The organism is Cupriavidus sp. Agwp_2 (assembly GCF_040784895.1).
In the GTDB taxonomy this organism is placed as follows: domain Bacteria; phylum Pseudomonadota; class Gammaproteobacteria; order Burkholderiales; family Burkholderiaceae; genus Cupriavidus.
Genome location: NZ_CP088085.1, coordinates 515,382 through 573,052, shown reverse-complemented (window position 1 = coordinate 573,052; position 57,671 = coordinate 515,382). Strand labels below are relative to the sequence as shown.

General features: G+C 62.8%; 46 protein-coding genes and 4 pseudogenes (2 of these 50 cut by a window edge). 35 read left to right on the top strand and 15 right to left on the bottom strand.

The window, feature by feature from the left end:
- Window positions 1-659, bottom strand: the beginning of a protein-coding gene (locus LPA45_RS32915; RefSeq protein ID WP_317923306.1) for a LuxR C-terminal-related transcriptional regulator. Its footprint begins 2,062 nt before the window's first position; only the first 659 of its 2,721 coding nucleotides appear in the window; it begins with the start codon at window positions 657-659; the stop codon falls past the left edge of the window.
- Between the two features lie 284 nt (window positions 660-943).
- Here LPA45_RS32915 and LPA45_RS32910 point away from each other — a divergent pair, with 284 nt between their 5' ends.
- The 7 genes and pseudogenes from LPA45_RS32910 to LPA45_RS32885 all read left to right on the top strand — a co-directional run bounded on the left by LPA45_RS32910 (window position 944) and on the right by LPA45_RS32885 (window position 7,460).
- Window positions 944-1,717, top strand: coding sequence for an enoyl-CoA hydratase/isomerase family protein (locus LPA45_RS32910; RefSeq protein ID WP_317923304.1), 774 nt, complete (start codon window positions 944-946; stop codon window positions 1,715-1,717).
- Between the two features lie 27 nt (window positions 1,718-1,744).
- Window positions 1,745-2,989, top strand: coding sequence for a thiolase family protein (locus LPA45_RS32905; protein ID WP_317923303.1), 1,245 nt, complete (start codon window positions 1,745-1,747; stop codon window positions 2,987-2,989).
- A gap of 104 nt (window positions 2,990-3,093) precedes the next feature.
- Window positions 3,094-3,546, top strand: coding sequence for a hypothetical protein (locus LPA45_RS32900; protein ID WP_317923301.1), 453 nt, complete (start codon window positions 3,094-3,096; stop codon window positions 3,544-3,546).
- A pseudogene (locus LPA45_RS34290) lies at window positions 3,429-3,909 on the top strand (AMP-binding protein); the annotation flags it as partial. The gene LPA45_RS32900 and the pseudogene LPA45_RS34290, both read left to right, overlap by 118 nt.
- A gap of 171 nt (window positions 3,910-4,080) precedes the next feature.
- Window positions 4,081-4,404, top strand: coding sequence for a hypothetical protein (locus tag LPA45_RS34285; protein WP_376790715.1), 324 nt, complete (start codon window positions 4,081-4,083; stop codon window positions 4,402-4,404).
- Window positions 4,405-4,932: 528 nt separating this feature from the next.
- A complete protein-coding gene (locus LPA45_RS32890; RefSeq protein ID WP_317923297.1) occupies window positions 4,933-6,291 on the top strand; it encodes a DUF1214 domain-containing protein in 1,359 nt (452 codons plus the stop codon).
- A gap of 131 nt (window positions 6,292-6,422) precedes the next feature.
- Window positions 6,423-7,460, top strand: a complete 1,038-nt coding sequence (locus LPA45_RS32885) for a DUF1254 domain-containing protein (protein WP_317923295.1) — start codon at window positions 6,423-6,425, stop codon at window positions 7,458-7,460.
- A gap of 99 nt (window positions 7,461-7,559) precedes the next feature.
- Here LPA45_RS32885 and LPA45_RS32880 read toward each other — a convergent pair whose 3' ends face one another.
- The gene (locus LPA45_RS32880; protein WP_317923294.1) at window positions 7,560-8,921 is read right to left on the bottom strand and encodes a serine hydrolase; all 1,362 of its coding nucleotides are present in this window, start codon (window positions 8,919-8,921) and stop codon (window positions 7,560-7,562) included.
- Between the two features lie 365 nt (window positions 8,922-9,286).
- Between LPA45_RS32880 and LPA45_RS32875 the strand changes: the two genes are divergently transcribed.
- Both LPA45_RS32875 and LPA45_RS32870 read left to right on the top strand, forming a co-directional pair.
- Complete coding sequence (locus LPA45_RS32875; protein WP_317923293.1) at window positions 9,287-10,645, top strand: MFS transporter; 1,359 nt, start codon at window positions 9,287-9,289, stop codon at window positions 10,643-10,645.
- A gap of 74 nt (window positions 10,646-10,719) precedes the next feature.
- The gene (locus tag LPA45_RS32870) at window positions 10,720-11,475 is read left to right on the top strand and encodes an SDR family NAD(P)-dependent oxidoreductase (RefSeq protein ID WP_317923292.1); all 756 of its coding nucleotides are present in this window, start codon (window positions 10,720-10,722) and stop codon (window positions 11,473-11,475) included.
- 54 nt (window positions 11,476-11,529) lie between these two features.
- On the opposite strand, the gene LPA45_RS32865 is transcribed toward LPA45_RS32870, so the two are convergent.
- Window positions 11,530-12,324, bottom strand: coding sequence for an SDR family NAD(P)-dependent oxidoreductase (locus tag LPA45_RS32865; RefSeq protein ID WP_317923291.1), 795 nt, complete (start codon window positions 12,322-12,324; stop codon window positions 11,530-11,532).
- A gap of 13 nt (window positions 12,325-12,337) precedes the next feature.
- On the bottom strand, window positions 12,338-13,132 hold the full coding sequence (locus LPA45_RS32860) for an enoyl-CoA hydratase/isomerase family protein (RefSeq protein WP_317923290.1): 795 nt from the start codon (window positions 13,130-13,132) through the stop codon (window positions 12,338-12,340).
- A 258-nt stretch (window positions 13,133-13,390) separates the two neighbouring features.
- Here LPA45_RS32860 and LPA45_RS32855 point away from each other — a divergent pair, with 258 nt between their 5' ends.
- From LPA45_RS32855 to LPA45_RS32800, 12 genes are all read left to right on the top strand, one after another.
- Window positions 13,391-14,188 (top strand): enoyl-CoA hydratase/isomerase family protein, encoded by a 798-nt coding sequence (locus tag LPA45_RS32855; RefSeq protein WP_317923289.1) that lies wholly within the window; start codon window positions 13,391-13,393, stop codon window positions 14,186-14,188.
- Between the two features lie 66 nt (window positions 14,189-14,254).
- Window positions 14,255-15,436, top strand: a complete 1,182-nt coding sequence (locus LPA45_RS32850) for a lipid-transfer protein (RefSeq protein ID WP_317923288.1) — start codon at window positions 14,255-14,257, stop codon at window positions 15,434-15,436.
- An 11-nt stretch (window positions 15,437-15,447) separates the two neighbouring features.
- A complete protein-coding gene (locus tag LPA45_RS32845) occupies window positions 15,448-16,644 on the top strand; it encodes an acyl-CoA dehydrogenase family protein (RefSeq protein ID WP_317923286.1) in 1,197 nt (398 codons plus the stop codon).
- A 122-nt stretch (window positions 16,645-16,766) separates the two neighbouring features.
- Entirely contained in the window at window positions 16,767-17,882 is a 1,116-nt protein-coding gene (locus tag LPA45_RS32840; protein ID WP_317923284.1) for a CaiB/BaiF CoA-transferase family protein, read from the top strand.
- A 50-nt stretch (window positions 17,883-17,932) separates the two neighbouring features.
- Window positions 17,933-18,730, top strand: coding sequence for an enoyl-CoA hydratase/isomerase family protein (locus LPA45_RS32835; RefSeq protein WP_317923282.1), 798 nt, complete (start codon window positions 17,933-17,935; stop codon window positions 18,728-18,730).
- A 173-nt stretch (window positions 18,731-18,903) separates the two neighbouring features.
- The gene (locus tag LPA45_RS32830) at window positions 18,904-19,818 is read left to right on the top strand and encodes an SDR family NAD(P)-dependent oxidoreductase (RefSeq protein ID WP_317923281.1); all 915 of its coding nucleotides are present in this window, start codon (window positions 18,904-18,906) and stop codon (window positions 19,816-19,818) included.
- A gap of 144 nt (window positions 19,819-19,962) precedes the next feature.
- Window positions 19,963-21,531, top strand: a complete 1,569-nt coding sequence (locus LPA45_RS32825) for a class I adenylate-forming enzyme family protein (RefSeq protein WP_317923279.1) — start codon at window positions 19,963-19,965, stop codon at window positions 21,529-21,531.
- 1,370 nt (window positions 21,532-22,901) lie between these two features.
- Window positions 22,902-23,510 (top strand): LuxR C-terminal-related transcriptional regulator, encoded by a 609-nt coding sequence (locus tag LPA45_RS32820; protein WP_317923277.1) that lies wholly within the window; start codon window positions 22,902-22,904, stop codon window positions 23,508-23,510.
- A gap of 454 nt (window positions 23,511-23,964) precedes the next feature.
- Window positions 23,965-24,972 carry a LacI family DNA-binding transcriptional regulator gene (locus tag LPA45_RS32815; protein ID WP_317923276.1) on the top strand — a complete coding sequence of 336 codons (1,008 nt, stop codon included), beginning with the start codon at window positions 23,965-23,967 and terminating at the stop codon, window positions 24,970-24,972.
- 105 nt (window positions 24,973-25,077) lie between these two features.
- Complete coding sequence (locus tag LPA45_RS32810) at window positions 25,078-26,412, top strand: FAD-dependent oxidoreductase (protein ID WP_317923275.1); 1,335 nt, start codon at window positions 25,078-25,080, stop codon at window positions 26,410-26,412.
- Window positions 26,409-28,094 carry a dihydroxy-acid dehydratase gene (locus tag LPA45_RS32805; RefSeq protein ID WP_116322983.1) on the top strand — a complete coding sequence of 562 codons (1,686 nt, stop codon included), beginning with the start codon at window positions 26,409-26,411 and terminating at the stop codon, window positions 28,092-28,094. Before LPA45_RS32810 ends, LPA45_RS32805 begins: the two co-directional genes overlap by 4 nt.
- A 22-nt stretch (window positions 28,095-28,116) precedes the next feature.
- On the top strand, window positions 28,117-29,091 hold the full coding sequence (locus tag LPA45_RS32800; RefSeq protein WP_116322982.1) for a tripartite tricarboxylate transporter substrate binding protein: 975 nt from the start codon (window positions 28,117-28,119) through the stop codon (window positions 29,089-29,091).
- Window positions 29,092-29,476: 385 nt separating this feature from the next.
- Here LPA45_RS32800 and LPA45_RS32795 read toward each other — a convergent pair whose 3' ends face one another.
- Genes LPA45_RS32795 through LPA45_RS32765 form a run of 7 tightly spaced genes read right to left on the bottom strand, consistent with a single transcriptional unit; the run spans window position 29,477 to window position 37,182 of the window.
- Window positions 29,477-30,475: a tripartite tricarboxylate transporter substrate binding protein gene (locus tag LPA45_RS32795; RefSeq protein ID WP_233528384.1), complete on the bottom strand. Its 999-nt coding sequence runs from the start codon at window positions 30,473-30,475 to the stop codon at window positions 29,477-29,479.
- A 59-nt stretch (window positions 30,476-30,534) separates the two neighbouring features.
- Window positions 30,535-31,683 (bottom strand): mandelate racemase/muconate lactonizing enzyme family protein, encoded by a 1,149-nt coding sequence (locus tag LPA45_RS32790; RefSeq protein WP_116322981.1) that lies wholly within the window; start codon window positions 31,681-31,683, stop codon window positions 30,535-30,537.
- Window positions 31,680-32,693: a hydroxyacid dehydrogenase gene (locus LPA45_RS32785; protein ID WP_116322980.1), complete on the bottom strand. Its 1,014-nt coding sequence runs from the start codon at window positions 32,691-32,693 to the stop codon at window positions 31,680-31,682. The genes LPA45_RS32790 and LPA45_RS32785 overlap by 4 nt, the downstream gene beginning before the upstream one ends.
- Complete coding sequence (locus LPA45_RS32780) at window positions 32,690-33,766, bottom strand: tartrate dehydrogenase (RefSeq protein WP_116322979.1); 1,077 nt, start codon at window positions 33,764-33,766, stop codon at window positions 32,690-32,692. The genes LPA45_RS32785 and LPA45_RS32780 overlap by 4 nt, the downstream gene beginning before the upstream one ends.
- 21 nt (window positions 33,767-33,787) lie before the next feature.
- Complete coding sequence (locus LPA45_RS32775) at window positions 33,788-34,672, bottom strand: NAD(P)-dependent oxidoreductase (RefSeq protein WP_233528383.1); 885 nt, start codon at window positions 34,670-34,672, stop codon at window positions 33,788-33,790.
- A 29-nt stretch (window positions 34,673-34,701) separates the two neighbouring features.
- Window positions 34,702-36,162, bottom strand: coding sequence for an NAD-dependent succinate-semialdehyde dehydrogenase (locus LPA45_RS32770; protein WP_116322978.1), 1,461 nt, complete (start codon window positions 36,160-36,162; stop codon window positions 34,702-34,704).
- 36 nt (window positions 36,163-36,198) lie between these two features.
- Complete coding sequence (locus LPA45_RS32765; RefSeq protein WP_116322977.1) at window positions 36,199-37,182, bottom strand: D-glycerate dehydrogenase; 984 nt, start codon at window positions 37,180-37,182, stop codon at window positions 36,199-36,201.
- A gap of 175 nt (window positions 37,183-37,357) precedes the next feature.
- Between LPA45_RS32765 and LPA45_RS32760 the strand changes: the two genes are divergently transcribed.
- Window positions 37,358-38,209, top strand: a complete 852-nt coding sequence (locus LPA45_RS32760; RefSeq protein WP_317923269.1) for a FadR/GntR family transcriptional regulator — start codon at window positions 37,358-37,360, stop codon at window positions 38,207-38,209.
- A gap of 370 nt (window positions 38,210-38,579) precedes the next feature.
- On the opposite strand, the gene LPA45_RS32755 is transcribed toward LPA45_RS32760, so the two are convergent.
- Entirely contained in the window at window positions 38,580-40,283 is a 1,704-nt protein-coding gene (locus LPA45_RS32755; RefSeq protein WP_116322975.1) for a phage integrase family protein, read from the bottom strand.
- A 153-nt stretch (window positions 40,284-40,436) separates the two neighbouring features.
- Here LPA45_RS32755 and LPA45_RS32750 point away from each other — a divergent pair.
- From LPA45_RS32750 to LPA45_RS32725, 6 genes and pseudogenes are all read left to right on the top strand, one after another.
- Window positions 40,437-43,118: pseudogene (locus LPA45_RS32750) on the top strand (Tn3 family transposase); the annotation flags it as partial.
- 151 nt (window positions 43,119-43,269) lie between these two features.
- A complete protein-coding gene (locus LPA45_RS32745; protein ID WP_140950828.1) occupies window positions 43,270-46,269 on the top strand; it encodes a Tn3 family transposase in 3,000 nt (999 codons plus the stop codon).
- Window positions 46,262-46,621: a Tn3 family transposase post-transcriptional regulator TnpC gene (gene tnpC, locus LPA45_RS32740; protein WP_140950829.1), complete on the top strand. Its 360-nt coding sequence runs from the start codon at window positions 46,262-46,264 to the stop codon at window positions 46,619-46,621. Before LPA45_RS32745 ends, tnpC begins: the two co-directional genes overlap by 8 nt.
- A pseudogene (locus LPA45_RS32735) lies at window positions 46,618-47,829 on the top strand (hypothetical protein). Before tnpC ends, LPA45_RS32735 begins: the two are co-directional and overlap by 4 nt.
- Window positions 47,830-47,936: 107 nt before the next feature.
- Window positions 47,937-49,637, top strand: a complete 1,701-nt coding sequence (locus LPA45_RS32730; RefSeq protein WP_367395348.1) for a phage integrase family protein — start codon at window positions 47,937-47,939, stop codon at window positions 49,635-49,637.
- Window positions 49,638-49,677: 40 nt separating this feature from the next.
- Window positions 49,678-49,902 (top strand): annotated as a pseudogene (locus tag LPA45_RS32725) (porin); the annotation flags it as partial.
- Window positions 49,903-50,039: 137 nt separating this feature from the next.
- On the opposite strand, the gene LPA45_RS32720 reads toward LPA45_RS32725, so the two are convergent.
- From LPA45_RS32720 to LPA45_RS32710, 3 genes are read right to left on the bottom strand one after another with little or no spacing between them, the layout of a single operon-like run.
- Entirely contained in the window at window positions 50,040-50,672 is a 633-nt protein-coding gene (locus tag LPA45_RS32720; RefSeq protein ID WP_140948986.1) for an isochorismatase family protein, read from the bottom strand.
- Window positions 50,669-51,328, bottom strand: coding sequence for a GntR family transcriptional regulator (locus LPA45_RS32715; RefSeq protein WP_140948985.1), 660 nt, complete (start codon window positions 51,326-51,328; stop codon window positions 50,669-50,671). Before LPA45_RS32715 ends, LPA45_RS32720 begins: the two co-directional genes overlap by 4 nt.
- 3 nt (window positions 51,329-51,331) lie before the next feature.
- Window positions 51,332-52,075 (bottom strand): arylmalonate decarboxylase, encoded by a 744-nt coding sequence (locus LPA45_RS32710; protein ID WP_140948984.1) that lies wholly within the window; start codon window positions 52,073-52,075, stop codon window positions 51,332-51,334.
- Between the two features lie 88 nt (window positions 52,076-52,163).
- On the opposite strand from LPA45_RS32710, the gene LPA45_RS32705 reads away from it, so the two are divergent.
- The 7 genes from LPA45_RS32705 to LPA45_RS32675 all read left to right on the top strand — a co-directional run.
- Entirely contained in the window at window positions 52,164-53,066 is a 903-nt protein-coding gene (locus LPA45_RS32705) for an oxaloacetate decarboxylase (protein ID WP_140948983.1), read from the top strand.
- Complete coding sequence (leuC, locus tag LPA45_RS32700; RefSeq protein ID WP_140948982.1) at window positions 53,063-54,454, top strand: 3-isopropylmalate dehydratase large subunit; 1,392 nt, start codon at window positions 53,063-53,065, stop codon at window positions 54,452-54,454. Before LPA45_RS32705 ends, leuC begins: the two co-directional genes overlap by 4 nt.
- Entirely contained in the window at window positions 54,447-55,067 is a 621-nt protein-coding gene (gene leuD, locus LPA45_RS32695) for a 3-isopropylmalate dehydratase small subunit (protein ID WP_140948981.1), read from the top strand. The genes leuC and leuD overlap by 8 nt, the downstream gene beginning before the upstream one ends.
- A 181-nt stretch (window positions 55,068-55,248) precedes the next feature.
- Entirely contained in the window at window positions 55,249-55,668 is a 420-nt protein-coding gene (locus LPA45_RS32690; RefSeq protein ID WP_140948980.1) for a cupin domain-containing protein, read from the top strand.
- Between the two features lie 86 nt (window positions 55,669-55,754).
- Window positions 55,755-56,537 carry a hypothetical protein gene (locus LPA45_RS32685; protein WP_140948979.1) on the top strand — a complete coding sequence of 261 codons (783 nt, stop codon included), beginning with the start codon at window positions 55,755-55,757 and terminating at the stop codon, window positions 56,535-56,537.
- Window positions 56,534-56,866: an NIPSNAP family protein gene (locus LPA45_RS32680; RefSeq protein ID WP_258234450.1), complete on the top strand. Its 333-nt coding sequence runs from the start codon at window positions 56,534-56,536 to the stop codon at window positions 56,864-56,866. The genes LPA45_RS32685 and LPA45_RS32680 overlap by 4 nt, the downstream gene beginning before the upstream one ends.
- Window positions 56,867-56,942: 76 nt before the next feature.
- A protein-coding gene (locus tag LPA45_RS32675; RefSeq protein ID WP_140948978.1) for an MFS transporter crosses the window boundary here: on the top strand, window positions 56,943-57,671 show its 5' portion. 591 nt of this gene lie beyond the right edge of the window; only the first 729 of its 1,320 coding nucleotides appear in the window; the start codon lies at window positions 56,943-56,945; its stop codon lies beyond the right edge, outside the window.

Genomic DNA, 57,671 nt, shown 5'->3' with positions numbered 1-57,671 from the left:
TGGATCAGGCGCACTTCATCGGCGCTCAGCTTCAGGGTGCTGAGATTCTGGTCGAAGAAGGCGCGCGTTTCATCCAGCCCGAACGGCAATTCGGCGAAGTCGAGTTCCGACACCTGGCCCTGCATGCGTAACCGGCCAAGGCTCAGCGGCGGCATGGTGCGTGACGCGATGACGATGTGCAGGTTGGCCGGGCAGTGGTCCAGCAACTTCTGCATCAGCCGGTGCGCGGCGGGCGCTTCCACGTGCTGGTAATCGTCGATGAGCAGGTAGAGCTCGCGGTCGATCTCTTCCACGGCGCTGGTCAGCACGGCCACCAGGGCTTCCATGGACTGCTCGCTGCCGGCGGCATCGGGCACGACATCGTCGGCGCGCATGCCGATCCGCTGGAACGCCGCCAGCAGGTAAGTGCAGAAGCTGGAGAACTGCCTGTCGTCATGGCTTAGCGACAGCCATGCCACGTCGATGCCCGCCTTCATCAGTTCCTGCCGCCACTGCGCCAGCAGCACGGTTTTGCCGAAGCCGGCGCCGCCGGTGATGAGCGTGGCCGCGCAGTCCTTCGTGTCGCGCAGGCGGGCCAGCAACTGTTCGCGAGGGATGTGGCGGGGGCTGATGCGGGGCGGGGAGAACTTCGTCGCCACCAGGAGAGTATCGGGATTCATCGCGGATGCTTGCGTGGATGGATTTGCCTTCGACGCCGGCATCGATGTACCGGACCTGGGCGGCGTGCCGGCACATTATGGCGTTTTACGTCGCGGTTTGGAAAGTGGTGTCGTTGCCGGAAACGCGGGCCGGGCACGTGCGATATCCGGCACAAAGCGGGTGCCCGGATTGCGCGCGTCCGGGCACGTCCGCAAGGGGAGGGGCAGGCGGGCGCGCCGCTCGCGTACCTTGCATCTAGCCAGAAACGCTATCGGCGTTCAGATTTTTGGATCAAGGAGAAGACATGAGCGAACCCGTTTCATTTTCGGTCAAGGGGCAGGTCGGCTGGATAACGCTGATGCGCCCGGAGGCCCGCAACGCCATCGGCAAAGACATGGCGCTGGCCATGGCCGCGCAGCTGCGCGCCTGGCAGCAGGACGACCAGGTGCGCGTGGTGGCGGTGACCGCAACCGGCCCCGCCTTCTGCGCCGGCGCCGACCTGAAGGCATCCGGCACCCCGGGTCCCGGCGAGCCGGACCTGCTCGACACGCTCGTGGCCTTCTTCGACACGCTGCGCGCCTTCCCCAAGCCCACCATCGCCGCCGTGAACGGCCTGGCAGTGGCCGGGGGCCTGGAGACGGTGCTGGCCTGTGACTTCGTGATCGCCGCGCAGAGCGCCCGCTTTGGCGATGCGCATTCCAACTTTGGCGTGTTCCCGGGCGGCGGTGGCGCAGCCGTGCTGTCGCGCAAGATTCCGCAGAACATTGCCAAGTACCTGCTGTACACCGGTGACTCCCTGCCGGCCGCAGAGATGAAGCAATACGGCCTGGTCGCCGAAGTGGTGGCCGACGAGGAACTGGTCGCCCGCGTGCAGGCCATCGGCGACAAGCTGGCGAAGAAGAGCCCGCTGGTGCTGCGCAAGATGAAGAAGGTGGCCGACGAAGCCGCCGACAAGCCGGTTGCCGACGCGCTGCGCCACGAGTTGCTGGAGCTGCGCAACCATCAGCGTTCTTACGACATCGCCGAGGGCCTGCGCGCCTTCGCCGAGAAGCGCACGCCGGAATTCAAGGGCTACTGATCAAAGATCGCACCGGAGCAAGAACACATGGAAAACATCTACATCGTTGGCGTCGGCATGACGCCGTTCGGCCGCCACGCCGACAAGACCGTCAAGCAGCTGACCGCCTGGGCCGTGGAAGACGCGCTGAAGGACGCCGCTTGCGACCGCAAGTGGGTGCAGGCCGCGTTCTATGGCAACTGCACGCAGGGCCATTTCGACGGCCAGCACATGATCCGCGGCCAGGTCGCGCTCCTGCCGCTGGGCTTCGACAGCATTCCCATCTTCAACCTGGAAGGCGCCTGCGCTTCGTCGAGCCACGCCTTCAACCTGGCCGTGACGCAGCTGCGCGCCGGCGCCGCTGACGTGGCCATTGCCGTCGGCGCGGAGAAGATGTTCTACAGCGACAAGGCTAAGATGTTCTCGGCCTTCGAATCGGCCTGGGATATCGAGACCTTCGAGGACAACAAGAACTACCTGGCGGCGATGGGCAAGAGCATCGTGCCGCCGGAGGGTTCGCAGTCGCCGAAGCCTTACAGCCCGTTCATGGATGTGTACGCGGCGCTGGGCCGCGGCGGCCTGATGGAGCGCTTCGGCATCACCCAGCGCCAGCTGGCCGCGGTGTCGTCGAAGAACCACGGGCATTCGGTGCACAACAAGCGCTCGCAGTACCGCAACGCGATCAGCATCGAGGAAGTGCTGGCCGCGCCGCCGATCACGTATCCGATCACGCTGCCGATGTGCTCGCCGATCTCCGACGGCGCCGCTGCCGCGATCGTCTGCACGGAGTCGGCGCTGAAGAAGTACGGCTTCGACCGCAAGCGCGCCATCAAGGTGCTGGCGAGCGTGGTGCGTTCGGCCTCGGCGCGCGCCGCCGACGATTTCGACAACGGCTGCACGCACCTGGCTGGCAAGGCGGCTTTCGAGCAGGCCGGCATTTCGCAGAAGGACGTCGACGTAGCCGAAATCCATGACGCGACCGCCATTGGCGAGCTGCTGGCGATGGAGTCCCTGGGCCTGTGCGAACCGGGTGCGAGCGGCGAGATGGCCGAGAGCGGCGAGACCACGCTGGGCGGCAAGCTGCCGATCAATCCGTCGGGCGGCCTGGAGTCGAAGGGCCATCCGATCGGCGCGACCGGCATCGGCCAGATCTTCGAACTGGTGGAGCAACTGCGCGGCAACTGCGGCAAGCGCCAGGTGGAAGGCGCGCGCATCGCCATCCAAGGTAATGGCGGCGGCCTGTGGCGCGTCGAGGAATCGACCGAGCACGTCGGCATTTTTGGCTTGGCCTGAGCTGGAGGCCACCAGCGCAACGTAGGATGTGGAGCCCAGACGCTACGCAGGGGCGCGGCTTCTGAGCGTTGCGCGCCACGGCAGACAAAGCGGGGGATGCGGCATTGCAGCATCCCCCGTTTCGCGCGCAGGAAGAGCACCGCTGGCAGGTGGAATTCATCCGCCCCAAGGTCGTTTTCATCGAGAATGCGCTGCTCGACCGCTACTTCGACATGCTGCGCGGGCAGGGTGTGACCGTCGTCTGCATGGACCCGCCCGCTGCGCCGCGCGAGGGCCTGCTGTACTTCTGGGACCTGCTGGACGGCGTCTCGGAGGAGAACCCCGGCGTCGAGAGCGAGATCCGTAACGTCGTGCTGTCGGATCGCTTCACGGGCGGCACAACCGGCAAAGGAAAATGCGCCGCGTACACATGGACAACTGGCTTGCCATGCGCGACTCCATGTACATGGAAAGCGAGCAGGTCTATGACGCCGATACACACTTCCTGCACATGGCACCGGTCAGCCACGGCTCCGGCCGGGGCCTGCTGCCCACGCTCCGCGGCGGTTGTACGGTGACACAGAACATTCCAGACTTGGCGCAGCTTTGCTGCAACGTCGAGGCCGAGAAGATCACCAACACGCTGCTCGTGCCGACGATAATCTGCCGCATGCTGGAAATGCCCGAGGCAATGCAGTATGACCTGTCGTCGCACACTGGCCTACGGCGCGTCGCCGATGAGCCCCGCCAAGCTGCGCCAGGCGCAGGAGCGCTTCGGCAATATCTTCATGCAGATCTACGGCGCGACCGAAATCCTGCACGCCGTTGGTGTCCTGAGCAAGGCGGATCACCTGACCGCCACGGAAAAGCAGCTCGGCTCGGCAGGCCGCATCCTGCCGGGTGTCGAGATCATGATCGTCGATGATCAGGGCAAGGAAGTGCGGCAAGGCGAGACCGGCGAAATCTGGTTGCGCTGCCGCGGCACCATCTCGGGCTACTACAACGATCCAGAAGGCACGGCCGGGGAGTTCACGAGCGGCTTATGGAAGTCTGGCGACCTTGGCCGTATCGACGATGAAGGCTTCCTGTACCTGGTCGACCGCAAGAAGGACATGATCATCACGGGCGGCTTCAACGTCTACGCGATTGAAGTGGAAGCCGCGCTGAATTCGCGTCCGGCGGTGTCCAACTCAGCGGTGATCGGAATCCCGCACGAGGAATGGGGAGAGTCGCTGCACGCGGAGGTGGTCGTCAAGGCCGGCGCGCAGTTGACGGCCGAGGAACTGCTCGATCACGTCAAGGGCAGGCTGGGTCGCTTCAAGGTGCCAAAATCTGTCGTATTCGTGGAGGCCCTTCCGGTCAGCGTGGTCGGCAAGGTGCTGCGCCGCCATTTACGGGAGAAGTACTGGAAGGACAAGGACCGCCGCGTGTCATAACGCCTCGGCTTAATCGGGCCCGACTGGCAACAATGTGTTGCCAGTCGGGCTCCGTGCGCAGACCAGGGCGGCCCACGGGAACTCCGTCCGTACGCAGTTACCGGACCAGCTCTGCCTGCGCGAGGACTGTGTATGCCAGCCCGCACGCGAATGACATTGAACAAAGCTTGGTCTTCATCATCATGGAAAGTCCTGTTGCAGACGGCCCGGAGTGGATCGGGCTGGCGGCTTCCGTGGGGCGACGGACAGCGTGAAAGCAGCAAGGTGGAGATTACGCGCGCCCGGGTGCAGTGTGAAGTCCCGTTGCGCAGGCTATCCGGTTCCCCTCCCAATGAGAGAGGGGCAGGCATGCACCGGTCGGGGCCTAAATAGAAGACTCTCGGGAAGTGGCAAGGGGCGGCGACCGTAGTAAGCAGCACTGCTGGCCCAGCGGACTTGCCGAGGAACGGCCGCTTTGCATCCGGATCGGCACCATGATGCCGATGCCGGTTGCGACGATATAAGTGCGAGAACTCAAAGGAGTAAAGCATGCCCTTGCCCCGCTTGCCACTGACGTTCGGCGCCATCGCGGCGTCGCTGCTGATTGGCGCCTGCCAGCACCAGCTTCCGAACGCGACTGGCACGCCAGCCGCAGTACAACAGGCAGCGATTTCCGACCAGGACATCAGTGACGCCTACATCTACCTCCTCAGCCGCCTGCTGGTGCTGCGTCAGCAGCAACTGGACTTTCGTGAGGGCATGCAATGGAACCAGCTCGTGCATCGCAAGCCGGGCGCAGTGGACTGGCCGAATCCGAACCTGGATGTCGCCTATTCGGAAGCGTGGGTTGCGGTGGACGAAAGCAGCTGCACCATTGTCTCCGTGCCGAAGATCACCGGCCGCTACTACACGGTGCAGTTCCTGAACGGCTGGGGCGAGACGCTGGCCAATATCAATGACCGCACGTTTTCCGGTCGGCCCAGCGGCGACTTTGCCGTATGCCTGCGCGGCGCCAGGGTCGCGCTGCCTGAGAACGTGACGCGGGTCGACCTGCCGGCGCGCTACACGCGGGTGCTCTCCCGTGTTGAACTTGGCGCGGACTGGAAGCAGGCCGAAACGCTGCAGCACCAGTTCAGAATGCGGGCGACTGGCACGCCACGCTTGCCCCGCATCCCGCAGACGCCAGTGTTCGACTTGCGGAAGCTGCCAGGCGTGGAGGCATTCGACGTCGCCGAGACGGCGCTGGCGAGCGAGCCGGACCTGAATCCCGGCATGGAACCGCTCCAGGCGAAGGTTCGCGCCATTGCCCGGTCCATCGCCGACCCCGACGAACGCACCCGCGTGGACGGTGTGATCCGCCAGCGTGCCTTTGCCGACTTTACCAAGGCCAGCCGGACCATTGGCCCGGGCACGATCCGCAACGGATGGGCGCGTGCCGCGGTGTCGGGGGCCTATGGCAGCGACTACCTGAGCCGTACCCTGTTCAACTATGGCGGGATATGGGTCAACACGTTCGACGAGGCCAACTACTTCCGGGGCGCGGCCGACAGTGCCGGCGCGCCGCTGGACAGCAGCCACACCTATTCCCTGACGTTCCCGAAGGACCAGCTACCCGCTGCCGAGGCGCGCTATTTCTGGTCGGTGCTTGCGGTGGATTCCCGCTACTTCAAGGTCTTGCCGAATCCCTTGAATCGCTTCCTGCTCAATAACCAGTCGCCGTTGCAGTACGGCAAGGACGGCTCCCTGACCTTGTACTTCGGTCCGCAGAAGCCGGACAACGCGCCCGAGGGCAACTGGCTGCCGACGCCGGCCGGCCAGCAGTATCGGCTGATGCTGCGCTTCTACGGACCGAAGGACGGCGAAGCGGCCCGCAAGTATGTGCCGCCGCCGATCATGCGGTTGTCGTGACGCGCGCTAGCGAGAGCAGCCGCGTGGCTACGGCGCGCTTATTTTCCCCTCTCCCCGACCTTCTCTCGCAAGCGGGGAGGGAGTGCACAAACGGGATTCAACATCACGCAAGAATGGACAAGGAGACGAATATGTCAGTGAAGCTTTTGCATGCCGCGGCTTGCGCCATGCTGGCCACGGTCGCGCTCAACGCGCACGCCCAGGTTGACGCCAGCGCACCGGTTCCTGTGACCGTCGACAACTTCCGGCGCGCCGAGTCGGACCGCTACTTCGGGTTTACCGTCAAGCGAGGTGGCTTCGGCAAGTTTGCCCACTTCCGCGAACTGGTCCCGGTGGGCAGCCAGACTGTGGTCCGCCCGAACCGCGACACGCTGTACTCCACCGCCGTGTTCGATCTCGACGCGGGGCCGGTCACCGTCACCATGCCGGATGCCGGCAGCCGCTTCATGTCGCTCGCGGTGCTGGACGAAGACAGCCACGTCCTGGGCGTGCGCTATGGCGCCGGCAGCCATACTTTCACGCGGGAGAACGTCGGCACGCGGTACCTCATGCTGGGCGTGCGGACGCTGATCGACCCGGGCAAGGCCGACGATGCGAAGCAGGCGTGGGCGCTGCAGGATGCCATCCGTGTCAGCCAGCCGAATGGCCCGGGCCGCTTCGACGTGCCCAATTGGGACAGCGCCAGCCAGGGTGCACTGCGCAAGATGTTGATCGCGCTGGGAACCACCATACCCGATTCGCGGCGGATGTTTGGCAAGCGGGACCAGGTCGATCCGGTGCGTCACCTGATTGGAAGCGCCATCGCATGGGGCGGTATCCCGGAGAAGGATGCCTTCTACCAGATCGTCAACCCGGAACGCAATGACGGCACGACCGTCTACCGGCTTGACTTGCCAACCGTGCCCGTCGGCGCGTTCTGGTCAGTCAGCGTGTACAACGCAGCAGGATATTTCCAGCACAATCCGCTCAACGCGTATTCGATCAACAGCCTGACTGCCCGGAAGGCTGCGGACGGTTCGGTCTCGATCCGCTTTGGTGGATGCAGTCCGGACATGGACAACTGCCTGCCGACCATGCCCGGCTGGAACTATATGGTCCGCTACTACTTGCCGCAGGCCGAAATCCTGAAGGGCACCTGGAAGCTGCCGGCGCCGAAGCCGGTATCGTAAGCGCGACGGGCGCCAGATCGAGGCGCTCGTCGCTTTCCAGTGTCAGGCGCCGCTGGCGGTGGAAAAGCCAGCATAATCAACCAGTCAGCGCCTGTTCCACTATCGCGATAACGTATCGGCCAGCGCGCGGAAGGCGCGAAACGTAATCGGGTTGTTGGCGGCGTTTGACGCAACCGGGTGCGACGCGTAGCGGACGATGGTCATCTCCGCCTTGGGGTCGATGTAGATGCGCTGTCCATAAACGCCCGCGGCCTGGAACATGCCATGGCTGTCGTTGGACACCCACCACATGTCGCGATAGCTCCAGCCCGGCAGATCGGCGGCCCTGTCCGAACGGGCAAACTGCCGGCGATCGCCGCCGCGGCGGATATCGGCCACGACCGATGCCTGGACGATTTGCTTGCCATTGAAGCGCCCGTTGCCCCGGATGACCTCGCCAAAGCGGGCCAGGTCGCGCAGCGTGGTGTTCAGGCCGGCCCCGCCCGATTCCGTGCCGATGCTGTCGACGGTGAAATAGGCGTCATGCTCCGCCCCCATCGGCTGCCAGATCCGCTCCGACAGGAGCTTCGCCAGCGACTGGCCGGAAGCGCGGCGCACGATCCACGCCAGCACCTCGGTATTGACGGTCTTGTAGGCGAACACGTCGTCGTGCTCGCCTTCCTTCTGCAACGTCTTCAGGAACGCGTAGAAGTTGCCGGGCCCGTTGTAGCCCGCCGGGCGGGCTACCATGCCACCGGCTCGCACGAAATCCCAGACCTCGGCCTGTGGATTGGCATAGTCCTCGGAATAGCGCACACCGATGGTCATATCCATGACCTGCCGCACCGTGGCGTCGCCATAGGCCGTCCCTGCCATCTCGGGCAGGTAATGGGTCACGGGAGCTGCCGGGTCGAGCTTGCCGTCGGCGGCGAGCATCGCAGCCAGCGTACCGACGAACGACTTTGTTACCGACATTGCGATATGGGGCGTGTGGCTGTCCAACGCGCCGAAGTAGCGCTCATAGACCACCTTGCCTTTGTGCATGACCGGGATGCCGTCGGTGTAGGTCAGCGCCAGCATCTCGTCGAACGTCCGGCGCGTGCCATCGACATCCGTAAATGCCACCGAGCCGATGTCGCGTTCCGCGCGCGGCAGCGGACTGACGGGACCGTTGCCGCGCCAGACCGAGGCAGTGGGAAGCAGCTCGCGCATATGCGAGAACCGCCAGCGATTGCGCGGGAATGTTTCGGCGCCGGGCGCATGCGTGATCAGCTTCTCTGGCGGGGGCGGGAAGCCCTGCATCCAGCCCAAGCGGACCGGATCGCTTTCCAGCGCCCCGACCAGCGTCGGCGCTGCGCCGCTGCCAGGCTGGGCGGTGCTGCCGCCAACCTGGCTCCAGACCGGCAGGCTGGCGACGCAGAGCGCCGCGCAAGCCAGAATCCGCCGGTGGGTTGCGGGTTGAAAGGGACTCTTCGGTGCCATGTTGTCTCCTTGTTGTTGTAGCGGTGAAGGGTCTTGTTTTCGTTCCCCTGCAACGCATTCTTCTCAGAAAGGTTCCTTCATTTAGCCGCATTGCTATCAACGTGCGTCCCTATCAGTTGGAGAGGGGCGCAAGCCCGAATTCGGCGTGGCCGGCGCATAAGCGCGCGACCAGAGGCAAGACAAGGGGCGTTGAAACGCCCCCCTGTCGTTTACCCTGGCCGCCTTTGACGCGTCCCCTCCCGAAAGTGGGGGAGAGCGCGGCGAAGCCACTGCGTATCGTCAAATGCGTCCACTGGCGGTCTTTGCGGTGGACCCGCGCCGCGGCCTTGGCGCCGGACTACATGACAATATTTATAGGAGACAACATGACGAACCTGTCACGCACGATCGACGTGCAGCAGTTCATCAACGAACATCGCTTTTCGCGGTATCAGTGGGGGATTCTGGTCACCTGCTTCCTGCTGATTGCCATCGACGCCTATGACAGCGTGGCCATCGGCTTCGTCGTGCCGGTGCTGTTGCGCGAATGGGGCACGACCAAGGCGGCGTTCGGTCCTGTGCTGAGCGTGGGGGTGCTGGGGCTGGCGCTCGGCGCGCTGATTGCCGGGCCGCTGTTCAACCGCACCAGCCCGAAGACGGTGATGGTCGGCTCGATGCTGCTGTTCGGCGTGTGCAGTCTCGGGACCATGACCGCGGACTCGCTCGTATCGCTGGGTGCCTGGCGCTTCTTTACGGGCATCGGCGTGGGCGCGGCAGTGCCGGGGGCGGTCACGCTGATCTACGAGTATGCGCCGACGCGCATGAGTGCTTTCCTGGTCAATACGATCGCCTGCGGTGCGCTGATCGGGGCTTCGTCGTGCGGAATCGCCGCCGCGGCCGTCGTGCCGACGTATGGCTGGACCACGGTCTTCCTGATTGGTGGCGTGGTGCCGGTCGTACTGGCCCTGTTCATGTTGGTCACCATGCCGCAGCCGCTGCAGTTCATGGTCCAGCAGGGCTATCCGGCGCCCGCCATCGCCGCGGTGCTGCGGCGCATCGCGCCTGCGGCGGACATTTCCGACGAGACCCGCTTCACGCTGCCGGCAGCGCCCGAGCCCGGCAAGGCAGGCGTTGCCGTGGTGCTTTCCAGGCAGCTGCGTATGGGCACGGCCATGCTGTGGTGCGCCTACTTCTTTGGCACCTTCGCCTATTACCTGCTGCTGGGCTGGCTGCCGACGCTGGTGCAGGACATGGGTGCCTCGCTGCAAAATTCGACCCTGATCACCGTGCTGCTGACGGTTGGCGGCATCTTCGGCACCTTCATTTTTGGCTGGCTGATGGACCGCTTCGACCGGAACACCGTGGTTGCCGGCGCCTTCGTGCTGGGCGGGCTCGGCATGTGGCTGGTCGGGCAGCAGAAAGGTGACTTGACGTGGGTGGCGACATGCGTGTTCCTTGGCGGCATCGGCCTGAGCGGCGCGCTGATGTCGATGGGCGCGGTGGCGGCGGCCTTCTACCCGGCCAGCGGCCGTTCGACGGGTATCTCGTGGATGCACGGCGTTGGCCGGTTCGGCGGCATTGCCGGTCCGATGGTTGGCGCGCTGATGTTGCGCGATGGCTTCAGCCTGAGCACGGTCTTTACGGTGGTGATGGGCTTCGTGCTGGTCTCTGCCGTGGCGCTGATGATCAAGGGTGCGGCGGCGCGGCGTGCTGCGGGGAGTGAGTTGCGCACGGAATCGGCGTAACGGTTGTTCTTGGGTGCTGCCCTCCTGCCGCGCGGCTTGTCGCGGAAAGGGCAGTTTCCTTTCGGGAGTCCCCTATGTCAGATTTGCAGGGCAAGGTCGCCATCGTGACCGGCGGCGCGGCCGGGATCGGCCGTGTGGCCGCACTGCGGTTCGCCGGGGCCGGCGCGCATGTGGTCGTCGCGGACCGGTCGGAGGCAGCGGGCCGGGAGGTCGTGGCTGAGATCGGCAAGGCGGGCGGCCAAGCCATCTTCCAGCGCGTGGACGTGAGTAGAGATGAGGACTGCGCGGCGATGGTCGAAGCCGCGCTCCATCGCTTCGGCAGGCTGGATATTGCGTTCAACAACGCGGGAATCTCCGGCCGCATCGCCCGGACCGAGGAACAGGGCCTGGAGAACTGGCACGCGGTCATCGGCGTCAACCTGACCGGCGTATTCCACTGCATGGTGCATGAGTTGCGGGCCATGAAGGCGCGCGGCGGGGTCATCGTCAATACCGCATCGGTCGCCGGGGTGAAGGGCGCGCCCTACAGTTCGGCGTATTCCGCTTCCAAGCACGGGGTGATCGGCCTGACCCGTTCAGCGGCCAGGGAGTGCGGCAAGTACGGAATCCGGATCAACGCGATCTGTCCGGGCTACATCCGGACCGCGATGGCGGATGAGATTGCCGCCGGGTCCGCGCCTGGCGCGTCGGACGTGCTGGTGGCAGCTTCCGCGCTTCGCCGGCCCGCCGAGCCGGAGGAGGTGGCAGAGCTGGTGCTGTGGCTCAGTTCGGAGAAGGCGTCATTCGTCACAGGCGCGCACTACGTCGTCGACGGCGGCCTGACGACGTGACGGGCCCGGAACGAACGGCTCAGGATGCAAGACAGTCCTGAGCCGTTTGGGGGCTTATCCCCTGGAGGCGTCGCCGTCCGCCCCGAACGCGGTCCACCCGCCATCGACCGGCAGCGTGACCCCGGTCACGTACGAAGCCCAATCCGACGCCAGAAACGCCACCGCCTGCGCGACTTCAGCGGGATACCCCAGGCGGCCCATCGGCGTGCGGCGTTCCAGCGTGGTGACGTCGAGCCGGCCTTCGCTCGTCATGGCATCGAGCGGCGGCGTGCGGATGATGGCCGGCGCAACGCCATTGACGCGGATGCCTTTCTGCGCCCATTCGCAGGCCAGCGAGCGCGTCAGCATGATCACGCCGGCCTTGGACGCGGTATAAGCGGCAATGCCGGGCCCGCCCCCGAGGCCATAGATCGAGGCGATGTTGACGATGGCCCCGCCGCCCTGTTCGAGCATCTGCGCGCCGACCGCCTTGCTCATCAGCCACGTCCCGGTCAGGTTGACGTCGAGGGTCCGCTGCCACGTTGCCGCCGGCTGCTTCACCGTGCGGCTGGCAGGTTCGAGCATCCCGGCGTTATTGACCAGGATGTCGATCCCGCCCATGTGGGCGATGGCTTCCGCCGTGATGCGCTGCACATCCGCTTCGGACGACACATCGCCGCGCAGCATCTTGCGCCCGGGCAGGTCAGGGGCTGGATTCAGGTCCGAGGCGCAGACTACCGCCCCTTGCCCGGCAAAGAATTCCGCGATGGCCGCGCCGATGCCGCTGGCGCCGCCGGTCACCAGGACCCGCTTGCCGCTGAAGTCGATAGGCGGGCTCTGGCTGGCGCCGTTGTTCATGGTGTTCCCCATTCCGTCGCTCCGCTCATTGGCCGCTAAACGTTGGCTTGCGCTTTGCCAGCAGGGCATTGACCGCCTCGCGATGGTCGTCCGACTTGCTGGCCAGCCATTCGTACGACATGCAGGTATCCATGATGGAGTGGGCAAGCTGCTTGAGGCCGATGTTGACGGACACCTTCGTCCAGCGGATCGCTTGCGAGGCCCCGGCGGCCAGGCGGTCGGCAAACTGGTTGACGCGCTCGTCGAGTTCCGCGGCCGGCACGGCATGGTTGATCAGGCCGATGCGCGCCGCGTCGGTGGCCGTCAGCGCATCGCCGGTCAGCAAGTACTCCTTGGCGCGGGCATAGCCGATCAGCTGCGGCCAGATGATGGCGCCGCCGTCGCCGGCCACCAGGCCGACATTGACGTGCGGATCGGCGAACCTGGCGGTGTCGGCGGCGAAGATCACGTCGCAGAACAGCGCGATGCTGCAGCCCAGGCCGATCGCGGGGCCGTTCACCTTGGCGATGATCGGCTTCTCGCAATCGAGCTGGGCAAAGACGATCTGCTTGCCTTCGCGGGCCGTCACGCGGAACGCCGCCGGATCGTCGAAGCCGGCCTTCACGGCCTCGAGGTCGCCGCCGGCGGAAAAGGCGCGGCCGGCGCCGGTCAGCACGATGACCTCCGACTCCGGGTCATTGTTGGCATCGATAAAGACCCGCGCCATCTCGGCGTGGAGGCCGCCGTTGAAGGCGTTGAGCTGCTCCGGGCGGTTGAGGGTGATTTCAAGCACCTTGCCGCGTCGGGCAAAGCTGATGTGCTGGTAGTCGCTGAAGTTCATGGTGTCTCCTCCTTGTTGATGGGTTTGCAACGGGTGCCTGGATGACGATAGCCAGCGCATCTTCGGTGCGCCCCTCCCCGAACGGCGGGGGAGGGCGCAACGCATGGCGCACTCTCATTCCGGCTGGCGTCCCTTCCATCCTTTTCCCTCCCTCCCCACCGCCGACGGCAAAAAAGGGAGGGGCGAAGGTTCCGTACCCCTCCCTAAGATGACTCCACAAGTGCAAATCAGGACGCTTCGCTGGAGAGGGGAATCTGCATGTCTGACAACACGGTGCTGTTGGAGAAGGTCGGCTCAACCGCCGTCATCACGCTGAATCGGCCGCACAGGAGAAATGCGCTCGACGATTCGATCAATGCGGCGATGACGGACATCGTCCGCACGGTCAGGGAAGACCGGTCGGTGACCGCGGTCGTGCTGACCGGCGCCGGCGGCAACTTTTGCGCCGGGGCGGACCTGGTCGATGGCGGCGCGGAGGTCGAGCGCGGCTTCTATGTGCGCGACCTGCTGCTGGACCACCACGGATGGTTCACCGAGCTGACCGACCTGGAAAAGCCGGTGATCTCCGCCGTCGACGGCTTTGCGACCGGTGCCGGCCTGTCGGTGGCGCTGGCGGCCGATTTCATCATCGCCAGTGACCGGGCGCGCTTTGTGTCGAGCTTCGGCCGGGTCGGCTTCATTCCCGACCTGTCGCTGATGTACGTGCTGCCGCGCCGGGTCGGTCTGGTGCGCGCCAAGGAGATCGTCTTCTCCGCCCGCGAGATCCAGGGCGAAGAGGCGGTGGCCATCGGCCTGGCCGAGGCCGTGGTGCCGGCCGACCGCCTGCGCGACGCCGCGATCGAATTCGCGCAACGCTTCGAGAACGCCCCGACCCACGTGCTTGGCATGGCCAAGCGCATCATGAACCGGACCTTCGAGACCGACCGGCATGCGCTGCTCCAGCTCGAGGCCGCGGTGCAGGGCCTGTGCGCGGCCAGCCAGTACAACGCCGAGGCGGTACGGCGCTTCTTCTCGAAGGAAGCGCCGCTGTTCCCGGGCATCCAACGCCTGTTCTGACGGGAATCCGCCGATTTCCGCCTGTTTTTATTCGTTTCAAACATCAAGACATTCAAGGAGAAAGACATGACGCAGAAAGTCGTGGTTGCCGGCGTGGGCATGATTCCGTTCAAGAAGCCGGGCCAGAGCGATCCGTATACCGTGATGGGCGCGCAGGCTGTGCGGTTGGCGCTGGCAGACGCAGGCGTGGGCTATGAGTCGGTCCAGCAGGCCTATGCGAGCTACATCTTCGGCGATTCGACTGGCGGCCAGCGTGTGCTATACGACATCGGCATGACCGGCATTCCCGTCATCAACGTCCACAACAATTGCGCCAGCGGCTCGACCGCGCTGTACCTGGCGAACCAGGCCATCGCCAGCGGCATGGTCGACATCGTGCTGGCCTTCGGCTTCGAACAGATGAACCCGGGCGCGCTGGGCACGATCTACACCGACCGTCCCGCCCCGCTGGAACTGTTCAACCGTGCGTGCGAGAGCGTGGTGCCGGACGGCGTCGCGCCCGCGCTGCAACTGTTCGGCGCCGCCGGCCTGGACCACATGAAGCGCTTCGGCACGCCGGTGGAGGCCTTCGCCAAGATCCGCGCCAAGGCCAGCCGCCATGCCGCCAACAACCCGATGGCTGTGTTCCGCACGGTGGTCACCCCCGAAGAAGTGATGACCGAGAAGGTGATGTGGCCCGGTGTCATGACGCGTTCGATGGCCTGCCCGCCTACCTGCGGCGCGGCCGCCGTGGTGCTGTGCAGCGAGGCCTATGCGAAGAAGCATGGCCTGGACACGCGTGTGTGGATCGCCGGCCAGGCACTCACCACCGACGGTGCCGAGACCTTCAATTCGGGCGACCTGCGCCACCTCGCTGGCTTTGGCATGTCGCGTGCGGCGGCCAACAGGGTGTATGAGATGGCCGGCATCGGCGCCGAAGACGTGAACGTGGTCGAACTGCACGACTGCTTCGCGCAGAACGAACTGCTGACATACGAAGCGCTCGGCCTGTGCCCGGAAGGCGGGGCCGCGAAGTTCATCGACGATGGCGACAACACCTACGGCGGCAAGTACGTGGTCAACCCGTCGGGCGGCCTGCTGTGCAAGGGGCACCCGATCGGCGCGACCGGCCTGGCCCAGTGCACGGAACTGGTCCAGCAACTGCGCGGCCAGGCGGATAAGCGCCAGGTAGAGAACGCGCGCGTGGCCCTGCAGCACAACGTCGGCATCGGCGGCGCGGCAGTGGTCACCATGTACCGGAAGGACTGACGGAGCCAGGCATGGACTTTCAAGCTGATCCCGGACTGGAGGCATTCCGCCAGGAAGTCCGCCAGTTCCTGCGGGACAAGGTGCCCGCGGACCTGAAAGGGCTGCCGCGCTGCACGCGCTCGCCGCGCGAGCAGATCCTGCGCTGGCAGAAGCTGCTGCGCGCGCATGGCTGGGGCGCGCCTTACTGGCCCGTGGCGCATGAGGGCACGGGCTGGTCGGTCGAGCAGATGCTGGTGTTCGACGACGAATGCACGGCAGCCGGCACGCCCACGCAGGACGGCTTCGTGCAGAAGATGCTCGGGCCGGTGCTGAACGCGTTCGCCACGCCGGCGCAGAAGGCCGATCACCTGCGCCCCGCGCTGGACGGCGAGCGCCTGTGGTGCCAGGGCTTTTCCGAGCCTGGCTCGGGCTCCGACCTGGCTTCGCTGAAGACCCGTGCTATCCGCGACGGTGACCACTACGTCGTCAACGGGCAGAAGATCTGGACCAGCTACGCGCACCACGCGGACTGGATCTTCCTGCTGGTAAGGACCGACAGCACTGGCAAGAAGCAGGCCGGGATCAGCTTCCTGCTGGTGGACATGACAACGCCAGGCATCACCGTGCGGCCGATCCGCAGCATCGACGACGCGCATCACCTTAACGAGACCTTCTTCGACAACGTGCGCGTTCCGGTGACCAACCTGATCGGCGAGGAGGGCGCCGGCTGGAACATCACCAAGTTCCTGCTCAACAACGAGCACGCGACCACCGCCGACCTGCCGGACCTGAAGCGCTACATGCGCGAGCTGCGCCGGTTTGCGACAGCGCTGGATGCGGGCGGCGGCAAGCTGATCGACCGGCCGGAGTTCGCGCTGAAGCTGGCGCGGCTGGATGCGGAACTGCAGGCGATCGGCATGATGGTGCAGCGCGTCGCCAGGCTGGAGATGACGCACAACCCGGCTTCGCACGTGCTGGGCTCGATGCTCAAGCTGCGTGCCACGGATTTGCAGCAGCGCATCACGGAAGCGCAGGTCGAGGCGTTGGGCGACTACGGCGCCGTGGCGTATGCGCATCTGCACGAGCCGGCACCGGCGCAGCCGTATCCGCAGGAGTCGCTGGCGCGCGGTATTGCCAACGACATGTTCCTGCGCCGTGCCGCGACCATCTACGGCGGCACGAGCGAGGTGCAGCGCGGGATCGTGGCGAAGGTGATGTTCGGGTTCTGAACGCCATGTGCAACGGTTTGCTCTCTTCTCTCACTGGCGTGGGAGAGGGGGCAACCAGACGGCACGTTGATTAGCCTTGGTAGGGACGAGCACCTGCGGCCCTGCGTCCTGGAGTGAAAAGAATGGCTTCAAACGAAAGCGGGCCCCTCAAGGGCCTGCGCATCCTCGAAATCGCCGGCCTTGGCCCGACCCCGGTCACCGGCATGATGCTGGCCGACCTCGGCGCCGATGTCGTCCTGGTCGACCGCCTGCAGCCCGGGCCGGAAGACCTCGATGTCGGCAGGCATGCGATCCAGAATCGCGGCAAGCGCTCAGTTGCCGTCGACCTCAAGACCGCCGAGGGGATCGAGACCGTGCTCCGCCTTGCAGGGCAGTGCGACGCGATGATCGAAGGGATGCGCCCCGGCGTGATGGAGCGGCTCGGGCTCGGCCCGGACGTCTGCCTGGCGCGCAATCCGAGGCTGGTGTACGGCCGCATGACGGGCTGGGGGCAGCATGGCCCGCTGGCACAGTCCGCGGGCCATGACCTGAACTATGTCGCGCTGTCGGGCGCCTTGTGGTGGTCCGGGCAGCCCGGCGAAGCGCCCATGTCGCCGCCCAGCCTGGTGGGCGACATCGGCGGCGGCACCATGTACCTGATGGTCGGGCTGCTCGCCGGCATCATGAGTGCGCGCGAAACCGGCAACGGCCAGGTGATCGACGCGGCCATCGTGGACGGCAGCGCCCACATGATGAACCTGATCCTGGGCCTGAAATCGGCCGGCGTGTTCGCCAATCAACGGGGCAGCAGCCTGCTCGACGGGCCGCACTGGTATCGCACCTATCGCTGCGCCGACGGCAATTTCGTCACGATCGCCGCGGCCGAGCCGCGCTTTCACAAGCTGTTGCTGGAGAGGCTGGGCCTGACCAACGACCCGGCATTCGCCACGCAGCACGACCAGAAGCTGTGGTCGCGGCAGCATGAGCGGCTTGCTGCGCTGATTGCCACCAGGACGCGCGACCAATGGTGCGCGCTGCTGGAAGGCACCGACGCCTGCTTCGCCCCGGTGCTCAATCCCGACGAGGCGGCGGCGCATCCGCACATGGTCGCCCGTGGCGTGTACACCGAAATCGACGGCGTGCTGCAGGCCAACCCGGCGCCGCGCTTCTCCGGCACGCCGGCCGCGCGGCCCGGGAAGGTGCCGCAGCGGGGCGAGCATACGGCATCCGTGCTCAGGGACTGGTGCAACGCCGCCTGAGCGCTGACGCCGACGCAACAAGCGGGACATGCCCGCGATAGGAGAAAAACATGCATGACAACAAAGTCCTGTTCGAGAAGGACGGCAAGACGGCGGTCATCACCCTGAATCGTCCGCAGAGGCGGAATGCGCTCGACGAGGAATCCAAGCAACTTCTGGCTGCCGCCATCCGGCGGGCGCGCGAGGACCGTGAAGTCAGCTCGGTGGTGCTGACCGGCGCTGGCGGACACTTCTGTTCCGGCGCGGACCTCAACGGCCGCGGGGAAGAGGGCGAGATGCCCTTCCTCGTGCGCGACGCGCTGCTGGGCGCCCACCGCTGGCATTCCGAATTGATGGACCTGGAGAAACCGGTGATTTCCGCCATCGACGGCTTTGCCGTCGGTGCGGGCCTGTCGCTTGCACTGGGGGCGGATTTCACCATCGTCAGCGACAAGGCGCGGCTGGTTTCTAACTTCCCGCGCATCGGCTTTGCGCCGGACCTCGGCCTGATGTACATCCTGCCCCGGCTGGTCGGGCTGGTGCGCGCCAAGGAGATCGTGTTCTCCGCGCGCGAGATCCTGGCCGACGAGGCGCTGGAGATCGGCCTGGTGCAGGCCGTGGTGTCGGCCGATCGCCTGCGGGAAACCGCCGTCGGGTATGCACGGCGCTTTGACAATGCGCCGACGCACGTGCTCGGGATGGCCAAGGGGATCATGAACCGCACGTTCGAGACGGACCGGCATGCCATGACGCAGCTCGAAACCGCCGTACAGGGCCTGTGTGCCGCCAGCAGCTACAACGCCGAGGCCGTGCGCCGCTTCTTCGCCAAGGAAGCGCCGCTTTATCCGGGCGCGGACCGGATGTTCTGACCATGGCCCGGCGTCCGTCCACAAGGGGAGGTGAAGGGCGGATGCGAGCGGCGTAACGTTAAACCGCTGCCCAGGAGGAACCGCCTGGACATTGCAGTATCGAGCAACCGGCATGCGTGGCCCGGCAAACCACCGCGCGTGCCTTTCATCATCCAGTACTTCGAGGTAATACCATGACGATTCGCTTTGACGGCCGTGTGGCCATTGTGACGGGTGCCGGCAACGGCCTGGGCCGCGTGCATGCGCTGGAGCTGGCGCGCCTCGGCGCCAAGGTCGTGATCAACGACTTCGGCGGCAGCCGCGACGGCAAGGGCGGTTCTTCCGACGCCGCGCTGGCCGTGGTCGAAGAGATCCGCGAGGCCGGCGGCCAGGCTATCGCCAACGGTGCCAACGTTGCCGACTTCGAGCAGGCCACCGCCATGGTCGAACAGGCCAAGGCCGAGTTCGGCCGCATCGACATCCTGATCAACAACGCCGGCATCCTGCGCGACAAGACTTTCTCCAAGATGGAGATGGCCGATTTCCGCGCCGTGGTCGACGTGCACCTGATGGGCTCGGTGTATTGCACCAAGGCCGTGTGGGAAACCATGCGCGAGCAGAACTACGGCCGCGTGCTGATGACCACGTCGGCGGCCGGCCTGTTCGGCAACTTCGGCCAAACCAACTATGGTGCAGCCAAGATGGCCGTGGTCGGCCTGATGAACATGCTGGTGACTGAAGGCAAGAAAAACGACATCCGCATCAACACGCTGGCACCGATGGCGGCCACGCGCATGACCGAAGACGTGCTGCCGGAAGATATTCTCAAGGCGACCGGTCCGGAGCAGGTGACGCCGGGTGCGCTCTTCCTGGTCAGCGAAGACGCGCCGAACAAGGTTATCCTTGGCGCCAGCGGTAGCGTGTTCTCGACCATCCGGCTGCAGGAAACCGCGCCGGTGTACATCCCGCGCGAGGAACTGTCGGTGGATGCCGTGGCGGCGCACTTTGCACAGATCAACGACTGGAGCGCGTCGGCCCATCGCGACGACGCCAACCAGCAGGTGCATGCGTTCGTCACCACGATGATGCAGCATGCCAAGGCTGCCTGATCTGGCGGAGCCGGACTTGTTGTCCTGAGCATGGGAATCCCGGTCGGCGGTCGGGGTTCCCTTTGTGCATTCATGTGCATTGGAATGCGATCCGCATCGAAGCGTTGCGCTTACGGTGCGGACTGAGAAGAAAGGAGACTGAGGATGAAGACGAACTTTGCGCGCCTGTTCGCCAACCTGGTCCTGCGCTTCGGCGACAGGGAGGCGCTGGTCAATATCGAACGCAACCGCCGCTACAACTACCGCGAGTTCCATTCGGTCACCAACCGCATCGTCAACATGATGCGCGACCGCCTGCAGCTGCGCCGCGGCGACATCTATCTCTGCGTGCTCGAGAACGACAATATGTCGCTGCTGCATTTCTGGACGGCGCTCAAGGGCGACGCCGCGGCGGCCTATACCAACTTCCGCGATTCGTTCGACGAGCACAGCCGCCAGGCCGGGTACATCCGCCCCAAGGTCGTGTTTATCGAAACCGCACTGCTTGATCGCTACTACGGCATGCTGCGCGACCTGGGTGCCACGGTGGTCTGCATGGATCCGCCGGCCGAAGCGCGCGAGGGTTTGCATTATTTCTGGGACCTGATGGAAGGCGTTCCCGACCACGATCCCGGCGTCGAGAATGACGCGAACAAGGACATCCTTGTCTACCGCTTCACCGGCGGCACCACGGGCGCAGGGAAATGCGCCCAGTACACCATGGACAACTGGCTGGCCTGCCGCGACACGATGTTCATGGAGGCCGAACAGGTCCAACTGCCCGATACCCGCATGCTGCACATGGCGCCAATCAGCCACGGTTCCGGTTTCGGGGTCCTGGCAACGCTGTTCCGCGGCGCCTGCACCGTGACGCAGAACCTGCCGGACCTGGCACTGATGTGCAGGAACATCAAGGCCGAGAAGATCACGATGACGCTGTTGCTGCCGACGCTGGTCTACCGGTTGCTCGACCTGCCAGAGGCGACGGACTATGACCTGTCCTCGCTGCAGACCATCGCCTATGGCGGGGCCCCCATGAGCCCGGCAAAGCTGCGGCGCGCGCAGGAACGCTTCGGCAATATTTTCGTGCAGTACTACGGGGCGACCGAAAGTCTCCAGTCCGTCGCCATCCTCGGCAAGAGCGATCACCTGACCGCGACGGACACCCAGCTCGGCTCCGCCGGCCGGCTCCAGCCACACGTCGAGGTCAGGATCATCGACAACGACGGCAACGACGCGGCACCGGGCGCGGTCGGTGAGATCTGGGCGCGCAGCCGCGGCGTGATTTCCGGCTACTATCAGAACCCCGAGGCCACTGCCGCCGAGTTCGAGGACGGGTTCTGGAAGTCGGGGGACCTCGGCTATATCGACGAGGAAGGCTACGTCCACCTGGTAGACCGCAAGAAAGATATGATCATCACGGGCGGCTTCAACGTCTATGCCATCGAAGTGGAAGCGGCACTCAATGCGCACCCGGCGGTGTCGATGTCGGCCGCCGTGGGGGTGCCGAACGAGGAGTGGGGCGAGGCCGTGCACGCAGAAGTGCAACTGCGCAGCGGCGCGCAAGTCAGCGAGCAGGAGCTGATTGCGTTCGTCAAGGAACGGCTGGGCCGGTTCAAGGGGCCCAAGTCGATCACGTTCGTTGAAGCACTCCCGGTCAGCGTGGTGGGCAAGGTGCTGCGGCGGCAGGTGCGCGACAAGTATTGGCAGGGCAAGGGTCGGAGCGTGGCGTAATTGCTGACAAAGTCGAAACTGCAGGGGGTGGTCTCCCCCTATCCCGCGAAGTGGGATAGGGGAGCAAAGAGGCTGGCATTTCAGCGTGGTCAGCAAGCAATCGCGGCGCGCTCGGGTGCCGCGATTGCTTTCATGCGGGTGGATGGCCTCCGGCTACCCGATACCACTTCGCGCAACGACGTCATGTCGATCACAAAACTCTTCGAGCAAGCTTCGCAACTGCTCTGGGTTGACACCCTCTATTCGGATCCCCAAGGGTTGCTCTTCGCTAGGCATGAAAAGCCTCCTCCGCAGCGACATCATTTGACACGAAGCTGGCATCCGTGGAGCGCAGCTTCCAACTGCGCCAAGACGTGGATCGGATGCCGATTGAAATCAGAGGATCGCTTCATATAGGGGGCGAGCCGGGATAAAGCCGAAAATGACACATATGTCCGGAAGTAATAAAGAACGCGACCTTTATGTCTGGACGGCATATTGGCGGTGCGGCACTTCGGGGTCGGCTGGGTCGGGTTCCTGCCGGCCATTCCGACAGCACCGTGGGGCATCCTGGTGAGCATGCCGAGGGCTGTCGATTAACACGCCGCAGCAGCGCCTCCCTGCTCTGGCGCAATGGCATCTCGACCACGGCTTCCCCGATCCGACCAAGGCGCCGATGGCGCCCAAGGGGTTCGACGGCCTCTGGTCGAGCGAAGACGCACTAAACGGCTGCGGCTCGCCCAGCTAGATCACATCGTGTACCGGCTCGATGCCGCCACCGAGACGGCGCGCGCGGAGCGTGTCCGTCGCCATCGCGCCCGCAGAAGGCATCACCTGTTATTTCCCGCAGACGAAGGGCGACCGCCACTACCGGACAGCGGGGTGCCGCTGCAGCGGCTGGCCCCGTTTGCGCGACGTCGGATCGAATCGCCGCGCCGGCTGTAGCTCGGAGCTGGGATGGTCCAGCCGGAATTGCTCTCGCACTGCCGTAATCTTCCAGTGGGGCATGTCTCGCTCGGACTTGTACGCAGTGAAACAACTGGTGACAGGCAACGTTGTGCTGGCGTGCGACGTCGAGCAGCCGAGCCGTATTCTGCAGACCCCGCGTGACCAGCGGCGCACCACCTAGTGGGTATTGCTCGTCGGTGAACGCCATCTGGTAGTCGATCACCACGATGCCGACTTTGCCGTGCATCCCAATTTCCACACCGCCGTATGAGCGATTTTGTAGTCATCCATATTTGTACCTCCTGGGTTAAAAAGAACATCGATTCGATGCCAGGCAGTCTAGGACGCCTATATACTTACAACAATACGTGTCGATTACCTAAGGAGAACCCCTAGCGTTGGCGCTGCGATGTGCGCCATAGTGTGATGAGGAAGCAATGAACATGACTAAGCCCGCACTTCAAGTCGCTGTCGACTACGGTCGCGCATTTGCCCATATGCCCGCCGCCATGATGATCACGCGCCAGCGCATCATCACCGACTGCAATCTCGCCTTCGTGTTGATGTTTCGCGCCAAACGGGAGCAGCTCGTGGGACAGAGCGTGCGGGTGTTGTATCCGAACCAGGTGGATTTCGAACGCTTTGGAAAGCGGGTAATTCCGATCCTCGCGCAACATGGGCGTTTCACGGACTCGCGGCTAATGAAACGCCTGGACGACGAGTTGTTCTGGGTCAACGTCGCGGGCGCGAGCGAGTATCGCGACGATCCCTACGCCGAAGCCCTATGGATGTTTGCGGAGATGGCCGATGACGATGGCGTCCCGGTTGGGGCGAAAGCGAAAGGCGTGTGGCAGATTGATTCGCAGGCACGCAGTGCGATGACTCGTCGCGAACGCGACGTGGCGACCCTCTTGATCGACAGCAAGACCGCGAAGGAGATCGGAAAATCCCTGGGCATCAGCCCTCGGACCGTGGAGATTTATAGGAGTCGACTGCTGCGCAAATTCAACGTGCCGAGCACGCCAGAACTGATCGAGAAACTGCTGTCCTGATGGCAGAGAGATGACCGTGGCCACCCGGGGCTCGGGATAATCGCAGGTGCATTGGCTCTGAGTTGGACTAGCGGCACCATGATGGCGGGAACAAATTACGTGGAACCGGCGCGACGCGAGTCAGACAGCGGAAATTACGACTACTGTCTCTAGACAACCCGTTTCTGCCGTTTGGTACCCCCAATCCGAACGACAATAATGCTCGACTGAGCGGTCATTACTATGTGCCCGTGGGGTTTCCCGGCCGTGGTCGAGACCCATCAAACATTGGTTTCGGAAGGTCACCAATCGCATCTTCGCAATACACCTTGCCGCCCCGCGGAGGACCATTCTGGTCGGTTTGACGAAACCAAAGTAGCCCGTGGGCCACCGTACTGTCGATATCGTGGCGGCCTGGAAGGGTTCGTTTAGAATCCGGGGCATTTACAGAAAAGTGTGCAGTTCCTACCTCACCATGAGCAAGAGGCTTACCAGCATCGACATTGCCAACTTGGCAGGGGTTTCGCAAACCACCGTCTCCCGTGTGCTTCAGGATTTGCCATCGGTGAAGCCGGAGACCAAGGCGCGGGTCTTGAAGGTCATACAAGACCACGAGTATTCGCCCAGTGCGGCAGCTCGACAGATGAAGACGCGTCGCAGCGGCACGGTTGCGGTCGTCATCGCGAGCCTGTCTAACCCGTTGTACCCAATGCTGCTCCAACTGTTAGTTGAGCGGCTCGCTAGTCGGGGCTTCCGCACAACGGTCTGGGAGCTTGAAGGAAAGATGGACGAGGCAACGGTGCGTGCGCTTGCCGAAAGCGCAACCGATGGCGTCATCTTTGCCGCCGCGCTGGATGAATCCAGGGAGATGCTGACCCGAGTCGCGGCCGAGAAGCCGATCATCCTGATCAATCGCTCTGTCGGAACCGACTTGTTCGACACGATCGTGAGCGACAACTATGCCGGCGGCCGGCGGGTTGCAGACTATTTCGTGTCCGCGGGCAGAAAGTGCATTGGATTGATCTCAGCCGCGTCCAGCAAGAGTTCCAAGGCAAGCACGATTCGCGAACGCGAGCGAGGCTTTATGGAAGGCCTTGGCGAGTTGAGCCAGGGGAACGCATTTGTGCGGGCTGATGCCGCCGACTTTAGCTACGAGTATGGCTTTCGGGCGATGCAGACACTGCTCGCAGAACGCCCTGATGTCGATGCAGTGTTCTGCACAAATGACATTGTTGCGATCGGTGTCCTGGATGCAGCCCGTCGCAGTGGCAAGCAAGTCCCGAGCGACATTTGGATTGTCGGCTATGACGATATTCCCATGGCGCGATGGGAGTGCATCAGCTTGAGCACTGTCCAGCAGCCCTTGCCAAGCATGGTTGAGCAGGTAGTAGACCGCCTCCAGCGTCGTATGACTTCGCCGGAATTGGCCCCGGACACGTTTGTGCTTCCTAATGACCTCGTATTGCGACGCACAACATCTTGAGCTTGGCAGTTTTTCGATTCTCCTTATAATGACTACGTAACCAAAATGGTGGAAGCGTGATTCGGGTCGTAGGGGCCCGGCTCCACGCATTTTTTCGGAGACAAAATGACTACGTATTCATTTGGTGTGGTGTCCGAGCCAGCTCGGTCTACATCCGTGTTTCGCACCGCAGACGTCTGCATCGTTGGAGGCGGAGCTGCGGGGGTGGCCGCCGCGATTTCGGCGGCGCGGACGGGTGCCAAGGTACTGCTTCTGGAGCGCGAGGGCTTCCTAGGCGGCACCCTGACGTCGGTGAGCCTGGGCAGTATCTGTGGCCTCTACGCGGTCACCGACACAGACGTGCAGCAGATTGTGGGTGGCTTCTGCAACGAGGTCATCGAGCGACTGCGGTCACTTGACGGTCTCGGTGAGCCGACCCGCTGGCTGCAGACGGCATCGTTGCCTTACGACTTGTTCGCCATGAAGGTCGCTCTCGATCAGCTCGTCCAGGAAGCGAAGGTCGAGGTGTTGTTTCATGCGATGGTGGTTGGTGTCGCCATGAAGGGGCGCGAACTGGACGCCGTTCTGATCGAGACCAAGGAAGGGCGTCTCGCCCTCCGCGCAAAGTCGTTCGTAGACTGCTCTGGCGATGCCGACCTGGTGAACTTCGCAGGCGCGCCTTGCGAAATTTCCGAAGGCGATCTTCAGTTCCCTACCACCATGGTGCGGTTCGGCGGTGTAGACACCGACTCGCTGGCCCGCTTGAGCCGTCCGGCTCTTCGCGAAAGGCTTGAGCAGGCCGTCACCGACGGTTACGAACTTCCGCGCACCGCGGGCGGTGTTTTTGCCGAACGCCCCGGGCTTGCGCATCTGAACATCACGAAAGTGGCGGTGGACGGAAAATCGCCGAATCCGTTCGACCTCAGTGTCATGTCACGGGCAGAGATTGCAGGACGGGAACAAGTTTGCACGTACCTGAAGGCATTCCGAAAGTATGTGCCGGGATTCGAGTCTGCTTTCGTCATGGATACGGGCGCTGTGATCGGCATCCGAGAAAGTCGGCGCACCGTAGGCGGCTACGTCCTTACGGACAAGGATGTTCTCGATGGAGCGCGCTTCAACGATGCCATCGCGTGCTGTGCCTGGCCAATGGAGGACCACGCTGCGGGTAGGGCCACCAAATGGATTTGGTTGCCGCCCGGCACGTACTTCCAGATTCCCCTGCGTTCGCTTCTGCTGGAAGGTTTCGACAACCTGATGGTGGCTGGCCGGTGTGCATCGGCCACTCATGGCGCGCAGGCCTCGATCAGAGTGACCGCGCAATGCTTCGCCATGGGCGAAGCGGCTGGGCATACCGCTGCAACGGCCGTGGCACGCGGTATCAGCGTTCACCATGTGCCGGCCTCCGATATCCAGCAGGTGCTGGAAAACAATGGTGCCTTCCTTGGAGCCTTGCAATGAATTCCCCGAAATACCGTAGCAATTTCGCCCCGGGTACGACCCGTTGGGCACTGCGCAAGGCCCAATGGCAAGCCCTGGGACTGAGCGACGCCGATCTGGACAAGCCGAAGATTGCGGTGGTCAACACCTCATCGGAGCTGTCGAGCTGCTTCAGTCACCTCGATGGCGTATCCGCCCACGTGAAGGCGGCAATCCGCGCAGCAGGGGGCGTACCTTTCGAGGTTCGAACTGCGGCACCAAGCGACTTCATCACTAGCGCGGGCAAGCAGGGCCGCTATATCCTCCCGTCGCGCGACCTGATCGTGAACGACATCGAAGTGCAGGTTGAGGGCGCACAACTCGACGGTATGGTTTGCCTGGCTTCATGCGATAAAACAACGCCCGGACAAATGATGGCCGCTGCACGGCTAAACATTCCGACACTCGTGGTGATCTGCGGCTATCAGGCCAGCGGCCAGTACAAGGGCGAGCATGTGGACATCGAAGATGTCTTCGAGAAAGTCGGCATGCACGTGACTGGGCAACTCTCTTTTGAAGACCTGGACGGCATGTGTAAGCGTGCCGTGCGCAGCCCCGGTGTGTGCGCGGGTCTTGGGACTGCGAATTCCATGCACATCGTTTGCGAGGCATTGGGCCTGACGCTGCCAGGCGCCAGTCCCGTACTGGCCAACTCGCCTGCGATGGTCGACCAGGCCCGAGCAGCCGGCGCACGCATTGTCGAGATGGTCAATGAAGGTCTGACGCCACGGAGCCTTCTGACGCCGGCGGCCTTCCGAAACGCTGTGCGCGTCGCGTTGGCGCTGTCGACGTCGATCAACGTACTTCGGCATTTGCAGGGTGTTGCGGAAGAGGCTGGAACGGATGTGGATCTCTACGATCTGTTTGACCGGCTCGGACGAGAAGTGCCGCTGCTAGCGACCGTCAAGCCCAACGGGCCCCACCGCACGGAAGAGCTTGAGGCGGCAGGTGGCACCCTTGCGACGATTAAACGTCTAACGTCCATGATCGAGCAGGAGTGTTTGACCGTCTCGGGTAAGACTTGGAGGGCAATTCTCGACGAGTACGAAGCGCCATCGCCATCTATCCTGCGCACGTTGGAGAACCCAATCTCCACGAAGCCATCGCTGGTCATCCTGAAAGGATCGCTTGCACCCGAAGGTAGCATTCTCAAGCTCGGCAATGCCGGTGAGAAGGCGGAAAGCTTCCGTGGCAAAGCGATGGTGTTTCACTCTCAGGAAGAAGCTATCGCAGCGTTGGCGGATGGACGTATCACGGAGGGGACCGTAGCGTGCCTGCGTGGTATGGGGCCGATTGGCGGCCCGGGCGTGGCGTTGGCGTCGTCATTTGTTGCAGCCGTCGAAGGTGCGGGCTTCAACGGCAAGGTTGCCGTCGTGACGGATGGCCAGCTATCTGGATTGAACCGCGGTGTCGCCGTCGGTCAGGTTTGCCCCGAAGCCGCCGCGGGCGGCCCCTTGGCTCTCGTCAAGGATGGCGACGCGATCGAAATCGACATTCCCGGTCGGCAGATTAATCTGCTTGTCGACCAGAACGAGATGGCTTCGCGTCGGGTCGACGCAGCACCGATCCAGGGCGCTACGGAGCAAGGCTGGCTGAACATCTATAGCAAGACGGTGAAGCCGCTGGCGAGAGGAGCGGTACTGATTCCCATCCATCCTCGATAAACTAGAACTGAAGGAGACACTCATGAAAGCACTAATCAAAACTGCGTGGCGTGCGGTCATCGCTGCTTCAGCCCTGGCGTCAGGCATCGCCATGGCAGCCTACCCGGATAAGCCTGTGCGCATTGTCGTGCCATACCCGCCGGGGGGCGCTTCCGATACAACGGCACGTCTACTGAGCGAAAAGCTGAAGGAAGTCACCGGTGGGACATTCGTAGTCGAGAACCGGCCCGGCGCAAACGGGAATATTGCGGCTGAGATGGTGGCCAAGTCGCCGGCAGATGGCTATACGCTTCTGATGGCGAACGTCGGCCCGAATGCCATCAGCCAGTCGATCTACCCGCACCTCGGCTACGACGTCAACAAGAGCTTCGCCCCCATTGGGCAAACCACCACGGTGCCGATCGTCCTGGTGGCCGGGCCCAAGGTCAAAGCGACAGACATTAAGGGACTGGTAGCAGAAGTCAAGGTCAACCCAGGAAAGTACACATTTGCCTCGGCCGGCAATGGCTCCTCCAACCACCTGGTTGGCGAGATGTTCAAGTCTGGGCTGAAGCTGGATATGATGCACGTGCCCTATAAGGGTGATGGCCCAGCAATGACCGATGTGATGGCTGGGCAAGTATCGATGATGTTCACTACGGCAGTTGCTGCACGTCCGTACGTGACGGGCGGCAAGCTCAAGCTCGTGGCCGTGGCGAGCAAGAAGCGAGTGCCGGCATTTCCCAATGCACCAACAATCGATGAATCGGTGATCAAGGGATTCGATGCCTCTTCTTGGGGCGGTCTTGTCGCACCTGCCGGAACATCGCCAGAAATCATCAAACAACTGAGCGCAGCACTGATGAAGGTACTTGCTATGCCAGAGGTAAAGGGCAAGTTGGCGACGCTCGGTGCAGAAGTGGTGGCAACAAAGCCTGAGGAGTTTGCAGGATATATCAAGAGCGAAGCCGACAAGTGGGGCGCTGTCGCGAAGTCGGCAAACGTTGTCGCTGAATAAGCCAGCTCGGATGTGATCGGCCCTTGAGACATCCTCTGGTCTCAAGGGCCGATCGCGTTTGTCCCGTCGCACTGTACGGGACTTCGGCAAGCAGTGCGGAAAGAGGAAGCGGCAAGCAAAAGGCCCTGCAAAAATTACCTGCAGGGCTTTTTTTGGTTCGCGACTGATTCCTGGCCGGTCAAGGGATCTTTGACGCAGCTTCGGGCAAGCTTGCGCAGATTGATTTGGTCCGACAGCTTGCACGGCGCCACAACGGTTCGCTGCCAATGTCCGCTGACAGATCGGGGATAAACAAAAAGCCCGCCGGACGTACGGCGGGATATTGAAGAATGCTCCCGGATCAGAGCGTGTCCGCTACCGTGCGGACACTTTCTCGACGCAGCAGTTACTCCAATCGGACGTTCGCATCGCGGACCACGCTTCCCCATTTCTGGATCTCGGCTTCCACGAGTGTGGCGAATTTGGTCGGGGAGCTACCCACAACCTCCACGCCTTGTTCTCGGAATCGCTTCACGATTTCAGGATCCGCCAACGCCTTCGCGATTTCCTGGTTGAGTTTCTGAACGACCTCCTTTGGCGTGCCAGCGGGTGCCTGAATGCCGAACCAGACGTTGACCTCGTAGCCGGGCACCCCTGATTCAGCGATGGTCGGCACATTTGGCAACAGCGTGGATCGCTGCTGACCAGTGACGGCAACAGGCTTGAACTTGCCGGCCCGGATCTGGTTCATCACATTGGGCAAGTTGTCAAACAGCACGTCGATTTCACCGCCGAGTAGAGCAACAACTGCCGGTCCACTGCCCTTATACGGGACGTGCGTCAGCTTTGTACCAGTCATCTTCTCGAAGAGTTCCATCGACAGATGATTGGAGGAGCCGGATCCAGTGGACCCGTAGTTCAGCTTGCCGGGATTCTTCTTGGCAAAATCGACGATGTCCTTGATGGTCGAAAATCCAAGGTCGTTGCGCGCCACCAGCACGTTTTGGGTGCTAGCCGCCCAGATGACCGGCGAAAAATCCTTCGTCGCATTGTAGGGAAGCTTCGTGCCGTACAACGCGGGAAGTGCGGCGAACGGCAGGGGCGTAATCAGCAACGTGTAGCCATCGGGCGCGGCTTTCGCAACCATCGAATTGCCGATCAATGTGTTGCCACCTGGTCGATTGTCAACGACCACCGGCTGCTTCCAGAGCTTGGTCAGCTTCTCGCCCACGGTGCGCGCCAGAGTGTCGTTGAAGCCGCCGGGGGTATATGGCACGACGATGCGAATGGGCTTGTCCGGGTATGCATCGCTCGCAGCGCCAATGGCGCTACCGAAGGCGGTCGTGCCGGCGGCGCCCGCCAGAGATGACAGAATCCATTTGCACGCGGTTCTTCTGCTAGGCATGTTTGTCTCCTTCACCATCTTTTGCATGTGGTGGATCGGTGTCTGCAGAGCGTAGTTGCTCAGAACTTGACGACGTAACCGGGGCCGTCGATCAACGGGTACTGCTTGAAGATTTCCTCGTCGACTTCGACACCCAGGCCCGGTGCTTCCGGCGGGACCACGCAACCATCACGGCCGATTTCGAAAGTCTTGCCGAACATGTCCCGGAATGGATTGAAATGCGAAACGCAGGCTTCGAAGTAGCCGGCGTTCTCGGTTGCAGCGAGGAAATGCAGCGTCGCGGCATGATTGAGGCCCGTAGCGGAGCTGTGGGCGTGGATGGGGATGCGGAAGGCCGAGGCCATAGCGGCGATGCGCATGCCTTCTGTAATGCCGCCCGTCTTGGACAGGTCGGGTTGCCAGACCTGGACTGCCCCGGCTTCCAGCAGTTGCGCAAACTCGAATCGCATGAAGTGATTCTCGCCAGCCGCGATCGGGACGACGGGGGAAATCCGGGCAGCCTCGCGATACGAAGCGAAATCGTTGCAGGCGAATGGCTCTTCGAGCCAGCCCGCTTGAATTTCCGCCAGCACAGGCATAACACGGCGCACGTCAGCGATCGTGTAGGCCGTATTCGCATCGGTCAGGATGTCGATGTCATCGCCGACCACGCGGCGCACATGGCGTACCCGCTCGATATCCGCCTTGACCGAGTCGCCGATTCGCAATTTGACGGCCTTGTAGCCCTGTTCGATATAGGACTGGGCCTCTTCGGCCAGCGACGCCGCAGGCTGGTATCCCAGCGCGATGCCGCCGGCATAGGCCGGAATGCGTCGACGCGAGCCGCCCAGCAGCTTGTAGAGCGGCATGTTCGCCGCCTTGCCGCGGATATCCCAGAGTGCCATGTCGATGCCCGAATGCGCCAGCGCGGCGCCGGCGCCAAGACCGTGGCTGGAGAACTGCATGCGGTGCACGCGCTGCCAGGTGCCGACCACGTCCGTGGCGTCCATGCCAACCAGCAGCGGCGACAGGGTGTTGTGAATAAGGCTGGTGATGGCGCCAGGACTGCGCCCGGGATGCGACTCGCCATAGCCCACGATGCCCTCGGACGTTTCAACGCGGATGATGATCGCGTCACGCTTGAGCGTACTACCCACGCCCATGGTGACCGTTTTTCCTTCGGGCAGACGATAGGACAGGGGGATTGCGGTAATGCGGGTGATCTTCATTTGATTGTCTCCTGGTTGACGGTGTTGAATTCGGGGTTGACGATGTTGCGTGGTCGTTCGCCTCGCAGCAGGGCGAGCATTGTGTCGGCGGCGGCCAGGCCCATGGCCATGGAGGCGTCTTGGGTCAGGCCAGCGATATGCGGTGTCAAAAGGACGTTCTGCAGAGTTCGAAGCCGGCTGTCGTCCGGGAGCGGATGTTGTTCAAATACATCGAGTACGGCCCCGCCTATGGTGCCGCTGCTCAAAGCGTCGATCAGATCCGCCTGCTGGATGATTGGCCCCCGTGCCACATTGACGAGCACGGTAGTCGGACGCGCATGCGCCAAAAGCGTCTTGTTCACCATGCCTCTTGTTGCTGCGGTAAGAGGGCACGCGAGTACGATGTAATCGCTGTGGGCGAACAAATCGGAGAGTTCTGCCGGGGCGACGTGCGGCGGGAGCTTGGATGGTGTCGACGTATGCGCAAGCAGCTTCATGCCGAAGCCCGCGCCTGCGATCTCCGCGACCCGGCGCCCGATGGCACCGAAGCCAATGATTCCCAGTGTGGAGCCGCGAAGTTCCCTGGATTGCTCTCCCGCGATCATGCGGCGGTTCCAGTCGCCGTCACGCACGGCATCGTCGAAGGCTGCCAGCCTTCTAGTCATTGCGAGCATGGCAGATACCGCAAATTCGGCAACGGCGTTCGAGTTCGTGTCCGGCGTATTGGCCACTGGGATGCCGTGAGCCGTTGCGCGGTCTACCGGAATGAAGTCCACGCCAACACCATGACGAACGACGGCGCGAAGACGATGCTCGCGCTCGAACAGATCGCCAGGGAGCTGTCGCCGTACGATCAGACCGTCAACCTGCGCAATGCGATCTCGAAGGGCTTGATCACTAGCCGCGCCAATCAGTCCTGGAGGCAGTAACTCGACGTCAGCGTCAGCCGCCAGTCGAGCATGCGCCTCCGGGACGATGGCATCAGTCAGCAGCACAAGCGGGCGACTCTCTACCCTGGAGGCTTGTGTCATGCGAGCACCGCCCTGGCGATTTCAGCGCCCATTTCCTGTGTACTGGCCCTTCCACCCAGGTCTGGCGTATGTACGCGATCGGGATGCGTAAGGACAGTTTCGATGGCCTTCATGATCGCGGCCGCTGCCTCAGGCTGTCCGAGGTGTTCCAGCATCATGGCCCCAGACCAGATCTGACCGATGGGATTCGCAATGCCTTGTCCCGCGATGTCTGGGGCGGAGCCATGCACCGGTTCAAACATCGACGGATATTTCCGCTCCGGGTTGATGTTTGCGCTCGGCGCCACTGCAATCGTTCCCGTAATACCTGGGCCGAGATCGGAAAGGATGTCGCCGAACAGATTCGATCCAACCACGACGTCGAAGCGCTCCGGGGACATCGCGAACCGCGCTGCCAGGATATCGATGTGGTATTGGTCGGTGCGGATGTCGGGATAGTCGGCACCCACTGCGGCAAACCGCTCGTCCCAGAAGGGCATGGAATGGAAGATGCCATTGGACTTGGTGGCCGATGTCACGTGGTTCCGTCCGAGCTTCTTAGCGAGATCAAACGCATAGCGCATGATTCGATCGGTTCCGCGACGAGTGAAGATGGCCTCCTGCGTGACGAACTCATGTTCCGTGCCGGCGAACATGCGTCCGCCAACTTGCGAGTATTCGCCTTCGGTGTTCTCGCGCACGATCCAGAAGTCGATGTCGCCGGGCTCCTTGTTGGCGAGCGGGCAGGGAACACCGGGCAGAAGCCTGACCGGTCGCAGGTTCACGTACTGGTCGAATTCGCGGCGGATCGGGATGAGGAGGTTCCACAGTGATACGTGGTCCGGCACGCCGGGGAAGCCGACTGCGCCGAGAAAGATGGCGTCAGAGTCGCGTAGTCGCTCGATTCCATCGGACGGCATCATGCTTCCATGGGCGTGGTAGCGGGCGCAGCTCCAGTCATAGGTCGTGAAGGCGAGCGTGAAACCGAACTTAGCGCTGGCGGCTTCCAAGACCCGGATGCCTTCAGGGACCACTTCGTTGCCAATGCCATCGCCTGGAATGACGGCAATCTTGTATTGCTGGTTTTTGATCATGGTGGCGGTTTCCGGGGATGGTCAGCGAACGGATGCCGGCTCGGCCAGCAGCGCGACAAGCTCCGGCACGGTGCCATCGGAGCGTTGGTCATAGGCGCCGGCGTAGGTTTCGCGGATCGCTGAGGCAGTTGCATGACTGGCGCCCACTTCGCTCGCCATCGTGTCGTAGTAGGTCATGTCCTTCAGCGCGTTGGAGATGGTGAAGCGGAACCCGGAGCTGTCGCCCCGCTCAATGAAGGGACGCAGGCGTTCCAAGATGACACCGGCACCGCCGCCCTTGGCCAGCACATCCACAAGGACCTCGGGACTGACATCAGCGCGTGCTGCACAGGCGGCAGCCTCTGCCAGGACTGCGGAGAAACCCAGAGACACGAAGTTGTGCAACAACTTGAGCCGGTGTCCGGAGCCGACAGGCCCGGCGAAAGTGATGTTTTCGGCGAAGCTCTGCAGCAGTGGCAGGCATTCTTGGTAGAGCGACTCGTCGCCGCCGACGATCAGGTTCAGTCGCCCCTCGGCGGCTTCTTTGGGCGTACGCGTCATTGGCGCGTCGATGAACCTGCCACCGGCCTTTTGCACGGCGGCGGCGATGCGCTCGGTCGAAGAGGGGATCGCCGTCGAGCAATCGATGACCACGGTACCGGGCCGCAGGGCGCTGAGGAGGCCTTGGGCGCTGAAAAGCACATCCTCGACCTCGGGGGATCCGGTAACGCAGAGAATGACGATGTCGACTTGGCCGGCGAGTTCCGAGATAGCCGGTACGGTTTTCGCCCCCGCATTCAGCAGTGCGTCGAGTGGCTGATTACCTGGATGTTCGAGGACCACCAAGGGATAACCATGCTTTGCCACATTCGTCGCGATGCCATGGCCCATCATGCCAATGCCAATCATGCCCACTGATTTCTTCATGATTCTGTCTCCTGTTGTTGTCTCATGGCTCAGCGCAATGCCAGGCCGCCAGCGCAGATGTACTTGACCTCGATGTAGTCCTCGATGCCGTATTTGGATCCCTCCCGGCCGACACCCGACTCCTTCACACCGCCGAACGGTGCGACCTCGGTGGAGATCAGGCCCTCGTTCAGGCCCACGATGCCGCATTCGAGCGCCTCTGCCACGCGCCAGGAGCGGGCGTAGTTGGTGGTATAGAAATAGGCAGCCAGGCCGAAGGGCGTGTCATTTGCCATTGCGACGGCTTCTTCCTCAGTCTTGAAGCGGATGAGGGGGGCCACCGGGCCGAAAGTCTCCTCATTCATGAGCTTCGCCTTCGGCGACACGTCCGTGAGGATCGTCGGCTTGAAGAAGCGGCCGCCTAGGGCGTGGGCCTTGCCGCCGGTGAATACTTGCGCACCCAGAGAGACGGCGTCGTCGATGTGTTCGCGAACCTTCTCGATCGCCGCGTCGTCAATCAGCGGTCCCAGATCCACGCCCGGTGCCATGCCATCGCCGACGACTTGAGCTTCCACTGCGATCCTGAGCTTCTCTGCGAACGCGTCGTAGACGCCGTCCTGGACGAAGATGCGGTTCGCGCAGACGCAGGTCTGACCGGCATTACGAAATTTCGAGGCCATGACGCCGGCGACGGCAGCGTCGAGGTCAGCGTCGTCGAAGATGAGGAATGGCGCGTTGCCGCCTAGTTCCATAGAAACTTTCTTCACCGTACCGGCGCATTGCTCGAGGAGAGTCTTGCCGACCTCGGTGGAGCCCGTGAACGACAGCTTGCGCACGACGGAGCTCGATGTGAGCTCACCCCCCACAACGGAGGCGGAACCGGTGACCACATTCAATACCCCATCCGGGATTCCTGCTTCCTTGGCCAGAGCGGCGAGCGCCAGCGCAGAGAAGGGCGTGGCAGAAGCAGGCTTGATCACGATCGTGCAGCCTGCAGCCAAAGCGGCGCCAGCCTTGCGCGTGATCATCGCATTCGGGAAATTCCACGGGGTGATGGCGGCGACGACGCCGATGGGCTGCTTGATGACGATGATGCGCCGGTCCGATGACGGCGCAGGAATCACATCACCATAGATTCGACGTGCTTCTTCCGAGAACCATTCAATAAAGCCAGACCCGTAGGCAATCTCACCCCGGGACTCTTTCAGCGGTTTGCCTTGCTCAAGCGTGAGGATCGTTGCCAGGTCCTCCTGGTTGGCCATGCAGAGATCGAACCATCGACGCAGCAGGCGGCTGCGTTCGCGCGAACTGGTTGCGCGCCATGCCGGAAGGGCTCGGTCCGCGGCGGCGATGGCTGCCTGGACGTCGGCGGCCGTCATGCGGGGCACAGTACCGAGCTGTTGCCCTGTTGCAGGATTTGTGACGGGCACCACTTCGCCATCAGCAGCGTCTACCCATTGGCCATTCACGTGGCACTGTTGGCGGAAGAGAGAAGGATTCTGGATCTGCATGAATAGGAACTCCGGTCGCTTTGACTTGAAGGGGGATCAGGAAAGCAGGTTGGCGGGTCGTTCGCCGCGGCGCAGTGCCGCGATCCCGTCGATTAGAAGCCATCCCATGGCGTTGCGCGTTTCCTCTGTCGCGCTGCCGATATGCGGACTGAGAAAGACGTTGTCGAGAGCGCGATAGCGCGGATCGACGTTCGGCTCGTTGGCGAAAACATCAAGGCCAGCAGAAAAGACGTGGCCGTCGTTCAGCGCTTCGATCAGCGCATCGTCATCGACGATGTCGCCGCGGGAAATATTGGCGACGACAGCGCCAGGGGGCAGTGCTCGGATGTGCGCTTGATCGAGCGTTCCCTTGAGCTGTGGTGAACCCGGTGCCGCGACCAGCAGCATCTCGCTGTGTCGGCAGAGGCTTTCGAGGGTCGCGTGGTAGATGGCGCCCTCGGCGTCCTCTGGCCCGAGTTGGGAGCGGTTGTGGTAGTGGATTTGCATGCCGAATGCGCGGGCACGCGTCGCGATGGCTCGGCCGATGCGCCCCATGCCGAATATGCCGAGCCGCTTGCCGACCAGGCCTTTGCCCAGCAGTTGAGCGGGCGCCCAACCAGGCCATTGGCCGCTGCGGACCATGCGATCTGCTTCATAACCGCGCCGTGCGGCATTGAGCAGGAGCATTAGCGCGACTTCGGCACAAGCATCGCTCAGGACGTCAGGCGTATGCAGAACCTCGATGCCGAGTTCGCGAGCCGTGGCCAAGTCGATGTGGTCGTAGCCTACCGAGAGAGTGGCCACCGTCTTGAGGGTGGGCGACAGTGCGCGCAACACATTGCCGTCAATGCGCTCTGTCGCGGTCACCAGCAGAACGCTCACGCCCTTGGCGCGCTCGATGATTGTGGCGGAATCCGTCAGTTCGTCGCTTTCGTTCAGTTTTACGACGAAGCGCTCTTTCAGCGCGGCTTCGATCTCCGCAGGCATGCGTCTGCATACGTAAGCATTTTCAAGCGACTGATTGTGATCCTGGGCCGTCATTGATGCAGTCTCCTCGTTGGTTTGCGACACCGTCGCACGAAGTCGTTGTGTTCTTGTGATTTGTATTACAAATTCATATGATGAGTATGTCAAGCAAATTTGTTTGCGGTGCTATGATGTGGATTAGTGAGCAGCGCTGACGCGCGGCGAAGCAACGACAAGTGGAGCATTACCTTTGCAAAGCACAACTGAAAATCTGACGGAAGCAGAGCGGCAGCCGGCGGGGAAAGGCGGTTTTGAGCCCACATTGGCCGAGCGCGTCACCGAGCATCTCGCTGGGCAGATCCGACGCGGTCTGTACCCCGTCAATGCTCGTCTGCCGACGGAAAAGTTCATGACCGAGCAGTACGGCGTGAGCCGCACCGTGATTCGTGAAGCCATATCCCGCCTTAAGTCAGAGGGCCTCGTGGAAAGCCGGCAGGGGAGCGGTACGGTTGTGCTCAATCCCGCGACCGCAGAGGTATTCCGCCTTGGGCGTGGCGGTTCCGACCCGGCCTTGGGCGTCGTGCGAATCCTGGAACTGCGTCGTGGGATTGAGGCGGAAATGGCCGCATTGGCTGCGGAGCGCCGTAGCGATAGGCAAATGGACGACATCCGGAACGCATTGCGCGAGATTGACTCTGCAGTGCGGGCGGGCGGCGACGGCGTCGAAGAAGACCTGGCATTCCATCTTGCGGTGTCCCGTGCCACTGGCAATCCCCACTACACCGAGCTACTCGGCATGTTGACGCGGGCGTTGAGAGACGCCATTCGTCTCACGCGCGGCAATGAAGCCAGGCATAGTGATCTGGCTGCGCATGTCCGCACCGAGCATGCGGAGATCTGCGCTGCGATCGAAACCCAGGATCCGCCACGCGCCCGCCAGGCCGCCTTCCAGCACATGCGCAATACGGAAGAGCGGATTCTCACCGCCGAACGGGACTTCTGGACTGGCGATAGCCGAACTGCCGCGCAGAGACTGGCCGGAGCCAACCTTTCGACAGTGATACGGCGTGCTGCGGAAGGGGGTAGGACCGAAGCCGAATAGAAGCGGCTTTCGCTCACGAACCGGATCATTCCACTTGGGGGTAGCCGACAGGCCTCGGGCAATACTTTTCGGCTGATCGCCCATAATTTCCCCGCTAACAATCACCGGACCCTCGCTGGCTGGTGCGTCGCACAACAATCAACGCTTTCCGTCGGCCTTCGCTGGCGATAAAATGAATACGTAGCCATTTATGTAATGCATCGATGTAGATTGGTCAATGCATTGAGTCAATCATGTTGTGCTGCTGCTCATGCGAGATGGTCCGCGGGATGACCCCGAGGCACGCTCGTGAGAGATGGTGTTTCTGGGGTCGCTTCAGAAAACGGAAAATATTGCACGCTAAGCCACGGGAGGCCTGGCCGAGCGCCGGTTATCGAGCGGCGAAGGCCTGATTCATCTGGCGTGCCCGCTTGACCTCGTCGCTTTGCAGGTAGATTGAGGTGGTCGCCACCGAAGCGTGACGAAGGTTGTCGCGCACGCTGGTCAATTCCGCGCCGCGGGCCAGAGCGTGTGTGGCATGGGTATGGCGCATCCAGTGCGGGCTAGCTCGGCGCAGCTTCTCGGCCACTGTTGGGTTGTCTGGTGCAATCACATCGGCGGCCTGACCAAAGAAGCGCCGCATCACGTGCCAGAGGCGGGTCCCGGTAATGCTGGCCGCGCTATCCTGCTCCAGGCTGGCGAGGAGCGGCGTCTTGGGATCCCAACGGGCCGGCGTCACCGGCAGCCCCCGTTGCACCAGGTACTGGTCGAGCGCCGAGCGTGCCAGTGGCGGTAGCGCCACTTTCCCTGGCCGACTCCCCTTGCCGATCAGGTGCAGCCAGTGGTCGTGGTGTTCATCCACATGGATGTCCCCCAGGGCCGCGCCGACCAGTTCGCTGGCGCGCAAGCCGGTGGCATAAGCGAAATCCAGGATAAAGCGCAGGCGCTGGGCTGCGGAGGCATCCCAGCCGTAGGACCATTCCAGGCCGTCGGCAATGGTACGCACCAGCAGCCATTCGCCCTCGGTAAATCCTCTGGAGGTATCGAGGGCGGCGACGCGAGTGCGGCCACGTACCTTGATCCCGGCAAACGGATTGGCCAATACGTAGCGTTGCTCGATCAGCCAGCGGAACAAGGCGCCCAGCACCGATAACGCGTACGCTGTGGAGCGGGCCGAAAGCGCTCGTGCAAACGGCCGCCAATCGGGGGCGCTGCGTGCTCGCGGTGGCCCGACCCACCGCTCGCGCGGGGTCGGCCGCCGCAGGAAAGCGCGATAGGCGATGGCGTCTTCCGTCGTCAGCGACGACAGCGCCCGACCGCGTTCGACAATCGCCCACAGGATCAGCCGCTCGGCTTCCTTCCGGTAGGCGCGTTGCGTGGTGGGGGCCTCATGTAAGGCGAGCCAGGCCTGCACCGCCTCGTAGTCGTTGGACGCGTCGAGCGTGCAGGCCTGCCGCGGCGCCCGGAAACTGCCCCGCGAGCCGTCCACCTCGTGCGGCAGATGCAGCCGCTCCCACGGCACCACCGCACTCGGCGACGTGGTGACGATCAGCGCGCGCGCCCGCTCGGTCAGTTGCGGGTGCGCGCGAAAGAAGTCCTCGATGTGCCGTGCGCTGGCCTGCCCCAGGTCTGGGATCGCGCTCCACCAGCGGCGTCGGCGCGGCACCCGCACGGTCAGGTCCGCCAGCGTCTGGATGCCGTGGGCGCGCAGGGCGCGAACGGCCCGGGGTGCCAGCCAAAGCCCAATGTCGTCCGTGACCTGAGGCTGCGGGGCTGGAAGGGAACGCAGGACCTCGATCGCATGGCCCACAGCACTGGCGCACTGCGGCCGTTCGCTGACGGGACGCCGAAACAGTTCGGCCAGGTCGGCACGCTGGCGATGCTGCGCGAACGCGATCAGCTGTCGGCGGATTCGGCCAAGGATGCCGCGCGCCGACTGGCCCGGCGCCTTGGCATGGGGCAGATAGCGCTCCACCGCGGCGCGGGACGAAAGGCCCGCGTACCACGCGCGCAGCGCGGCAAGCGCAGCCTCATCGGGGAAGTCGGGGGATTCGGCGACGCTGGGGATGGGGGGCGGGGTCTGGCGCGTTTTCATGCCTGCCAGTTTAGGCCGTAAACCGATCCATTACGATAAGAAGGATTATCTGAATAGATCGTATAGACTGCTGATTTTTTGGCCGAAACCCGCCCTCGGAAACCGGTGTCGTGCCCCGGCACCGCGGATTCCGACGCATTGTGAACCACTGGCATGCCACGCCGCACTGTCCTTTCCACCTCCGAGCGGGAGAGCCTGCTCGCGTTTCCTGACAGCGAAGACGAACTCATCCGTCATTACACGTTCAACGAGTCGGATCATGCGCTGATCCGGCAATGCCGTGGCGCCGCCAACCGACTGGGGTTCGCCGTCCAGCTCTGTTACATGCGCCATCCCGGCATCCTGTTGGCCGCCGGCGAGGAACCGCCGCAGGCATTGTTGCAGTGGGTTGCGCAGCAACTGCGTCTTGCGCCGACGCATTGGACGGACTACGGGCGGCGCGATCAGACCCGAAGGGAGCACCAGGCGGAGCTGCGGACCGTGCTTCGCATGCGCCCGTTCACCATGGCCGACTACCGCGCCGCCGTCCAGTCGCTGTCGGAGCTGGCGCAGCAAACCGACAAGGGCATCATCCTCGCCACGGCGTTGATCGATTTCCTGCGCCAGCAGTCGCTGCTGCTGCCGGGCATGAACGTGATCGAGCGCATTTGCGCGGAGGCCGTCACGCGCGCGACCCGCCGCATCTACCAGATACTGACCGAGCCGCTCACGGAACACCACCGGCTACAGCTCGATCATCTCCTGCAGCGCCGACCGGATGGGCGCCTGACCTGGCTCGCCTGGCTGCGGCTGCCGCCGGGCAAGGCCAGCTCCCGCCAGATGTTGCAGCATATCGATCGCCTGAAGAGGTTGCGGGCCGTCGGCTTGCCGGAGGGGATCGACCGACTGGTTCACCAGAACCGGCTGCTCAAGATCGCCCGCGAGGGCGGTCAGATGACGCCCCATGATCTCGCCAAGTTCGAGCCGCAGCGCCGGCACGCGACGCTGACCGCGATCGTGGTCGAGGCCTGCGCCACGGTGACCGACGAAATCGTCGATCTACACGACCGTATCTTGGGGCGTCTGTTCAATCTGGCGAAAAAGAAGCACCGCGAGGAATTTCATCTGTCCGGCAAGTCGATCAATGACAAGATCCGGCAGTACTCGAGAATCGGGCGGGCCATCCTGGAGGCGAAGGAGCGCGGCGGCGATCCCTTCAAGGCGATTGAAGCGGTGATGCCCTGGCAGGTCTTCACCAAGAGCGTCACCGAAGCCGAGCAGCTCGCCCAACCTGAGGCGTTTGACTTCCTGCATCTGGTTGGCGACCATTTCTCGACGCTGCGACGTTACGTGCCCGAATTCCTTGAGATCCTGAAGCTGCGCGCCGCGCCGGCCGCCAAGGATCTGCTGGCCGCCATTGACACCATCCGAAAGATGAATGTCAACGATGCGCGCAAAGTCCCGGCCGATGCGCCCACGTCTTTCATCAAGAAGCGCTGGGAGCCGCTGGTACGCGCCAAGAACGGCATCGACCGTCGCTACTATGAGTTGTGCGCGCTGGTGGAACTCCGAAACCGCTTGCGTTCCGGCGACATCTGGGTGCAGGGCTCGCGGCAATTCAAGGATTTCGAGACGTACCTGTTGCCCGCCGAGAAGTTCGTCGCGCTCCGACAGAGTCGCCTGCTGCCGCTGCCGATCGCCACTGATTGCGACTGCTACTTGGATGAGCGACGCCGATTGCTGGAACTGAAACTGGCCACCGTCAATCGGCTAGCCACCGCGAACAAGCTGCCGGACGCGATCATCACCCAGTCCGGCCTGAAGATCTCGCCGCTCGACGCCGCCGTTCCAATGGAGGCGCAGACCTTGATCGACCAGACCGCGCTGATGCTACCGCGCGTCAAGATCACGGAACTGCTGCTGGAAGTCGACGGTTGGACCGGATTCACCCGCCATTTCACGCACCTGAAGACGGGCGAGCCGGCCGCCGACAAGACGCTGTTGCTCACGACTGTGCTTGCCGACGCCATCAATCTCGGTCTGACCAAAATGGCGGAATCCTGCCCGGGCACTACCTACGCCAAGCTGTCCTGGCTGCAGGCGTGGCATATTCGGGACGAAACCTATACTCAGGGCCTGGCCGATCTCGTCAATGCACAGTCGGCCCATGGGTTCGCTGCGCATTGGGGGGACGGCACCACGTCGTCGTCAGACGGTCAGCGCTTCAAGGCCGGCGGCCGAGCCGAGAGCACTGGGCACGTCAATCCGAAGTACGGCTCTGAACCCGGCCGGATGATCTACACGCATATCTCGGATCAGTACGCGCCGTATCACTCCAAGCTGGTCAACGTCGGCATCCGTGATTCGACCTACGTGCTCGACGGCCTGCTGTACCATGAGTCCGATCTGCGGATCCAGGAGCACTACACGGATACCAACGGCTTCACCGATCACGTCTTCGCCCTGATGCATCTGCTCGGGTTCCGGTTCGCGCCCCGGATCCGCGATCTCGCAGACACGAAGCTGTACATCCCCGGCAGCCCAGACGACTATCCGGCGTTGGCTCCGATGATCGGTAGCGCCTACAAGGAGAAGCTGATCCGGTCACACTGGGATGAAATCCTGCGCCTGGCCACGTCGATCCGCCAGGGCACGGTGACCGCCTCATTGATGTTGCGAAAGCTCGGCAGCTACCCACGACAAAATGGCCTCGCAGTGGCGCTTCGCGAGCTAGGCCGCATCGAGCGGACATTGTTCACGCTGGACTGGTTACAGGACCTGCAATTGCGCCGTCGCACCCATGCGGGCCTCAACAAGGGCGAGGCCCGCAACGCGCTGGCGCGATCCGTCTTCTTTCGGGTCTGACCAAGATAAGGCCGATTTCCTATCATAAGCGTTTCAGTTATATAGGTCAGAATCTATAGATCTGATTGTTATAAGAGACTGACCCCTCTGTCGAGCGACTCTTCCGCTACACTGGCCGGCCCATTGGAGATCTCAGTCCGGCATGGCCACCGTAGAACGTACCGCCTATCCGCGCTTTCCCAAGGTCTTTTCGACGGGGGAATTGCAGGCCTGCTATACGCCAGACATCGAAGAACTGGAGTGGGGGCGACGAAACGCGCGGGGGCAGTCCTCTCGCCTGGGCCTGCTGGTCCTGCTGAAGGTCTTTCAGCAGATGCACCACTTCCCCAACCTTGATTCCATTCCTGTCGCTGTTATTGATCACGTCCGAGCCAGCGCAGACATCGGTGCGGAGGTCGAGTTTGGCTACGACAGGGCCCGGTCGGTCGCGTTGTTTCGCCACTACGCCGCGATTCGGGAGTTTCTCGGCATCCAGTCCTACTATGGCACCGATGCCAACGAAGTCGCCGTGCGTGCGGCACGGGAAGCGGCCGAGACCATGGACCAGTCGGTGGACATCGTCAATGCCACCATCGACAGCCTCATCCAGCAGCAGGTCGAACTGCCGGCATTCTCGACGCTGGACGCGATTGCGGAACAAGTCCATGCGCGCACGCAAACAGCGCTATTCCGGCGCGTCGCGAGACGCCTGACGGACGACGACAAGGCCCAACTGGACCGCCTCCTCAAACGGGAATTCAGTCAGCGCCAGACCGCGTACAACACCATCAAGCGCTACGCGTTGCGGCCGTCGCGCAAGCACATCTCCTTGCTGATCGAACATCTCACCTGGCTCGAAGGCTTTGGGGACTACAGTCGTGCGCTGGAAGGCGTGCCAGCCACAAAGCTGCGCTCCCTGTCATCGCAATCGATGAGTCTGGACGCGGCCAATCTGAAGGAGATGCTGCCCGAGCGTCGCTATACCCTGATCGTGGCGCTGCTGCATCAAATGCGTGTGCGTGCCCGCGACGATCTGGCCGAGATGTTCATCCGCCGGGTGGGTGCTATCCACAAGCGGGCCAAGGAAGAGCTCGCGCTCATCCAGGCGCGGCAGCGTGAACAGATGGAAGGCCTCGTGGACCTGCTCGACGGGGTTGTCAACATCGTTGACGATCACGGGGACGACGCGGCGCTGGGCGCACAGGTACGCAAGTATCTGGCGCCGACAGGCAGTCTCGAGCCCTTGCGCGAGAGCTGCGCCGAGGTGCGGGCCTACAGCGGCAAGAACTACCTTCCGTTGCTGTGGCGGCATTTCAAGGCGCATCGATCGGTGCTGTTGCGCCTGGCGCGAGCCCTGGCATGGGGATCGACCACGCAATCCCAAACCTTGCTGACGGCATTGGACGCGGTGTTCGAGAACGAGTCGCTGCACCGGGAATGGATTGCCGTCGACGTTGACATCAGCTTTGCCTCGGAACGCTGGCGCAAGCTGGTGCGCCGCCCGATCGATCTGGGTACCCCGACCAACCGGCGCTATCTGGAGCTCTGCGTGCTGTCCTATATGGCCAAGGAACTGCGCAGCGGCGATCTTTGCGTAGCTGGATCGGACGCCTTCGCCGACTACCGGGATCACCTGCTGCCCTGGCGCGAGTGTGAGCAGCGCCTGCCAAGCTACTGCGAGAAGTTCGGCATGCCCGACAGCGGGGCCGGCTTCGTGGCCCAACTGCGTCAGTGGCTGACGGACACGGCCCGCCAACTGGACGAGCGCTTCCCCGAGAAGTCCGAGCATGTGATCATCAACAGGGCGGGCGAGTTGGTAGTGCGTCGTACTGCGGCTACGGCCGTCCCAGAGAGCGCGGTCGCCCTGCAAAAAGCGCTGATGAAACGCCTGCCGGTGCGTAACCTGCTGGATGTACTGGCCAATATTGAACACTGGACGCAATTCACCCGGCACTTCGGCCCGCTCAGCGGCAGCGATCCCAAGATCCGCAATGCTGCCGAGCGGTACCTGCTGACCATCTTCGCGATGGGCTGTAATCTGGGGCCCACCCAGGCGGCCCGTCACATGGGCGACAAGATCACGCCGCATATGATGTCGTTCGTCAACCGGCGGCACCTGAGCCTGGAGCGGCTGGAGACCGCGCAGCGCGAGCTGATCGAGCTTTATTTGCGATTGGATCTGCCCAAGCACTGGGGCGACGGCAAGACAGTGGCGGCCGACGGCACCCAGTACGATTTCTACGACAACAATCTGCTGGCCGGTTACCACTTCCGGTACCGCAAGATGGGCGCGGTGGCATACCGGCATGTGGCCGACAACTACATTGCGGTTTTTCGGCATTTCATCCCGCCAGGCATCTGGGAGGCGATCTACGTTATCGAGGGACTTCTCAAGGCAGGCCTGAGCGTCGAGGCAGATACCGTTCATGCCGACACCCAGGGCCAGTCGGCGGCGGTCTTCGCCTTCACACACCTGCTGGGCATCAAGTTGATGCCGCGCATCCGAAACTGGCAGGATCTCAAGCTGTACCGGGCGGATGCCGACACGAAATACCAGCACATCGACGCACTGTTCACCGAAACGGTCGACTGGGACCTCATCGAGCGGCATTGGCAGGACCTGATGCAACTGACGCTGTCGATCCAGACTGGCGCACTGTCGTCGCCCTTGCTGCTGCGCCGGTTCGGTGCGGCCAGCCCGAAGAATCGGCTGTCTTTGGCTGCAGAGGAACTGGGCAAGGTCATACGCACCATCTTCCTGCTCGAGTGGATCGGCAGCGGTGAACTTCGTCAGGAGATTACCGCCACCACCAACAAGGTCGAGTCCTACAATGGTTTTGCCAAATGGTTCTCGTTTGGCGGTGACGTGCTGCCGGTTAACGATCCGGACGAACAACAGAAGCGCCTGCGCTACAACGACCTGATGGCCTCGGCCGCGATCCTGCAGAACACGGTCGACATGATGCAGGCGTTGCGGGCGATGGTGAAGGAAGGCATCCCGGTCAATCCGGCCGATATCGCCTTCCTGAGCCCCTATCTCACCAGCAACCTGAAGCGCTTTGGCAAATACGAGCTTGACTTCGAACGTATCGAGAGCTGGATTCGCGACAGCCTGTTCGCGGGGCCGGCCCATTCTATCCGGAGGCCCAAACGCCATGCCTGATATCGAGACCCCCTACGGCGCCGTCGATGCCGACGCGTTGCAGTCGCTGCAGCAGCGCTACGATACCCTAGTCATCCACCAAGCGGTGGATCAATTCGACGCGCTTCGAGCTCGCTGCGGACCGGATGGGCTGCGCGACGATCTGCTGCGCTTGCATGGCATGGCGGATACCTTGATCAATGGCGCGAGCCTGTCGTATTCGAGCGACGATCTGACACTGGTGGAACAAGCCGATTGTGTCATCGAGGAACTGGAAGACTGGGTGATGATGCTCGACCGGATGATCGTCGCGCTGCGTCCCCTGCAGGACTTGCGATCCAAAACAGACGACGATTACGACGATTCAATATGAAGCAAGGCGGCCACAAGTGGCAATTCTCCCCGCGCTTTCGTCGCCATGCGTTCGGCTGGCGCTCGGATGCGCCCATCCAGCGCATCAAGGAAGCGCTCGCTGAAATCAAGCAAGTCGCGCGTACCGATGCGGTCCTCGCGGCCGAAGGGGCTGTCAAGTTCCTGGAAAAGGTTTCGCCCGCGCTGGAACACGTCGACAGCTCTTCCGGAGCGCTTGGCACCGCGGTGAACCGAGCCATCGAGGTGCTGGCACCGATCATTGCCGCCGCACCGATCGATACCAAAGCACGGCAGCGCTGGCTCGAGCGCCTATGGGAGGCGAGCCAAGATCAAGGCGTCCCATACATCGAGACCTTGGGGGATGAGTGGGACCGGCTTTGTGTGATGCCAGAGATCGCGAACACGTGGGCGGACCGGTTTCTGCCTCTGGTGGAGCATATCTGGGGGGAGCGCGCCGGCGGCCATTTCGCGGGAACCACGATCTGCCTGGCTTCGCTCTACGCGGCAGGACGACACGCGCAACTGATCGCGCTGGTGGACAGCGCCCCCTTCAAGTGGTGGCATGACCGACAGTGGGCCGTCAAGGCACTGGTCGCGATGGGCAGGAAAGCCGAAGCGCTCGCCTATGCGGAAGCCTCGCGCGGTCTCAACAGCCCGGACGGACTGATTGCGCAGGCTTGTGAAGAAATCCTGCTGTCATCGGGTTGCCGACGAGGCCTACCAGCGCTATGCGCACGAGGCCAACCGGGGTACAACTTATCTGTCGACCTTCCGGGCAATTGCCAGGAAGTACCCGCACAAGGGGCACGAAGCGATCCTGCGCGATCTGATTGCACAGTCTCCTGAGGCACCAGGTAAGTGGTTTGCCGCGGCCAAGGATGCTGGCTTGTTCGAACTGGCCACCGAACTGGCCAATACCAGTCCGACCGACCCACGAACGCTGACGCGCGCGGCCAGGGATTTTGCGCAGAAGCAGCCAGCGTTCGCCATGGCCGCCGGGATGGCCGCGTTGTACTGGATCTCGCAAGGCTACGGCTACGAGATCACGGGGTGCGCGTACTCGATGCAAGCCGTGCCACCCTGCAGGCCGCCGATCACGCCGGTGTCGATCCCGAAGCCATCCGGGCGCAGATCCGCCAGCTGAGCGCCGGGAATTCGCCGCAGGCCGACCTTCGTGGGCAGAGTATTGCAGGCCCTCTAACCGCCTGATGGCAGCCGCGGGAGACGCCAACGGGAAGCTCGTTCCATCGTTGATACAGAGATAAGGGTTATTATCCTTGTACTATCATTCTGGTACCAAACTCTCTTCGGCCGAAATGCCCCGACACCTGCCCACCCCCGACGGCTTCCCCGACACGGCGGCACTGGCCGCGCTGCGCGCCTGGTACGAGGGTGCTTCCTCCCGACAGGCCGCCGCGCACTACCTCGCCGACCAGCTTGGCAATCACCTCGCTGCGGGCCAGTCGGCCCGCAGCCTCATCGGGCAGATCAGGCGGCAACTCGCCCAGTACGCTCGCCAACGCCAGCGCCCCGATCTGGCGGCGCTGTTCGAATGCCCGGCAGATCAACGTCAGCGCCATGCCAAGGCCGCGACGCAGGCGGTCGAGCAGCTGCGTACGCTGCCCCGTTCCACGCCGCAGATCAGCGACGAAGTCGCACACTGGCTGCCGACACGCGCGGTCGATGCCTTGCACGCTGCAGGGATCCAGACCCTGGCCGATCTCACCGTGCGCATTCCGCGCCGGCGGCAGTGGTGGGCCGCGATCCCGGGGCTCGGCCCGGCCAGTGCCCGGCGAATCGAGGCCTTCTTTGCCGCGCACTCGGCACTCACCGAGCGAGCCCGCGCTCTGGTCGTTGCCGGGCAGCGGTCGGATGTCGCCCCGTGGGAGATCCTGCGCGTGCCCCAGGACGTCAATGGTTCCACCGGGGCGTTCCGCGCGCCCGTGTCCAGTTGCATCCTGGGCGCGGACAACGACTACGATGCCATTCAGGCTTGGCTCGCACTGCACGAAACCCCGGCCACCCAGCGCGCCTACCGCAAGGAGGCCGAACGGCTGATCCTATGGGCCATTGTTGCGCGCGGCAAGGCACTGTCCTCGCTGACCACCAAGGATGCGACGGACTACCGCGCCTTCCTGCGCAAGCCCTCACCGCGTGAACGCTGGGTCGGACCGCCGCGGCCGCGCACAGCGCCCGACTGGCGGCCGTTCGTGGGCAACCTGGCGGCCCGTTCGGTGGCGCAGGCGCTCGCCGTGCTGAGCTCGATGTTCCGCTGGCTGGTCGAGCAGCGCTATGTCACAGCCAACCCCTTTGCCGGCATCAAGGTGCGCGGCAGCCACCACGTCAAGGCGGTAGCCACCACCCACGCCTTCACGGAAGGGGAATGGCTGCTGGTGCGGGCCATCGCCAATGGGCTCGAATGGTCGTACGGATGGGCGGCGCCGGCGGCGCAACGGTTGCGCTTCCTGCTGGACTTCGGCTATGCCACAGGGCTGCGGATCAGCGAACTGACCCAGGCAACGCTGCGCAACGTTGAAGTCGATGGCGCTGGCGATCACTGGCTGCATGTCGTCGGCAAGGGCGGCAAGCCAGCCAAGGTCACCCTGGTACCGCTGGCGCGCGTCGCGCTCGATCGCTATCTGCAGGAGCGCGGCTTACCGATCAGCCGCGCCCGGTGGGATCCGGCCGCGGCCTTGGTCGGCAGCCTGGACGGCGGCAATGATGGACAGGGCGGCATCACCGCACTGCGCCTGTGGGAAATCCTGCGCCGGTTCTTCAGGCTGGCCGCGGCAAGCTTGGCCAGCGATCACCCGCCGCTGGCCGAAAAGCTCCGCCACGCTACGCCCCACTGGATGAGGCATACCCATGCGACTCATGCCCTGGCCAAGGGCGTCGAGCTGAGCGCCGTGCGCGACAACCTGCGCCATGCGTCGATTTCGACCACCTCGATTTACTTGCATACCGACGACGTCAAGCGGGCGCGGCAGTTCGGGCAAGCGTTCACGGCCTCCTCATGAAAACACGCTTCCGCCGCTGCGCGGTCGGCAGAAATGCCTGGCCGCCAACGGCGCCACCAACAACATCAAGAACCCCTGGCAGATCTCGTTTGTCGCGGACTACAACCTGTCCAAGCGCACCGACGTCTACCTGACCACCGCCTATGCGAAGAACGCCGGCATCAACTTCGACACCTCGGCCATCAGCTTCGCCAACGGCTACTTCCTCGGCAGCGGGAAAGACAACATGGTCGGTGTGGCGGTGGCCATGCGTCACAGATTCTAATCGCCACGGCTTGGCACATGCCAGCTCAAGCGCCGCCGGGGGCGACAACCGCAGACTGGATCAATGCTCAGCAGACCAGGGATGTGGCTGCATAACTAAGGGCCTCTGGAAGGCGAAGAATCGAGGGAACCTCAGGGTCAGCCTTGCCCCCGAAGCGCCTCAAATACGTCACTGCTGCTGCGGACGTCGGCATACTTCGAAGCCAGATCGAAAAGACTAGCCTGATGGGGCGCATCGTTCCGGTCACCGACGCAGTCTTCCAGCACGACAGGGATAAAGCCGAGCTGGATCGCGTCCACTGCCGTAGCGCGAACGCAGCCGCTGGTGCTCATGCCAGCGATTAGTACACAATCGACGCGTAGCGCATTGAGAGTTGAGACGAGCGGCGTCGCAAAAAACGCACTGGCGTACTGCTTCGTCAACACGATCTCCCCGGCAGTGGGTTCCAGCCCTTCTGCGAAAGCACCAAGCGGGTTGCCCTGCCGAAAGACAGAAAGCGCTCCGATCTTCCGATAGAATACGCCGCCATTGAGCCCCTCGCTATCGTACTCCACGCGAGTATGGATGACAGGCAACCCCATCCTGCGCGCGTGCCTCAGCATAGCAATAGCCGATCGCCGCACGCCTTCCGCCTGTGCGAAAAGAGGCGAGCGGGGATCGAAATACGCGCAGGCGAAATCCACCATGATCACCGCCTGGCGGCTCCCTAAGCCCAGAGAGCGACCAAAGCCTGAAGCGGCGTAGTCTTGTCGGAGCGCTGTATTGGTCATTGCGTATCTCGAATCATGGCTTGCCTGGCCGAGTTGATATGACAGTGCATGACGCTTCGTGCCCACATGCCGTCATGCGTGGAGAACGCATCGATCAACTCGCGATGGTGATGAAAGCTGCGCTGCAGTTGCGGTGAGCCATACCGGCGGAACGTACGCTGCACGATTGGCACTTCGATCGCATTGGTCAGCATGCCGACGAGCCGAGAATTGCGGCTCGCCTGCCCAATCAGCCTGTGGAACTCCCGGTTCAGTGCGCTGATTCGGGTCAGGTTTTCCTCGCTCATATCAAGGCCTTGCGACTCGATTTCGTCCTGGATTTGCTGTAGTTCGGCGACCTCTTCGGCGGTGATATGCGTAGCAGCCAGATTGGCAATCTCGCTTTCCAACAACAACCGCAGGTCAAAGACGTCCCGCAGCTCGTCCACAGTCCAATGACGCACGAACGTGCCGCTATTCGGCTTGAAGTGTAGAAACCCGTCACTAACGAGCAGACGCATGGCTTCGCGCACTGGGGTACGCGAGGTACCGAACTCCAATGCCAGCCCGTCTTCAGTGAGTCGCATGCCGGCCGCGAAAGCGCCATCGATAACGCGCTCCTTGATAAGCCCATAGATTTCGCCGGCCGTGGATTTGGCTCCGTTGCTGCCTTTCATTGCTTAGAACCTCTCAAGAAGCGATCCGAAGCCGCTGATCTTATCGTTGATGCCGGCGCTTCGTAAGGCTTGCCAATAGATAGCCGAATTGATTGCAAGCACGGGTTTTCCCAGTTGCAGCTCCATCTTGGCAGCCAACGATGCCATGGCCAGATTGGTGCCGACCTGAACCACGGCATCGACATCGTGGCCGTTGACCTCTTCGACAGCTTCGGCAAGCGTTTCTGGTTGGACGTGGGCGATCTGCACCGGACTTGCGCAACGCAGGCCCTTGATCTTCTTTACACGATAGCCGCACTCCTCGAAGAAGCGAACCACATTTTCGTCGCCAACCGGCTGGTAAGGCGTGACCACCCCGATAGTGCGGGCCCCATAGGCGTCCAGCGCCAACGAGCATGCATCAGATCCCATCGCCACCGGCAGGCCAGTCTTTTGCTCCAGGTAGGACTTTAGTTTGCGGCTTGCGGCCAAGCCGTCCCAAAACGTCTCCGCGGAGATGCCGAGCACGAGATGGTCCGGCTCGCACGACATCACCGAGTCAACGGCTTCGTCCTGCGCTGCGGCAATCAGGTCAATCAGACGCTGAAAGTCAGCGTTGTCGCTGAGCGGGATATTGGGAATGCGGATCCGGCTGATGTGGTTCGTTACACCCGGCGGCCGCATTGCATCAAATTCTGGCTGCACCGACGTATTGGTCGAAGGGATCAGCACCGCGTACTTGCGACGGTAACCCAGGGAGTCAGTCATTTCAGTTTCTCTTCCCAAAAGAAAAGTTGCACTTCATCGAACACCTGCGTAGGATTGTACACGATGGAAGCGAAAACAGGGGCCATACATGCTTACAAACGATTCACTGTGTACAATCAGGGGTAAGATGCTGCGGAAGCGGCTGGAAGAGAGCCCTATCGTCATCACGCCCGGAGCCTACGACAGCTGGAGTGCCCGTCTCATCGAGCAGGCAGGCTTCCCTGCGATCTATCTGACCGGATATGGTGTGACTGCGGCCTCACTGGGCATGCCCGACCTTGGGCTCATCACGGGCAGTGAGCTAGCGGATCAGGTTCGTCGGATCTCTGATGTCACACGCGTTCCTCTGATTGCGGATGCCGACACAGGCTTCGGGGGCGTGCTCAATGTACGTCGGACCGTGCATGACTACATCCGGGCGGGCGCGGCTGCCATCCAGCTCGAAGACCAGGTATCGCCGAAGCGTTGCGGACACATGGACGACAAGCAGGTCACTGATGTCACGGAAATGGTCGAGAAGATTCATATGGCGGTGGATGCGCGCGGTGATGTCCCGCTCCAGATCATCGCGCGAACCGATGCCCGCGCCACCCATGACATGGACGAAGCCTTGCGCCGTGGTGAACGCTACCTGCGCGCCGGTGCCGATATCCTGTTCGTGGAGGCCCCGCGGTCGGAGGAGGAGATGGCGCGGATCTGTGACACCTTCCGCGGCGAAAAGCTGCTGGCCAACATGGTCGAAGGCGGCAAAACGCCCTACCTTTCTCCGGCCACCCTTCAGCAGATTGGCTATGCCATCGCCATCTATCCGGCGACACTTCTTTTCTCGGCCACGTACGCCATCGGGCGAACGCTGAGCCAGTTGTGCGATGGCAGGATCGACACCGCGGCTCTTGCCTCCTTCTCTCAATTCAATGAGCGGATGGGGTTGCGGGACTACTTCGCCGCGACCGATCGCATCCAATCCAACGCCCGGGAGCACGCGCTGTGACGACCCTGTTCTCGCGGCTCTGGGATTCCCACCGCGTAGCGTCGCGGGCGGACGGGTGCGACTTGTTGTACGTGGATCGCCACGTCCTGCATGAGGTCACGAGCGCACAGGCTTTCGATCAGCTTCAAATGGCGGGGCGCCGAGTGCGTGTTCCGGGCCGGCATATCGCCGTGCCGGATCATTCCGTACCCACCTTGCAGGGCCCCGCTGCTGCTTGCGGTGAAGCGGTCGACACGCTGGCCGCCAACGCCGCGGCTGCCGGCATTCCGTATTTCCCATTGCATAGCAGTCGGCATGGCATTGTCCATGTCACGGCACCGGAACAAGGCTTTGTCGTGCCGGGCTGCACGGTGGTCTGCGGAGACTCCCATACGGCCACGCTGGGCGCATTCGGTGCACTTGCCTTCGGTATCGGTACCTCAGAGATCGAGCATGTGCTTGCAACACAGAGCCTCTGGGTACGGCGACCGCGCACGCTTGGCATTGAGGTGACGGGCGCCCTTGGACCGGCTGTTTATGCCAAGGACCTGGCGCTGCATATCATCGCGAAAATCGGCACAGCGGGCGCAGTCGGCAGCGCGATCGAGTACTTCGGCAGCACAGTGCGTGCGCTGAGCATGGAAGGCCGAATGACATTGTGCAATATGTCAATCGAAGCCGGGGGGCGGTTCGGTATGGTGGCGCCTGACGAAGTCACGGTGTCCTGGTTGCGGGAGCATGCGGCGGGGCTGCAGAACGCAGCTTCAGAAAGCGCTTCGCAGAAATGGCTATCCTTGAAAACCGATTCATGGCGCGACTTCGACACCACGGTCCGCATCGACGGCAGCGCCATTGAGCCCACCCTTACGTGGGGCACGACTCCCGCTGACGCAACCACATTTGGCGGCCGCGCCGGAGACCCGGACGCCGCCGACTCTCGGGCCGAGCGTGACCGGATACAGGCTGCGCTTGACTACATGGGCCTGAAAGCCGGTCAGGCCGTCCAAGGTGTGCCCATCGATGTAGCCTTCATTGGATCCTGCACCAACTCGCGTATCGAGGATTTGCGCGCGGCAGCGACCATCGCCGCTGGTCGACGCGTGGCACGCAACGTGCAAGCGCTGGTTGTTCCCGGCTCCGCCGCCGTGAAAAACCAGGCCGAGGCGGAGGGCCTGGCCGACATCTTTGTCGGCGCGGGCTTCGAGTGGCGCGGCCCCGGCTGCTCGATGTGTGTAGCAATGAACGGCGATCAACTGCAGCCGGGTCAACGCTGCGCATCGTCTTCGAACCGGAATTTTGAAAACCGCCAGGGCAGCGGTGGCCGGACACACTTGCTAAGCCCCGCAGCCGTTGCAGCTTCGGCGGTCGCCGGATATTTGACCGACCCGCGAGAGTTCCTATATGCCTGAGCCCATTTTCGCAGCAGCCGGTCCCGTCCTGCTGCTTGCCCGCGACGACGTTGATACCGACGCCATCTATCCGTCCCGCTTCCTCCGCACGACCAAGCGCACGGGTCTGGGCCCAGCCCTGTTCGCGGACTGGCGGACGGCCCATCTTGAGGAATTTCGTCGCTTCGAAGGCACGCCATGCATCCACGCCACGGTGCTGGTGGCGGGCAGGAACTTCGGCTGCGGCTCCTCACGCGAGCATGCCGTGTGGGCTTTGGCCGATTGCGGTGTGCGTGCCATCGTTGCACTTTCGTTTGGGGATATCTTCTATTCCAACTGCCTGCGCAACGGAATCATTCCCGCAACCGTCGCACCTCTGGAGCACCGCGCAATCGTCGACGCATTGGCAGCCACCGAAACCACCGACATAGGCATTGACGTGCGCCAGCGCCTGGTGAAGCTGGCCGACGGCGCTCGCCTGCCCTTCCAGTTGGAGGCGGGCGACGCCGAACGCCTGCTCAGCGGTACCGACGAGATCGCAGCCACCTTGGCACTGCACCAGCACCTCCTGGCCTATGAACAAAGGACAGCGACGGAAATGCCATGGCTTGCCCCATGGCAGGAGACAACCTGATGCCATGCCCGAATGCCTCTGCGTCGGCCCCCAACTTCGCGCCACGCCATCTGATTGCCGTCCTCGGTCGGGCCGCGTTCAATTCCAGGCCCGGCCAAGGACATCAATAGGAAAACCTAGAGCTTCGCACTACGCGACCAAAGTTCGTTCAACCCAAGCCATTTCAGAGTAGGAGATTCCAATGACAGACACATCGCGCATCCTTGCCAAATCCGAGAGCTACTTCGCTAACCGCGACGATATTGCGCCAGAACAGATCGCTGCGGTCGAGGGCGTCAAGGAACAGGGCCATGTCGAAGTTCGCAAGATGCTCGTGGGCGACGACATGCTATTCCTTCACGTCTACCGCAAGAAAGGCTTAGTTGATCCGGTCCACAAACACATGGACCACGAATCAATCGGATACCTGATCTCAGGCCGCCTGCGACTCATCATCGGCGGCAAGGAGTTTATCGCCGAGCCTGGCACATCCTGGCTGCATCCGGTTGGCGTGGAGCATTTCAGCGAAGCACTGGAGGACTGCGAGCAGGTCGAGATCAAGTCCCCGCCGCGCAAGACATGGGTCACGCCGGAGCAACTCGCAGCCCTGTCGAAAGAATAGTCCGCCAATATGACGGCGCACCCTTCCCGCTGCGACATGCCGCTCGCGGCGCGGGCCCGTGCCGCCCATCACCAAGGAGATCAAAAATGGCAACCTGGACCAGCCTGCGCGAACATAGTCTGACCCGCGAAAGCCTTGAGGCACTACTGAATAATAAGATTCCTGCGATCCGCATCAAGGGCTTCGCGACAACGGAGGAGTGTACTGCATTCACCCAGTCCGCCAAACAGGGGAACATTAAGTACTACAACGTCGCCAAGCGGATCGGCTACATCGGCATGGCCCAGTACGAATATCGCTGGGATCGACCCAAGTCAGACTATTTCGACGCTGTCAAACTCGCCAATGCCGACTTGGCAGAGGTCACCGCACGCGCATTTGATCCTGTGCAGCGGCTGATCGATACGCTGTCGGCGGTCTACCCCCACAAGGTCGGGGCCGCCGAGGAGCCCGGCATGGGCCGCTACTTTGCCGGCATCATCCGCCTGGCATCGGAAGGCGTGGACCTGCATGCGGATTTCGCTCCCTTCAATACGCCTGACTATTCGATTCGCGATATCGACGCGCAACTTGGCTGGAATTTTTTCTCCGAGCAACCGAAATTCGGCGGCATCACGACCGTGCACAACGCACCGTGGACACCAGAGCTCGTCGAAGGTGAGATTCCGAAGAGTTACGGACTCTCGCATGACATTGTGGCTGGTGCACCGGCTTTCGAGTACGCCCCCACCGCTGGCGATGTAGTCATCTTCAATACCCGCAACCCGCATGAGATCAACGCGGGTATTCCCGAGCCGGGGGTGGATCGCGTCTCCATCGGCTCCTTCATCGGCCGCATGCCGGACCGTTCTCTCGCAATGTGGGCATGACCATGATCGTCGAGGAACGCACCTATACCCTGCATCCGGGCAAGACTCGTGACTTCTTGAAATTGGTGGAAGTCGAGGGCTTGCCAATCCAGGAGCGCTACCTGGGAAGCCCGCTTGCGTACTTCACCACAGAGACTGGCACGCTCAATGGCGTGGTGCACCTGTGGCAGTTCTGCAGCATGGGCGACCGGGAGGAAAAGCGTGCACAGCTCGCGCAAGACCAGCAGTGGATTGAATTTACCGCCAAGGTATTACCGCTGATCGCGCGAATGGAGAACCGGCTGCTAGTGCCCACCCGCTTCTCCCGAATCGGCAACGCGCAAGCCTGAGATGTTCTGATTACTTGCAACCAAGAAGAATGGCGCCGCAATAGTCCGGTGCCCGACCACAAAGGAGACTGACGTCATGACAACAACACGAGAGGCCACGCCTGCCGATGTAGCGCCGAGCGTCGAGGAGGAAAGAGACGCGGCGCTGTACAGAAGAGTTGCCTGGAAACTCATTCCCATCCTGTTCATAAGCTACGCGATGGCTTACCTGGATCGGGTCAATGTCGGCTTTGCGAAACTGCAGATGCTAGGCGACCTCGGATTCAGCGAAACTGTGTACGGCTTAGGCGCCGGGATCTTCTTCCTCGGTTATTTCATTTTTGAGGTGCCTAGCAATCTGGTGTTGCACAGGGTCGGGGCGCGTCGTTGGATCGCACGGATCATGATCACCTGGGGACTTCTTTCCGCAGCGATGATGTTCGTAAAAACCCCGACTACTTTTTACGTCCTGCGATTCCTGCTTGGTGTCGCAGAGGCAGGCTTCTTCCCCGGGATTGTGCTCTACCTGACCTACTGGATCCCACCGAGCCGCATCGGTAAGCCCTTGTCGCTATTCTTCATTGCCGTGCCGGTAGCAGGTGTGGTCGGCGGTCCGTTGTCCGGGTGGATCTTGCAGGCCTTTCACGACGCCGGCGGTTTGCGTGGGTGGCAATGGATGTTCTTGATTGAAGGCGTGCCAACGATCTTGCTGGGGCTTGTCGTCCTGATCATGTTGCGCGACCGTATCGACGATGCCCAGTGGCTTACCCAGTCGGAGAAACAGCGCCTGCGCCAGAATCTCACCGCAGAGCACACAGAACAGATT

Bases quoted from the DNA above. Each gene is read 5' to 3' on its own strand.
- LPA45_RS32705 (WP_140948983.1), top strand. From the start codon at position 52,164: ATGCTTACAAACGATTCACTGTGTACAATCAGGGGTAAGATGCTGCGG.
- LPA45_RS32755 (WP_116322975.1), bottom strand. From the start codon at position 40,283: ATGAAAACGCGCCAGACCCCGCCCCCCATCCCCAGCGTCGCCGAATCC.
- LPA45_RS32870 (WP_317923292.1), top strand. From the start codon at position 10,720: ATGTCAGATTTGCAGGGCAAGGTCGCCATCGTGACCGGCGGCGCGGCC.
- LPA45_RS32875 (WP_317923293.1), top strand. From the start codon at position 9,287: ATGACGAACCTGTCACGCACGATCGACGTGCAGCAGTTCATCAACGAA.
- LPA45_RS32910 (WP_317923304.1), top strand. From the start codon at position 944: ATGAGCGAACCCGTTTCATTTTCGGTCAAGGGGCAGGTCGGCTGGATA.
- LPA45_RS32785 (WP_116322980.1), bottom strand. From the start codon at position 32,693: ATGACACAAGCCTCCAGGGTAGAGAGTCGCCCGCTTGTGCTGCTGACT.
- LPA45_RS32850 (WP_317923288.1), top strand. From the start codon at position 14,255: ATGACGCAGAAAGTCGTGGTTGCCGGCGTGGGCATGATTCCGTTCAAG.
- LPA45_RS32845 (WP_317923286.1), top strand. From the start codon at position 15,448: ATGGACTTTCAAGCTGATCCCGGACTGGAGGCATTCCGCCAGGAAGTC.
- LPA45_RS32880 (WP_317923294.1), bottom strand. From the start codon at position 8,921: ATGGCACCGAAGAGTCCCTTTCAACCCGCAACCCACCGGCGGATTCTG.
- LPA45_RS32815 (WP_317923276.1), top strand. From the start codon at position 23,965: ATGAGCAAGAGGCTTACCAGCATCGACATTGCCAACTTGGCAGGGGTT.
- LPA45_RS32890 (WP_317923297.1), top strand. From the start codon at position 4,933: ATGCCCTTGCCCCGCTTGCCACTGACGTTCGGCGCCATCGCGGCGTCG.
- LPA45_RS32800 (WP_116322982.1), top strand. From the start codon at position 28,117: ATGAAAGCACTAATCAAAACTGCGTGGCGTGCGGTCATCGCTGCTTCA.
- LPA45_RS32825 (WP_317923279.1), top strand. From the start codon at position 19,963: ATGAAGACGAACTTTGCGCGCCTGTTCGCCAACCTGGTCCTGCGCTTC.
- LPA45_RS32860 (WP_317923290.1), bottom strand. From the start codon at position 13,132: ATGAACTTCAGCGACTACCAGCACATCAGCTTTGCCCGACGCGGCAAG.
- LPA45_RS32730 (WP_367395348.1), top strand. From the start codon at position 47,937: ATGCCCCGACACCTGCCCACCCCCGACGGCTTCCCCGACACGGCGGCA.
- LPA45_RS32855 (WP_317923289.1), top strand. From the start codon at position 13,391: ATGTCTGACAACACGGTGCTGTTGGAGAAGGTCGGCTCAACCGCCGTC.
- LPA45_RS32865 (WP_317923291.1), bottom strand. From the start codon at position 12,324: ATGGGGAACACCATGAACAACGGCGCCAGCCAGAGCCCGCCTATCGAC.
- LPA45_RS32780 (WP_116322979.1), bottom strand. From the start codon at position 33,766: ATGATCAAAAACCAGCAATACAAGATTGCCGTCATTCCAGGCGATGGC.
- LPA45_RS32840 (WP_317923284.1), top strand. From the start codon at position 16,767: ATGGCTTCAAACGAAAGCGGGCCCCTCAAGGGCCTGCGCATCCTCGAA.
- LPA45_RS32715 (WP_140948985.1), bottom strand. From the start codon at position 51,328: ATGAAAGGCAGCAACGGAGCCAAATCCACGGCCGGCGAAATCTATGGG.
- LPA45_RS32820 (WP_317923277.1), top strand. From the start codon at position 22,902: ATGACTAAGCCCGCACTTCAAGTCGCTGTCGACTACGGTCGCGCATTT.
- LPA45_RS32745 (WP_140950828.1), top strand. From the start codon at position 43,270: ATGGCCACCGTAGAACGTACCGCCTATCCGCGCTTTCCCAAGGTCTTT.
- LPA45_RS32790 (WP_116322981.1), bottom strand. From the start codon at position 31,683: ATGAAGATCACCCGCATTACCGCAATCCCCCTGTCCTATCGTCTGCCC.
- LPA45_RS32830 (WP_317923281.1), top strand. From the start codon at position 18,904: ATGACGATTCGCTTTGACGGCCGTGTGGCCATTGTGACGGGTGCCGGC.
- leuD (WP_140948981.1), top strand. From the start codon at position 54,447: ATGCCTGAGCCCATTTTCGCAGCAGCCGGTCCCGTCCTGCTGCTTGCC.
- LPA45_RS34285 (WP_376790715.1), top strand. From the start codon at position 4,081: ATGATCATCACGGGCGGCTTCAACGTCTACGCGATTGAAGTGGAAGCC.
- LPA45_RS32810 (WP_317923275.1), top strand. From the start codon at position 25,078: ATGACTACGTATTCATTTGGTGTGGTGTCCGAGCCAGCTCGGTCTACA.
- LPA45_RS32795 (WP_233528384.1), bottom strand. From the start codon at position 30,475: ATGCCTAGCAGAAGAACCGCGTGCAAATGGATTCTGTCATCTCTGGCG.
- LPA45_RS32835 (WP_317923282.1), top strand. From the start codon at position 17,933: ATGCATGACAACAAAGTCCTGTTCGAGAAGGACGGCAAGACGGCGGTC.
- LPA45_RS32765 (WP_116322977.1), bottom strand. From the start codon at position 37,182: ATGACGGCCCAGGATCACAATCAGTCGCTTGAAAATGCTTACGTATGC.
- LPA45_RS32720 (WP_140948986.1), bottom strand. From the start codon at position 50,672: ATGACCAATACAGCGCTCCGACAAGACTACGCCGCTTCAGGCTTTGGT.
- LPA45_RS32905 (WP_317923303.1), top strand. From the start codon at position 1,745: ATGGAAAACATCTACATCGTTGGCGTCGGCATGACGCCGTTCGGCCGC.
- LPA45_RS32775 (WP_233528383.1), bottom strand. From the start codon at position 34,672: ATGAAGAAATCAGTGGGCATGATTGGCATTGGCATGATGGGCCATGGC.
- LPA45_RS32685 (WP_140948979.1), top strand. From the start codon at position 55,755: ATGGCAACCTGGACCAGCCTGCGCGAACATAGTCTGACCCGCGAAAGC.
- LPA45_RS32770 (WP_116322978.1), bottom strand. From the start codon at position 36,162: ATGCAGATCCAGAATCCTTCTCTCTTCCGCCAACAGTGCCACGTGAAT.
- LPA45_RS32710 (WP_140948984.1), bottom strand. From the start codon at position 52,075: ATGACTGACTCCCTGGGTTACCGTCGCAAGTACGCGGTGCTGATCCCT.
- LPA45_RS32690 (WP_140948980.1), top strand. From the start codon at position 55,249: ATGACAGACACATCGCGCATCCTTGCCAAATCCGAGAGCTACTTCGCT.
- LPA45_RS32885 (WP_317923295.1), top strand. From the start codon at position 6,423: ATGTCAGTGAAGCTTTTGCATGCCGCGGCTTGCGCCATGCTGGCCACG.
- tnpC (WP_140950829.1), top strand. From the start codon at position 46,262: ATGCCTGATATCGAGACCCCCTACGGCGCCGTCGATGCCGACGCGTTG.
- LPA45_RS32805 (WP_116322983.1), top strand. From the start codon at position 26,409: ATGAATTCCCCGAAATACCGTAGCAATTTCGCCCCGGGTACGACCCGT.
- LPA45_RS32680 (WP_258234450.1), top strand. From the start codon at position 56,534: ATGACCATGATCGTCGAGGAACGCACCTATACCCTGCATCCGGGCAAG.